The sequence below is a fragment of the Sphingomonas sp. CFBP9019 genome (assembly GCF_034045155.1).
Lineage (GTDB): Bacteria > Pseudomonadota > Alphaproteobacteria > Sphingomonadales > Sphingomonadaceae > Sphingomonas > Sphingomonas aerolata.
This window is the reverse complement of record NZ_JAXCWK010000005.1, coordinates 169,626-227,296: the sequence shown is the minus strand read 5'-3', so window position 1 is coordinate 227,296 and position 57,671 is coordinate 169,626. Positions and strand designations below refer to the sequence as shown.

Below are 57,671 nucleotides of genomic sequence, written 5' to 3'. Positions count from 1 at the left end.
GCCGGCGAGTAATGCGCCGAGTTGTTCGAGCTGCTCCGGCAATCCTGCCGCCGAGCCCTGCAGTGCCTCGTCGAGCGCCTCCCGGGACGGATAGAATTCGCGAAACGTCAGCAGCGTCAGTGCATCGCGGTCCTCGAAGGTCACCGTCGTGATCGCGCCCTCTTCGCCTTCGTCATTGGTCCAGACGATGCGGTCGTTCGGTACCACCTCGATATACCGGCCGTAGAAGGTCATGATATCGGAGCCGCCGGCGCTGAACCCCAGCCGGTATGTGCCGCCGGTGCGGACGTCGAGGTCGCAAGCGACCAGCGAAATGCCGGCGACGGACTTCGGTACCCACCATCGCTGGAAGAGATCGGCCTGGCTCCACGCCTCATAGACCGTGCTGCGCGGCGCATCGAATATCCGCGTCACGACGAGTTCGCGATCGCCGCAGCGCTCGACCGCATTGCTACCCTGGCCGTTCATCGTTTTCCTCCTGCTTCAGGTCACGGATCACATTCTCCAATACGGCAAAGCGGGCCTCGCAAAGCTGCCGGTGTGCCTCGATCCACATCGCCCCCGCGGCGAGGCCGCGCGCGCCATCGCCAATTTGGCGCCGGTTTATCACCGGGCATATCGGCCCACAGCGTAAAAAATGCGCCAGCTATATGCGCGCTATATGCCATTTCCCGGAATCGATCTCGAATTGCTGCGATCGATGCGCCTAATCGCACATCTCTGAAGGCATCGTCGTGTGACGAGCGCCGTTCAAGGGGTGCATCAATGAAGTTCCGTCATGCGGCCATGGTCGTCGCGATCCTCGCTCTTCCCGTCACCGCGCAGGCGCAATCGACACCCGGCGACAAGGCCGAGGCGGCTGCGGATACGGCCCCGCCGGCAACGCTGACGGTCAGCGGTTCGGCGGCGATCGCCTCCGACTATCGGTTTCGCGGCGTGTCGCAGTCCGACCGGGAAATGGCCGTCCAGGGCGGCATCACGGTGTCGCATGAGAGCGGACTCTATGCCGGCGTCTGGGGATCGAACCTTGCCGGCTGGGGGACGTTCGGCGGCGCCAATATGGAGCTCGATCTGATCGGGGGCTACAAGGTGAAGCTGGCCGACAATGCGACGCTCGACGCCGGGCTGACCTGGTACATGTATCCGGGTGGCGCGGACAACACCGACTTTGCCGAGCCCTATGCCAAGCTCAGCGGCACCGCCGGCCCCGCAACGCTGACCGCGGGCGTCGCCTATGCGCTCAAACAGCAGGCGATCGGCAAATGGTATGCGACCGGCGCCGATGCCGCGGCGGGCCTCTATACGAGTCCGGGCGACAAGGACGACAATCTGTACCTGTGGGGCGACGGCGCGCTTGCGCTGGCCGGTACGCCGATCACCGCCAAGGCGCATGTCGGGCATAGCTGGGGGCAGGACGGGCTAGGCCCCAACGCGACCGCGGTCGCGCCGACCGGCGAATATTGGGACTGGTCGCTCGGCGCGGATGCGACCTGGCACAACCTCACCTTCAACGTGTCGTACATCGACACCGACATTTCGGGCGCCGAGGCGATCTATCTGCGCCCCAGTTTCAGCAAGGGACAGGACGGCAGCGGCAATATCGCCGGCGGCACCATCGTCGCGTCGCTCACCGCGGCCTTTTGAGGAGAGATGGTGATGGACGACCTGATCTGGATCCTCGTCATGGTCGGGCTGGTGGCGGCGACGCTCGCTTATGCCCGGCTCTGCGACAACGCGTGAGGACGCACGCATGACGCTCGACCTCTGGCTCGCGGCGCTGACCGCGCTTGGCCTTCTCGTCTACCTGGTGGCGGTCCTGATCCGCCCCGAACGCTTCTGAAGGAGGCGGACACCATGACATTCCAGGGCTGGATCCTGATCCTCGGCTTCGTCGCCATCCTGCTCGCGCTGACCAAACCGGTCGGCGTGTGGCTTTTCACGCTGTACGAGGGACGGCGGACACCGCTCCACATCGTGCTCGGCCCGGTCGAGCGCGGTTTCTACAAACTGGCCGGGATCGATCCCGACGCCGAGCAGGGCTGGCGGCGCTATGCGCTGCATATGCTCCTGTTCAACGTTGCGTTGATGGCGTTTACCTATGCGGTGCTGCGCTTGCAGGGCGTGCTGCCGGGGAACCCGCAGGGGCTGGCCGGGCTCAGCCCGAACCTCGCGTTCAACACCGCGATCAGCTTCACCACCAACACCAACTGGCAGAGCTATGGCGGGGAATCGACGATGTCGAACCTCAGCCAGATGCTGGGGCTGACGATCCACAATTTCCTGAGCGCGGCGACCGGGATCGCGCTGGCGTTCGCGCTGCTCCGCGGCTTCGCGCGGCGCGAGTCCAAGGCGATCGGCAATTTCTGGGCGGATATGACGCGGGTCACGCTCTATATCCTGCTGCCGATCTCGATCGTCTACGCGCTGTTCCTGATCGCTAGCGGCGTGCCGCAGACGATGGCGGGCGTGGTCGACGTGCAGACGCTGGAAGGCGCGAAACAGTCGCTGCTGCTCGGCCCGGTCGCGAGCCAGGAGGCGATCAAGATGCTCGGCACCAATGGTGGCGGTTTCTTCAACGCGAACTCCGCGCATCCGTTCGAGAACCCGACCGCGCTGACCAACCTCGTCCAGATGCTGTCGATCTTCCTGATCGGCTTCGGGCTGACCTGGACGTTCGGCAAGGCGGTCGGCAACACGCGCCAGGGCTGGGCGATCCTGTCGGCGATGCTGATCCTGTTCCTCGCAGGCGTCACCGTCACCTATTGGCAGGAAGCCGCGGGCAACCCGGTGCTGCACCATCTCGGCGTCGCGGGCGGCAACATGGAGGGCAAGGAAGTCCGCTTCGGGATCGCCGCATCCGCCTTGTTCTCGGTCGTCACCACCGCGGCGTCGTGCGGCGCGGTCAACAGCATGCACGACAGCTTCACCGCGCTCGGCGGGATGATCCCGCTGTTCAACATGCAGCTCGGCGAGGTCGTGATCGGCGGCGTCGGCGCAGGGATTTACGGCTTCCTGCTGTTCGCGATCCTCGCGGTGTTCGTCGCTGGGCTGATGGTCGGGCGCACACCCGAATATGTCGGCAAGAAGATCGAAAGCCGCGAGGTGAAGCTGGCGGTGCTGGCGATCGCGGTGTTGCCGCTGATGATCCTCGGGCTGACCGCGCTGTCGTCGGTACTGCAACAAGGGCTGGCGGGGCCGCTCAACAAGGGGCCGCATGGCTTCTCGGAGATCCTCTACGCCTTCACCAGCGCAGTCGCCAACAACGGCTCCGCCTTTGCGGGCCTGACCGCCAACACGCCCTATTACAACGGGCTGCTGGGCGTCGCGATGTGGATGGGGCGGTTCTTCATCATCGTGCCGATGCTCGCCATCGCGGGGAGTCTGGCCGCGAAGAAGTACACGCCCGAAAGCGCGGGCTCGTTCCCGACGACGGGCGGGCTGTGGGTGGGGCTGCTGGTCGGCATCATCCTGATCCTGGGTGGTCTCACCTTCCTGCCGGGCCTCGCGCTCGGTCCCATCGCCGATCATCTCGCGATGATCAGCGGCAAACTGTCCTGATCGGGGGCCACCATGGCAAAGACCCAGACCAAAAGCCTGTTCACGGCCGACCTCATCGTGCCCGCGATCAAGGCCTCGTTCCTCAAGCTCAATCCGAAAGAGTTGATCCGCAACCCGGTGATGTTCGTCACCGGCGTGGTCGCCGCGTTGATGACCGTGCTGCTCGTGGTCGGGCAGGACAATCTGTCGCTCGGCTTCAAGCTCCAGCTCGTCATCTGGCTGTGGCTGACCGTGGTGTTCGGCACCTTTGCCGAAGCGCTCGCCGAGGGGCGCGGCAAGGCGCAGGCGGCGTCGTTGCGCGCGACCAAGGCCGAACTGACCGCAAAGCGGCTGAAAGGCGACGGGCGCGAGTTCGACGCGGTGCCCGCCAGCCAGCTCAAGGTCGGTGATATCGTGCTGGTCGAGACCAACGACCTCATCCCGTCGGACGGCGATGTCGTTTCGGGTGTCGCCTCGGTCAACGAGGCGGCGATCACCGGCGAGAGCGCGCCGGTGATCCGCGAGGCGGGCGGCGACCGCTCGGCGGTGACCGCGGGCACGCGCGTCATTTCGGACGAGATCCGCGTCAAGGTGACGGTCGAACCCGGCAAGGGTTTCCTCGACCGGATGATCGCGCTGGTCGAGGGTGCCGAGCGGCAGAAGACGCCGAACGAGATCGCACTGACGCTGCTGCTCGTCGGGCTGACGGTCATCTTTCTCATCGCGGTCGGCACCGTCCCGGGCTTTGCGTCCTATGCCGGCGGGTCGATACCGGTGGCGATGCTGGCGGCGCTGCTGATCACGCTGATCCCGACGACAATCGCGGCGTTGCTGTCGGCGATCGGGATCGCGGGCATGGACCGGCTGGTGCGCTTCAACGTGCTCGCCAAGTCGGGGCGCGCCGTGGAGGCCGCGGGCGACATCGACGTGCTGCTGCTCGACAAGACCGGGACGATCACGATCGGCGACCGGCAGGCGAGCGAGTTCCGCGCGGTCTCCGGCACCAGCGCCCAGCAATTGGCCGAAGCCGCGTTGATCGCCAGCCTTGCCGACGAGACGCCGGAAGGCCGCTCGATCGTGCTGCTCGCGCGGCAAACATTCAACGTCGCGATCACCGCGCTCCCTACCGGGGCCGAGATCATCCCGTTCACCGCGCAGACCCGCATTTCGGGCGTGAAGATGGCCGACACCTTGATCCAGAAGGGGGCGGTGGACTCGATCCTGCGCGCCAATGCCGGATCGGGCGAAACCGCCGCGGCGACCGAACTGCGCCGGATCACCGACGAGATCGCCCGCGCGGGCGGGACACCGCTGGCGGTGGCGCAGGACGGGCGCCTGCTCGGCGCGATCTTCCTCAAGGACGTGGTCAAGGCCGGCATCCGCGAGCGGTTCGGCGAGCTGCGTGCGATGGGCATCCGCACGGTTATGATCACCGGCGACAACCCGCTGACCGCCGCGGCGATCGCGGCCGAGGCCGGGGTGGACGATTTCCTCGCCCAGGCGACGCCCGAGGACAAGCTGGAGCTGATCCGCAAGGAACAGACCGGCGGCCGGCTCGTCGCGATGTGCGGTGACGGCACCAACGATGCGCCTGCCTTGGCGCAGGCCGATGTCGGGGTCGCGATGAACACCGGCACGCAGGCGGCGCGCGAGGCGGGCAACATGGTCGATCTCGACAGCGATCCGACCAAGCTGATCGAGGTCGTCGGCCTCGGCAAGCAGCTGCTGATGACGCGCGGGGCGCTGACGACCTTCTCGGTCGCCAACGACGTCGCGAAATATTTCGCGATCATCCCGGCGATGTTCGTCGTGCTCTATCCGGGGCTCGGCGTGCTCAACGTTATGCGGTTGGGGAGCCCCGAAAGCGCGATCCTGTCGGCGATCATCTTCAACGCGGTCATCATCCCGTGCCTCGTCCCGCTGGCACTACGCGGCGTCGCCTACAGGCCGATGGCAGCCGGACCGCTGCTCGCACGCAACCTCGCGGTGTACGGTCTGGGTGGCCTCGTCGCACCGTTCATCGGCATCAAGCTCATCGACCTTGTGGTCGGTGGCCTCGGTCTCGCATAAGGAAAGACAGACATGGGCAAGGATTTCACCTCCGCGCTGCGGCCGGCGATCGTCATGACGATCCTGTTCGCGGTCCTTCTCGGGCTCGTCTACCCGCTCGCCATGACCGGGATCGGCCAGGCGATCTTCCCCTCTCAGGCGAACGGCAGCCTGGTGCGCGATGCGCGCGGGACCGTCATTGGCTCGACCGTGGTGGGGCAGGCGTTCACGACCGATCGCTACTTCCAGACGCGGCCATCGGCGGCCGGCAAGGGCTATGACGGTCTGGCGTCGTCGGGGTCGAATCTCGGACCGGCGAGCCAGGCGCTGGTCGATCGCGTGACGCCCGACGTCGCGAAACGCCGTGCCGAGGGTGTGGCTGGTCCGGTGCCTGCCGATCTGGTCACCGCCAGTGGTTCGGGCCTCGACCCCGACCTGTCGCCCGCCGCCGCGCTGACGCAGGCGCCACGCATCGCGCGTGTTCGCGGCGTGTCGGTCGAGCGGGTTCGCGCTTTGGTCACGGATGCAACGGATGCGTCCATCCTCGGGGAGCCGCACGTCAACGTGCTGGCGCTCAACCGCGCGCTCGACGGCCTGTCGGCCTCGGGCGCGCCCGCGCGCTGATGCCGGTCTCGGGTGACGGCAGACCTGACCCCGACGCCCTCCTGCGCGCTGCTGCGCAGGAGGGCAGGGGGCGTTTCAAGGTGTTCCTCGGCGCCGCGCCCGGAGTCGGCAAGACGTTCGAGATGCTGTCCGAGGGCGCGGCGCGGCGCCGCGACGGCGTCGACGTCGTCGTCGGCGTGGTCGAGACGCACGGCCGGGCGGAAACCCAGGCGCTGACCCGCGGCCACGAGATCATCGCGAGGCGGGCGATCGCCTATGAGGGCCGCACGCTGGAGGAAATGGATCTCGATGCGATCCTCGCGCGGGCGCCGCGTCTCGTCCTCGTCGACGAGCTCGCACATAGCAACGCGCCGGGCAGTCGCCACCCCAAACGCTATCAGGACGTAGAGGAACTGCTGGTCGCCGGGATCGACGTCTATTCGACCGTCAACATCCAGCACGTCGAGAGCCTGAACGACATCGTCGCCAGCTTCACCCGCGTCCGGGTCCGCGAGACGGTACCCGACAGCGTGCTGGAAATGGCCGAGATCGAGGTCGTCGACATCCCGCCCGACGAGCTGATCGAGCGACTGCGCGCGGGCAAGGTGTATCTGCCGCACGAGGCGACGCGGGCGCTGTCGCACTTCTTCTCCAAATCGAACCTGTCCGCTTTGCGCGAACTGGCGCTGCGGCGCGCGGCACAGGCGGTCGACGCGCGGATGCTCGACGACGTTCGTGCACTCGGGCTCGGCGGCACCTGGGCGGGCAGCGACCGGATCGTCGTCGCGATCAACGAACTGCCCGGTGCCGACACGCTCGTGCGCGCCGCCAAGCGCGTGGCCGACGGTCTGCGTGGCCCCTGGACCGCGCTCTTCATCGAAACCCCGCGCGTCGCGAATTTCTCCGACGCCGAACATCAACGCGTTGCCGCGGCGATGACGCTGGCGACGCAGCTCGGTGCAGCCGTCGCGACGGTGCCTGCGACCGATGTGGTGGCGGGTATTCAGGGCTTTCTCGCCGATGCCCGCGCGACGCAGCTGGTCATGGGAAAGTCGCACCGGTCGCGGTGGTTCGAGTTCCTGCACGGTTCGGTCGTCGACCGCGTGATCCGCGATACCCCGGGGGTCACCGTCCATGTGCTGCCCGTGGCTGCAGACCCGCGCGGCCGGGAACGCGGCCGGCGCCGGCCGGCGCGGTGGGGTACGCCCGCCGGCTATATAGTTACGACCGCACTCGTCGCGAGCGTCACCGGCGTCGCCAGTGCCCTGTTCCACATCCTCGATCTCGGCAACGTCGCGCTGTTGTACCTGTTGCCGGTCATGGCCGCCGCCAGCCTCTATGGCCTGCGGACCGGTCTTTACGCGGGGATCGCCTCCAGCCTTGCCTACAACTTCTTCTTCCTGCCGCCGGTCGGTACGCTGAGCATCAGCAATCCCGAAAATCTGGTCTCTGTCGTCGTCCTGCTCGCCATCGCGGTCGCGACGAGCCAGCTGACCTCACGTGTCCGGGCGCAGGCGGATCTGGCCGCGGCGAGTGCGCGGACCAACGCGACGCTTGCCGGTTTTCTGCGCCAGATCACGAGCGTCAACGACATCGACGTCGCGGCGCAGATGATCTGCGACGACGTCCGCGGGCTGCTCGACGTACAGGTCGTCCTGCTGGTGCCCGGGATCGGCAAGAGCCTGGAGATCCTCGCGGCCAGCGATGCCGGCTATCATCTCGGCACGATGGATACCGCCGCGGCGACCTGGGCGCTGGACACGGGGATGGCGGCCGGGAAAGGATCGGGCACGCTTGCGGCATCGGAGTGGCTGTTTCAGCCGCTGAAGGCCGGCGGCCGCGTGCTGGGCGTGCTGGGCGTGGCGAAGGATAGCGCGGCCGACCCGGTCCGCGCCGACCAGCTGCCGCTGCTCAGCAGCCTGCTCGACCAGTCCGCCTTGGTGCTCGAGCGGTTGCGGCTCGAGGTCGAGATGCGCGATGTCGAGACCGTGCGGACGCGCGACCGCCTGCGCGCGGCGCTGCTGTCGTCGGTGAGCCATGACCTGCGCACGCCGCTTACCGCGGTCATTGCCGCGGCGGACCAGCTCGAGCATGGCGCGACGCCCGACCTGATCGCGACGATCAAGGCCGAGGCCGCGCGGCTCAATCGTTTCGTCGCCAATCTGCTCGACATGGCCCGGGTCGAGGCGGGCGCATTGAAGCTTAACATCGAACCGACCGACCTCAGCGATGCGGTCACCGGCGCGGCGCACGATGCGCGGCGCGCGCTGGAGGGCCATGCGGTTCGGCTCGACGTCCCGCCCGATCTTCCACTGGTCTACACCGACCCGCAGCTGCTCCATCATTGCCTGCTCAACCTGCTCGACAATGCGGGGCGCTACGGCGATCCCGGGACCGAGATCGTGATCGAGGGGCGGCACCGGTTCGGCGAGCTTCGTCTGGCGGTCATGGATCACGGACCCGGCCTGCCGCCGGGCAAGGAAACCGAAGTGTTCGAGACGTTCCGCCGCCTCGAAGGGTCCGATCGCGCGGTGGGTGGAACGGGGCTCGGCCTCGCGATCGTCAAGGCGTTCGCGGAGGCGATGGACATGATGGTCGAGGCCGGGAACCGCAACGATGGTAGCGGAGCCGCCTTCGCACTGATCTTCCCCCGCGCGCTCATCGTCCGCGACCTCAAACCCGAAAGCATCGCCTGAATGCCCGCAAAGATTCTCGTGGTGGACGACGAAGCCGCGATCCGCCGCCTGCTGCGCAACACGCTCACCCGCGCGGGCTATGCCGTGGTCGAGGCCGAGGACGGGCGGCAGGCGCTGCAGCAGGCGGCGGTCGAGCATCCGAGCGCGGTCCTGCTCGACCTCGGTCTGCCCGACCGCGACGGGTTGAGCCTCATCCCGCTGCTGCGGACGCACGGCGATGCCGTGATCCTGGTGGTGTCGGCACGCGATGCGGTCGACGAGAAGGTCACGGCACTCGACCTGGGGGCGGATGATTTCATCACCAAGCCGTTCGACAGCGAGGAACTGCTCGCCCGCCTGCGCGTGGCGCTGCGTCATCATGGACTGTCTGAAACCACGCCTAAGATCGTGCGCACCGGTGACGTCAGCATCGATCTCGATCGTCGGGTCGTGTTCCGCGGCGACGAGGAACTGCATCTCACTCGCAAGGAGCATGACGTGCTCGCGGTGCTCGCCCGGCACATCGGCCGCGTCGTGACGCATCAGCGCGTGCTCGCGGCGGCCTGGGGCGGCGAGGAAGACCCGCGCGTCGAATACCTCCGCATCGTCATCCGCAACCTGCGGCAGAAGCTGGAGCACCCGGGACCAGTCGGCAGCGTGATCGCCAACGAACTGGGCGTCGGCTACCGCTTGCGTGCCGATGCGTAGCGAGGTCCTTGCGGATATCTCGATTGACATAGCATCGACGGGCACCGCGACTTGGATGCCTGACCGATGCCGGTGTCCTCGTCAGGCGGCCGTGCTGACGGGCGTTTCCGAAATGAGCGACAGATACAGGTTCGCGAGTTCGTAATGGCGGGCGCAGGCGCTTGGATCTTCGGTGGCGGCGGCCATTGCAATTTCCTGCTCGGCTCGCCGTTCGAAATAGCACCGATCTGCGTCCGTCATCGTCAAGCCCCTCGCGCAGCATCGCCCGCGTGTGTTCCGCCGCCGGCGAGTGCCAGCCATGCGGCGTCCTAGGCGCGGGACCAGATCGCGACAAGACCTATTGTTCGCTATATGTTCTTTGGCTAAGGACCCTCAATCCGTGGCGAAGTCCGTGCGTGTCGGTCGGACTCCGGAGGGCTCGTGCAGTACAGTTCTGGGTGCGCGTCCGTTGACGAATGGATACATGCCAAATCGGGCTGAACTATAGCCGTTTGGGATGTTCATGAAAAGTAAATAGAAATTGTTCTCAGATGCATCCATGGCTTATGATTTCTCCATGACCGATCTATCCTATCCAGTCGGTGATGATACCCAGCGTGTGGTGCTGCAACTCCAGAACGCGATACTCAAGAGGATTGCACGGGGCGAGAGTCTGGACGTGACCTGCCGGTCGTTATGCGAGAAGGTCGAGCAGCTGGTGCCCGGCGTGATCTGTTCGGTCCTGACGGTCGACCGCGCGGGCAGGATGCATCCGCTGGCCGGCCCCAGTCTTCCGGAGTCGTATTCGCAGGCGATCGATGGCGCCGCGATCGGGCCGCTGGCGGGGTCGTGCGGCACCGCCGCGTATCTTGGCACCGACGTCAGCGTCGCGGATATCGCGACCGATCCGCGCTGGGCCGATTTCAAGCATCTGGTGGCGCCGCTTGGTCTGCGCGGCTGCTGGTCGAGTCCGATATCAAATCCGGACGGCGTTACCGTGGCGACCTTTGCCTTTTACTACCGCGAAGCGCGGGGGCCGACGGCGTTCGAACGCGTGCTCGTCGAGCATTGCCTGCATCTCTGCCTGATCGCCATTGACCGCCATAATCGCGTCGTCGAACATGAGCGGCGCGCCTTTACCGACACACTGACCGAGCTGCCCAACCGGGCCGCCTTCAATGCGGCATTGGCCGATATCCGGGAACGGGCGGTCGAGCGCTGGGCGCTGTTCGTGCTCGATCTCGACAATCTGAAGGTGATCAACGACACGTTCGGGCATCCGGCCGGCGATGCTGTCCTGCGAATCGTCGGTCAGCGCATCGCGGCGGCGGGGGAGCCCGGGCGGACCTTTCGGGTCGGCGGCGACGAATTCGCGCTGATCCTGGAGTCGGCGGACGATCTGGCCGAACCCGATGCGATCGCGCAGCGGATCCTCGATGCGCTGGGCCGACCCGCCGATTGCGGCGGCCAGATCGTCGTGCCGCGCGCGACCATCGGTGGCGCGGTCTATATCGCGGGCGATCCCGTCACCGACCCTGTGCGCCAGAACGCTGATTTCGCATTGTATCACGCAAAGGATACCGCGCGCGGCAGCTTCGTGATGTATTCGGCCGCGCTGGGTTCGAGCATGACGCGGCGCCTGCACGCGATCCGCGATGTCAGCGCAGCACTCTGCGACGGACGGATCGAGGCCTATTACCAGCCGATCTTCCGGCTCGACACGCGTGAGATCGTCGGTCTGGAAGCGCTGTGCCGGATGCGCATTGACGACAGGATCATTTCCGCCGCCGCGTTCCACGAAGCCACCAGCGATGCGCGGGTTTCGACCGCGCTGACCGAGAGGATGATGGGGCTTGTCGCCGCCGACATCCGGACCTGGCTCGATCTGGGTCTCGCGGTCCAGCATGTCGGGATCAACGTCTCGTCGGAGGATTTGAGCGGCGGGGCGATTGCGCGCGTGCTGGCATCGGCGTTCGAACGCCATGACGTCTCGCTCGAGCATGTCATCCTGGAGGTCACCGAGACCGTGTATATGGGCCGAGGCGACCAGGCGATCCAGGAGGCGATCCGCGCACTGCGTGACCACGGCATCCGGGTTGCACTCGACGATTTCGGAACCGGGTTCGCCTCGCTCACGCATCTTCTGACGGTGCCGGTCGACGTGATCAAGATCGACAAGACGTTCGTCGATCATCTCGAACCCGACAGCGTCAGCGCGACGATCGTCGAAGGGCTGATCCGTGTCGCCAAGAAGATGGGCATCCGGATCGTCGCGGAGGGAATCGAGTCGGATCAGCAGATCGCGCAGCTTCGCGCGATCGGCTGCGTGCTTGGCCAGGGATTCGTATTTTCCCCCGCCGTCGACCGGGATGCGACGACTGCGCTCCTGACGATGCACGGGCAGCGCGAGGCGCGGCGTGTCGGCAGTGGCGGGATGGCACGGGCCTCGTGAGGATGCGGCCGGTCTAGTGCCGGCGTACCTCGCGAGCCGGGGTGGCGCGGCACCCATGGCTCGGCCTTACTGGTAGCGGAGCGTCTTTTCGAACCCTTCATTCGCCTTGGCCATCTTGGCAATCTTGCGCAGCTGGCTGCGGACATGGCGCTGGAACCGGATATCGTCATAGATGCCGGTTGCGGTATAGTCTTCCTGGGCGATCAAGTCCTTGAGCCGTTTTGCAAAACCGGCCTGATCCGCGGTGCAGTCCGGTGCCTGAAGCGCCCGGCAGGCCCATTCCTCGGCAGCCGCCTTGTCATAATCGTCCTGCGCCTCGTAGCCGCGCCGGTCCGCCATTGCTTGGTCAAGCTTCGCCGCGGCAAGCCGTCGCTCGAGCCAGGTTTTGACCAGAGTCCCGTCCCACGCCGCGCTTTTGGTATTCGCCGGATCATTCATCGTTCGCTCCAATGCATTCCGGCATATGCGCAAATCGGGGACGTTCAAGCGCGTTTGCGGGCGCCGCTCTACGTATCGGGGTGATGCCCGGGTCGGTGCAGGATCGAGCGGCGCGCAGCGATGGAGCGCATTGACGGTGTCATCCGTTGACGAGGCAGATCAGACAATCGCTCCAACCGACAGGATCCCCTTATGCTTCGTTCCCTTCTGATAGGCCTGGTGGCCGGACAGCGTGCGATGACGCCGCTTGCTGCACTGGCCGGCGCCGCCCAGCGCGGCACGCTCCCCGAGGACACCGCTGGAGCGCGTCTGATGGCGATGCCGCTGATCACCGCCGGGGGCGTGGCGATGGCCGCGGCCGAAATGGCCGGCGACAAGATGAAGACCGCGCCCGATCGTACGGTGTTCCTCGGTCTGCTCGCGCGCACGATCACGGGCGGCTTTGCCGGCGCGGCGCTCGCCCCGCCAAAGCGTCAGCTGACGGGCGCAGCGCTCGGGATCGGTGCGGCGATCCTGTCATCCTATGGTGGCCTCGCCGCCCGCAAATGGGCGATGGAACGCTGGGGGCAGACGAGCACCGGGTTCGTCGAGGACGCGATCCTGATGTCCGCGGCGACCGCGATCGTTCACGCCAGGCCGGCGCACGCCTGACGCCGGATCGCCGTCAGCGGCGGCCACCACGCTTCCGCTGACGGCACGATCTCCGACTAGATCTGGCTATTCTAATACTTCGCTTCGTCACAATACATCAGATATCGATCTATTGCCTCCGGCTCCACCTTCTCGCGCACAAACAACAGTGATAAGCGCGGGATATTACGGGGGGATCTATGATTCGAGCAATCATTCTGGCTGCGGCATTTGCGGCGACGGTTCCAGCAGGGGCTTTGGCGAAGGATGATCCGAACACGCTGACGCACGGCATGGTGCAGATGAACCTGAAGGTCGGCACCACGACTCAGGCACAGATCATCGAGGCGTTTGGCGGACCGAACATTACCACTATCGATGGTTCCGGACAGGAAATGTGGGTCTATGACCGCCATGCCACGGTGTCTTACGACAAGACATCGGGGTTTTCGATCGGCCTGTTCGGCGGCGGTGGTGGCGGCGGCGGCGCGGGGCTGGGCGGTCTGGGGTTCAGCAACAAGAAGTCGCGGTCGAGCCAGTCGTCGCGCGCCATGACACTCGTGATCAAGTTCGACGCGAACAAGGTCGTCAGCGATTTCCAAAGCCGCAGCAGTTCGTTCTAAGGGGGAATATCAATGAAGAAGCTTATCGTAGCGCTCGCCATGGCGGGTGCATGCCTCGACGCGTCTGTCGTCCTTGCAAAAAAGCCGGTCGTTATGTCGTCGCTCGAACTGCAGCAGCTGCAGGGCCGGGACATCGAGGCGAGCAAGGATCAGGTGTTTGGCGCCGTCATGTCGGTGCTGCAGGATTCGGGCTATCGTATCCAGGCCGCCGACAAGGACACCGGGCTGATCACCGGCATCGCCTCGACCAAGGGCAAGATGTCGTACAGCCTGTGGACCGGTTTCGGTAAATCGAAGAAGACGCCGATCGTCTCGGCCTTTATCGAGCAGACCAGCCCGTCGACGACGCATGTGCGGCTGAGCTTCGTCATGGGGAAAGTCAAATCGACCGTCTATGGCTCGGGGGCGCAGGACGAAGAGCCGATCTACGACGTGTCGGTCTATCAGACGGCGTTCGAGCAGATCAACCAGACCGTGTTCATCCGCCAGACGATGAAATCCCCGGCCGCGACGGTGGCGTCGCCGGGTGCGCCGATCGCCGCGACGCCTGTCGCCACCACGGTCGCGCCCGCCGCGCCGTCCGCCCCCAAGTGACGATCGGTCAGGCGGGCGGTACGCCGCCCGCCTGATCATGGTTGCAGGTGATTGCCGCTTGGCGTCGGCGCGCGGCCCGATGCCGCGCTGGGTAGTTCGACACTTATAGCAGGGTGCGGCCCGTTGGCGCGGCGGTGCGGGTCGGAAAGACGGGGCCGCGCACCGTCATCCGGCTGGCCGGATAGGGGCGCTGCAGTGCGACGACGTCGTCGTAGCGACCGGTGAGCCAGAGCGCGTGATCCTCCGGATGCAGGATGGTGATCATCGCCTTGGGGTGGATCGGCACGACCAGTTCGTTCGCGTCGCAGGTGACCATCGCGAAATAGCGCTGCTCGCCGATCTGGCGCCAGAATCCGGCGATCGCGAACACGTCCTGGTCGATGACGTCGAACCACATCTCGCCCTTGATGGGCTTTTTCCCGTCGCCGCGATCAACGGGGTCGGGCGTCCATTCGCAGAATTCGGTGAGCGGGATCAGGCACCGGTTTTCGGGGTTCGCCGCGAGCGCTTTCCACTGCGGCAGCGCGAGGTTGCGGACATTGGTCATCGGCCATGGCGCCTGCCCGGCGGTCACGTCCCACTGCATCACATCGAGCCCGCGGGCCCCGTCCTGTTCGCGGATCACATAGGCGCGGCTTTTGGGATAGAGCTCGGTCGGATTGAACCGGTTATCCATCGGCCTTGGCGTCAGCCAGCCCGCGCCAAAGACTTCGGTCAGGGTTTCGGGCTCGCCCTCGAACCGCGCGCGATTACACATGGAGTGCCGATGCGATGCGACCGGCCGTCGCGCAAGCCTGCGGAAAGGCACGACACCCGGTCATGGCTGGCGCTCCGCCGTCTCCGGCGCCGGCTTCGGCTTCACATAGCGGTCTAGCCAGTCCGTCATCTGCCACAGCGTCTCTTCGGTCGACTCCAGCGCGCGATAGCCGTGCGGCTCGTTCGGCAGGACGACGTAGCGCACGGTCGCACCATTGCCCTTGAGCGCAGCGTACATGCGTTCGGACTGGATCGGGAAGGTGCCGCTATTGTCGTCCGCGCCGCCGTGGATCAGCAGGATCGGCGCCTTGATCCGGTCGGCATAGGTGAACGGGCTCATTTCGGTATAGGTCGGCGTCGCCTGCCAATAGGTCCGCTGTTCGGCCTGGAATCCGAACGGGGTCAGCGTGCGGTTATATGCGCCCGATCGGGCGATGCCTGCGCGGAAGAGATCGGTATGCGCGAGCAGATTGGCGGTCATGAACGCGCCATAGCTGTGCCCGCCGACCGCCATGCGGGTCCGGTCGGCGACCCCGAGCTTGACGACGGCATCGACCGCCGCCTGCGCATCCTGCTGGAGTTGCTTGACGTAGGTGTCGTTCGCCTCCGTGCCGCCCTCGCCGATGATCGGCATCGCCGGATTGTCGAGGATCGCATAGCCCTGGGTCAGCAGGAACAGATGGCTGATGCCGCGTGGGCGCACGAAGCGATTGCCCTGGTCGACGGTCTGCCCGGCGACCTTCGCATCGGTGAATTCGGCGGGGTACGCCCAGAGCAAGGTCGGCAGCGGCCCGTCGCGCTTCGCGTCATAGCCCGCGGGCAGGTAGAGCGACCCCGACAGTGCAAGCCCGTCGGCGCGGGGATAGGTGATCGTGCGCTGCGTCACGCCCGCGAACACCGGGGCAGGATCGGCGAACGCGGTGACCGGCTTGGCGCTGCCGCCCCTGACGCTGCGCATGACGTAATTGGGAGCGAGCTTTGCGCTTTCGCGGCGCGTGAGAATGCGCTGCCCGGTATCGTCGAGCATCGCGACGACGGTTTCGTAATAGGGCGGCTTGGCGGACCATAGCCGCGTCTGTTCGCCGCCTGTAAGCGGCAGCGTCGCGAGGAAGGGGAAGGCGCCCGCCTTGGTCGCACCGTCGCCGGTGACGTAGACGGCCTTATGGTCCGGGGTGAAGCGCATCACCGGTTTGCCCGCGGCGTTCGATTCGACGACCGGCCGACCCGGGTCGCCATATTGGTCCTGATAATTGCGGGTCAGCAGCGTGCGCGCCTGGCCCGGTCGCGCCGGTGCGACCGCGAGCCGGTGTTCGGTCCGCGACCGCCATTCGCGATCGACGACCATCGCGAAGCCGTCATCGCCCCAGAAGGTCGTCGCATAGCGCGCCGGGGTCATCGCCAGATCGACCGGCGCCGCTTCGAACGGTGCTGCCTGCATCTTGACCACGTCGTGGAAGGCGACCCTCGCACGCGGATTGCCGCCGTCGAGCGCTTCCGCCCAGACGAGCGTGGCGGGGGCGTCGGATCGCCACATCGCCTCGCGCGGTCCCTTGACGGCGGCGTCAAAGTCGACCGGAAGATCGTCGGCGAGCGGGCGATCGACCAGCGTCCGTACCCGCTGGCCATCGATCGTCGCGACGGCGATCTCGGTCGGGAAATAGCGCGCGGGCAGCAGATAGGAATAGGGCCGCTTGAGCCGTTCGGTCAGCAGATACCGGCCGTCGGGCGAGACGCTGAACTCGGTGATGAGCCCGGGTGCCCCGATCGGCCGGGTGGCGCCCGACAGCGCGATCCGGAGGAGCTGGCCCGTGAAATAATGATCGAACAGGGCCTCGTCCTGCGCATCGCCGAGCAAATCTTCATAGGTGCGCGCCGCCGACGATCGGCCCGCGCTTTCCTGGACGACGGGGCCCGTCGGCGTATCGCCGGCAACGGGCGCGGGGCCGCGGTTCGCGGGGACGGTGTAGGCGATCAGCGCCGTGCTGTCGGGCATCCAGGTGAACGGCGTGCCGAACGTCCCGTTCAGGTCCCTGGCCACCATGCGCGCACTGCCGTCACGCTCGGCGATCCACAGCGAGAGACCGTCGGGCTGCTGCGCGTAGAAGGCGAGGCGGCTGCCGTCGGGCGACCAGTCGGGTGCGGCAAAGCGCAGTCCGGCAGGCAGCGCGACATTAATGGTCTTGCCGCTCGCCAGATTCTTGAACTGCAGCGCGTTCAGCCACTGCACGCGGACCTCGGCCTGGCCGTTGGTCGCGGGATCGATGCGATAGCCACCGAGCCGCAGGATCGGTTTGGACAGATTGGCGATCGACGGAAGATTCTCGCGACCGAGGATCGCGAGCGTCCGGTGGTCGGGGCTGACCGAGACGCCCGGGGTCGGGGGTGTCTCCAGCGCCCGTGCGATCGCATCGGGCGCGCGGTGATAGGGCGTGCCCGGCGTCTGCGCGCTGGCGCCGGAGACGACCGCGCTGGTCGTGACGAGGAGGAGAGCGATCAAACAGGCACTGGCGCGCATTCATAACCCCTTGTTCTGATATGTCAGGGGTGTGGCATGTCGGGCGTGCCGGCACCAGCGGGCCCGGCCTGCGTGGCAGCTGGCACCTCAGAATTCGCGGATGATGCGCAGGCCGACGCGCGGTCGGAATGGACCCGACACGGCCCGTTCGGCGCCCGCACCGATCTGCGCCGAGACCTTCCGCCCGATCGCGCGGTGCAGCTGTGGCATCAGGAGCCAATGGCCGCTCGCCCCCGTCTGCCGGTTTACCTCGAACCCGAGCACGGTGCCGTTATCGACATCCCAGAATGTCGAGTGATTGACGATCAGCCCGGTGCCCTTCGTGCTCCTGAGCGTCACGTCGCCCGCGCCGATCATCGTCATCGTGCTCAACCGTTCGCCGAAGCGGTTGCCGAGCAGATAGACCAGGCTGCTCGACCAGCCCCCGTCGCTGCGATTGTGAAGCCCGAGATACTGGACGCCGTGGATGCTGCGTCCGCCGCGAAACGTGCCGAACGTCCCCTGCAGCCCCATTTTGAGATCGGTCGGCCGGCCATTGGTGAACGGCAGCTCAAGCTCGACCGCAAAGCCGTCGGCGACCGCATATTCGACCTCGGGAGCCCATTCGACATGGCGCGACGGTCCGCTGAGATTGACCTGGGCGAGCGTGTTGGTCTCGAGCTCGCCGCGCCGTGCGCCGAGTGGCCGGACCATGTCAAAGATCATCGGTTCGGGGATGGCGGGGATCGCCGCGGACGTCGCCCCCGCGATCGCGGTCGCGCCCGGCACCGGCTGGGCGTCTGCCGATCGCGTTTGCGCGGCCGCACCGGTGCTGGCGGCTAGGAGGGCGGGGGCGCAGAACGCTGCGAGGGAGAACGGGGCGCAGGGCCGCGCGCGGATGATCATGGTGACGGGTTCCGATGGCTGGAGCATGAGGACATGCGCTCATCGCCGCGCCGACTTACGCCGACCTTACGCGGGCCCGCAGGTCGACTTCATGAAGCGCGAACAGCACCATCCCGATGGCCAGCGGGATCAGGAAATAGACCATCCGATAGGCTAGCAAGGCGGCGAACAGCGTCGCGCGGTCGATCTCGGGAAGGCTTGCCAGCATCACCGCTTCGAACACGCCCACGCCGCCCGGCGCGTGGGTGATGAGTCCCGTCGTGATCGCCACCAAATAGCCGAGCAACAGGCCGGGAAGCAGGGCAAGCGACGCGCCGGGCAGCAGGACGATCAAGACCAGCGCCGCGAGGACGAGATCGATGCTCGCCAGCATCATCTGGATCAGCGCCTGCCGCGTGCGAGGCACGGGGATCGAGCGGCCGAATGCGACGATCATCCGACCGCCACGCCGGTGGAGCAGGATCAGCACTACGCCCAGCAGGGCAAGGCTCGCCGTGCCGATCGCGGCGTGGACCGGGTAGGACATCGCAATGCCGGCAATCGCCAGCTTGTCGGGACTGGCGACAAGCCCGATCCCCAGCAGTAGGAGCACCCCGGACCAGAAGGTCAGGCCGGTCAGCACCATGACATGACCGACTTCGCCGATCGTCAGCCCTGCGGGCCGGTAGATCCGCAACCGTGCGGTTCCGCCGGTCAGCAGCGCGAACCCGAAATTGTGACTGAAAACATAGCTGGTGAACGAGGCGAGCGCCGCCCGGGGATAGGCGACGCGTCGCCCGATGACCCGCAGCGCGATCACGTCATAGCCGGTCAGCACGCCGTAGCTGGTTGCGGTGATCCCGGCCGCGAGCAGCAGCCGGACCCAGCCGATCCGCGTCAGCGCGTCGCGGATGTCGGTCCAGTCGACCCCGTCGAGCAGGCTTGCGAGCGCCGACAGGGCGATCGCGACGACGGCGAGCATCGCGGCAGCAGCGGCTGCCGTTCGCACCGACGACGATGACAGGAGACGTCGCCAGCCTGACGGCGTCCGGGCGCTGCACTGTTCTGTCATGACGCTCAGCCCGCGGCCAACCGGTTCCGCCAGAGTGCCGGCGCGGCACCCGGATCGGCGGTTGCCGACACCGTGTCCGTGCCCAATAGCGCACGATAGGCGTCGAGGACCATCGCCGACGCCGTGTCCCAGTCATAGGCCGCGCTTGCCGCACGTGCGGCCCGGCCCATCGACGCGCGCAGATCCGAGAACAGCGCAAGACGGCGAACCGCGGCAACCGCCGCATCGAGATCGTTCGCGGCGAAGAACATGCCCGTTTCCTTGCGCAGCAGGTTGCGTCCGCTGGGGATGTCGACGCACACGCTCGGCAATCCCGATGCCATCGCTTCCAACGTCACGTTGCCAAAGGCTTCGGTAATGCTCGGATTGACGAAAATATCCGCGCTGGCGACTGCGCGGGCCAGTCTGTCGCCCGACAGGCTGCCGAGGAGGATCGCGTCCGGCAGGCGCCGCGTTAGCCAGTCCCGTTCGGGCCCGTCGCCGACGATCACGGCCCGGATCGTGGCGGATGATCCGCACAGATCTCCGCTACCCTTGCGAACCGCGTCGACGATGTCGGCGAACAGCGCCGGTCCCTTCTCGCGGACCAGCCGGCCGAAGAAGAGCAGGACGATGTCGGTGTCGGCGATGCCCATGTGCCGGCGCCAGGCCAGGTCGCGGTGGCGCGGAGAGAAGGCGTCGCGATCGACCCCGCGACCCCAGAGACGTGTCCGCTCGCCAAGCCCCTTGGCGGAAAACTCGGCGGCGATGGGAGGGGTGGGCACGAGGATCGCGTCGCTGCCGGTGTAGAACCGGTCGAGATGCCGTTCCATCGTTGGCCGGATCAATCCCGCACCATAGAATTGCGCATAGGTCTCGAACCGCGTGTGCAGGCTGACGACGACCGGGACGCCCATCGTCCGCGCCAGCCGCTGCGCGGCAACGCCGGTCCAGTCGGGGGCGGACAGGTGGACGATGTCGGGGCGGAAACATTCGACATCGCGCCGGACCGCCGCCGGCAATCCGAGCCCCAGCCGATACTCGCCGCGACCCGGAATGCGAACCGACGGGACCGACACCAATGTGCCCTTGGGGTCAAAGGCGGGGCGGGGCGATGTCGGTGAATAGACCCGGACGTCGACGCCGTCGCGCTCAATATACCCAACAAGGCGGTTGAGCGCCTGGTTGGCGCCGTCGCGCAGATAGTTGTAGTTGCCCGAGAACAGGGCGACCCGGCGCGGCTGGTAGGGCGCCGCACGGACGCGGGACACCGCGGCGCGGGTCGCTGCAAGCCGTTCGAACGGGCCAAGGATATCGGACATGGAGACACTCTGATTTTTGCTGACGGCGCATCGCGCGACATCGATCGGGATCGAGGATCGGTCGGCCTATCCCGTCCGGCTTACGCCAGCCTTACAGGCGGCCATCGGCGCGGGCGGTGCGCTCCGGGCAGCCCGACCGGGGAGCGTCGATGCGGATCCTGATCGTCGAGGACCATGCCGATCTGGTCACGATGCTGATCCGGCTGCTCGGCGAGGCGGGCTATGCCGCGGACGCGACCGCGACGGCCGCCGATGCACGGCTGATCCTGTCCTATACGCGCTATGCCGCGGTCATCCTCGATCTCGGGCTGCCGGACGGCGATGGCCTGTCGGTCGTGCGCGAATTGCGTGACCGCGACGATCCCACGCCGGTCATCGCGCTGACCGCGCGGGCGAGCGTCGCACACCGCGTGACCGGGCTTGAGGCGGGGGCCGACGACTATCTCGCCAAGCCGTTCGCGCCCGAGGAACTGCTCGCGCGCATCCAGGCGCTGCTCCGGCGCAGCGGCACGATTGTCGACCGGACGATCGATTGCGGCAATGTCCGGTTCGATCCGGCAACGCGCGAGGTCACCGTTGCCGGCCGGCCGACCGTTTTGTCCGCGCGCGAACTGGAGGTGCTCGCCGGGCTGATCCGCCGCACGAGCCGGGTGGTGACCAAGCAGCATCTCGAACAATTGCTGTTCGGGCTCGCCGACGATCTCGGGTCGAATGCGGTCGAGGTCTATGTCCACCGGCTGCGGCGTCGCCTGGCGGAGTCGCAGGCGACCGCGGATATCGTTACGGTCCGAGGAGTCGGCTACATGATGCTGGAGCGGGACGCGTGACGCGGCCGCCACGGTCGCTGATGGCGCAGATCCTGCGCTGGCACGCGATCGCGGTGCTGATCACCGCCGTCGCGGTGGCCGGCGGGGTCTATCTGTTTCTCGACACGACGGCGGCGCGGATCCAGCATCAGACGGTCCACGTCCATGCCCAGGCCCTGCGCCAGGCGCTGTCGCAGGACGCGACCGGAAGGTTGCACCTGACCCAGGACGGGACCAGCGCCGCGGTGTTCGCGCCGGGGGCGGGCTTTGCATTCCGCATCGTCGATCCGCGTGGTGCGGTCCTGTTCCGGTCGGACTCGCCGATCCTGGTGCCGCTCGCTGCCATCCCGCTGAGCGACGAGGAGCGTTTCTTCCGCCGGCAGTCGCGGCACGCCTTCTATGCCGGCGCCAGCAGCCCGGTGCGCGTCGGGAGCGCGCGTGTCTGGATCGTCGTCCTGCAGAACCTGACCCACCCGGACTATATTCTCGACGACCTGCTGGCGCAGTTCCTGCTCTACGGTCTGGCGATCGTGACGCCGGTCCTGCTGGTTCTGCTGGCGATCGACGTGCTGATCATCCGGCGTGCGGTCGCGCCGGTACGGCGAGCCTCCGCATCGCTGCGGACGGACGATGCGCTGCCGCTCGATTTGCGGCTGCATGACGACCGGCTTCCGGCCGAGGTGCGTCCGCTCGCGCGTGCGGTCAATGCGCTGCTGGAGCGTCTGACGTCGAGCTACCGCATGCAGCGCGACTTCATCGCCGATGCGGCGCACGAACTGCGCACGCCGATCGCGGTGGCCAGGCTTCGTGTTGAGGAGGTCGAGGATGCGACGTTGCGAGCGACGCTGCGCAGCGATCTCGACACGCTCGGCCGCATCGTCGAGCAGGTGCTGGAGATCGCCGAGCTCGAAACCGTCGCGCTGGATACCGCGGCATCGGTCGATCTCGTCGCGATAGCGACCGACGGCGTGGCCTCGATCGCGCCGCTGGCGATCCGTCAGGGCAAGTCGATCGCGCTGTCGACGGAGGCGGACAGCGTGATGGTCGCGGGCCATGCGGCCTGGATCGCCAAGGCGCTGGGCTGCCTGATCGAGAATGCGGTCAAGCATAGCGGTCCTGGCTGTCGGATCGACGTGACGATCGGGACAGACGGCACGCTGGCGGTCTGCGACGACGGCCCCGGCATCCCCGAGGCGGATCAGCCGTCGATCTTTCGCCGTTTCTGGAAACGCGATCGTGCCGCATCCGCCAGCAGCGGGCTGGGGCTGGCGATCGTCGCGCAGGTCGCGGAGGCGCACGCGACGCGGGTGGTGCTCGCGTCGCGGCCGGGGCGGACCCGGTTCGCGATTACCTTCCGCACCGCGTTGATGCGCCGCTGATCGCGACCCCATCTTCGCCACTGACGCGCTCTTATCGGGCATTGCACCATGGTCCACATAGCGGGCACGCGGTCGCAGAGGAATTTGGTATGACGAGTATTGCGGACGACCGTGGCCCCTTGGAGCCGGATGCGTCGATGCCAGGCCCGCCGGGCGGACACCATCTCGGTCGGGGGCTGACGTTCGTGATGGCCGCGGCGGCCGGCGTTGCCGTCGCCAATATCTATTACAACCAGCCCATGCTGGGGATCATCGAGCGCGACCTGCCCGGGGCCGCGACCAGCCTGGTGCCGACCGCGACGCAGCTTGGCTATGCCGCGGGGCTGTTCCTGCTGGTGCCGCTCGGCGACCTGGTCGAACGCCGGCGCCTGATCGTCGTGCAGTTCTTGGGGCTGGCCGCGGCCCTGATCCTCGCGGCGATCGCCCCGAGCGCGGCGATGCTGATCGCCGCGTCGCTGCTCGTCGGGATATTGTCGACCGTCGCGCAACAGGTCGTGCCGTTCGCCGCGCATCTCGCAAGCCCGGAACGACGCGGTGCAACGGTCGGGACGGTCATGGCGGGGCTGTTGTGCGGCATCCTGCTCAGCCGGACGCTGGCGGGTTTCGTCGCGACGCATGCCGGGTGGCGAGCGATGTTCTGGCTGGGCGTGCCGATGGCGCTTGGCGCGGGGGTGGTGATGGCGTTGCGGCTGCCGCGCAGCGTCCCGACCGCGGATCTCGGTTATGCAGGGCTGCTGCGGTCGCTCGGCGGTCTCTGGCGGGAGTTCGGCGCGCTGCGCAAGGCCGCCATCACGCAGGCGCTGCTGTTCGGCGCGTTCAGCGTGTTCTGGACGATCCTCGCGATCCATCTGCAGAGTCCGCGCTTCGGTCTGGGGGCGGATATCGCGGGTCTGTTCGGGGTGGTCGGCGCGGTCGGCGTGCTCGCCGCGCCGGTCGCCGGGCGTATCGCCGACCGCCGCGGTCCCAGGCTGGTGATCCTGCTCGGGGCCGTGCTGACGCTGGCAAGCTGGGCGGTCTTTGCGCTGTGGAGTTCGATTGCCGGGCTGGTGGTCGGCGTGATCCTGCTCGATTTCGGTGTGCAGAGCGCGCTCGTCTCCAACCAGCATGTGGTTTACGCGCTGCGGCCCGAGGCCCGCGCCCGGCTCAACACGATCTTCATGGGGGCGATGTTCCTCGGCGGCGCGGCGGGATCCGCCGGCGCGACCTGGGCATGGCACATGGACGGCTGGGTCGCGGTCACGGGCCTGGGCGCGGCCTTGTCCGCGGCGGCGGTGCTGCTTCAGGTCGTCGCGGCCGGACGCCGGCGCTGATCCGTCGACGCGCCGCCGATTTCAGCCACTTGCGCCGATCGCCCCTGCGGGCAACAACCATGCCGGGTCCTGGGAGTTCGCCAATGCATCGTCGCACCTTCATCGCATCGCTGCCGGCGACGGCGCTGCTTCCGACACTCGCATCTGCGCAGCGCGGTACAGCCAGCACCGACCCCGCCCCCGGCCCGGGTCAGGGGGCAGCACCCGCGACGGATACCAATCCTACATTCTGGGCGCCCGGCGAGGAGCGCTTCCTGCGCCCCGACGTCCATGCCGGCGACCGGCCGATCGGCGCGAGCTTCGCGTCGCGCACCGCGGTCTACGGCCTCAACGGCGCGGCGGGGACCGCGCATCCGCTCGCGACGCAGGCGGGAATCGACATCCTGCGGTCGGGTGGGTCGGCGGTCGATGCGGCGATCGCGATCAACGCGTGTCTCGGCTTCCTCGAGCCGACGTCGAGCGGGATCGGTGGGGATGCCTATGCGATGATCTGGGATCCCAAGGCCAAGGCGGTGGTCGGCCTCGCGGGGTCGGGCGCATCGCCGCGCGGCCTGAGCCTGGAAACGGTGCGATCGCGCGCCAGGAACGGCGCACTGCCGCCGCTCGGCGCACTTAGCGTGTCGGTGCCGGGGACGGTCGATGCGTGGTGGACGATGCACCAGCGCTACGGGAAGCTGCCCTGGGCGGACCTGTTCCAGCCCGCGATCGCGCTCGCCGAAGCGGGCGCGCCGGTGCCCGACATCATTGCCTATTACATCCGCCGCAGCCTCACCGCGTTTCGCCGTCCGGGGAACGGGCTGGAGGAGTCCGTCAATGCGCTGCGTACCTATGGGCTGGCGGACGGCAAGGGGCCGGCGGCGGGGGGCGTGTTCCGCAACCCCGACCTCGCACGCACCTATCGCGCGATCGCCAGCGGTGGACGCGATGCGTTCTATGAGGGCGACATCGCGCAGACGATCGAGCGCTACTTCAAGCGGATCGGCGGGTGGCTGTCGGCGGCGGACCTCGCCGCGCACCATTCGGAATGGATCGCGCCCAGCACGACCGACTATCGCGGCACGACCGTCCACGCGCTCGGCGCGAACACGCAGGGGCTGGCGACGCTACAGATGCTCAACATCCTCGAGCGGTTCGACCTGAAGGGTGCAGGCTTCCAGTCCGCGCTGTCGATCCACTTGCAGGCCGAGGCCAAGCGCCTCGCCTATGAGGATCGCGCGCGCTATTATGCCGATCCGCACTTCGCCAAGGTGCCGGTCGAGTGGCTGATCTCCAAGGACTATGCCGCACAGCGCGCCAAATTGATCCGCCCCGACCGGTTGCTGACCCCGGTCTATCCGGGGCAGGCGCCGAGCCACGGCGACACCACCTATTTCAGCTGCGCGGACAAGGACGGCATGATGGTGTCGATGATCCAGTCCAATTTCCGCGGGATGGGATCGGGCCTCGTCGCCGATGGCCTTGGCTTCATGTTTCAGGATCGCGGGCAGCTGTTCAGTCTCAAGGACGGTCATCCGAACATCTATGCGCCGGGCAAGCGGCCGTTCCAGACGATCATCCCGGGCTTCGCGACGCGCAAGGGCGCGCCGTGGATGAGCTTCGGGGTGATGGGCGGCGACATGCAGCCGCAGGGGCAGACGCAGATCATCGTCAACCGCGTCGACTATGGGCTCGAAATCCAGTCGGCAGGGGATTCGCCGCGCTGGCATCACGAGGGATCGTCGCAATCGATGGGCGAGGATACGCCCGGGCTCGGGCCCACGGGGCTGCTCCGGCTCGAGACCGGCGTGCCGATCGCGACGCGGAAGCGGCTGGTCGACATGGGGTGGACGATCGGCGATCCCGATGGCGGCTTCGGGCGCTATGAATGTGTCGAACACCGGATGGACGGGAACACCCGCGTCTATGCCGCGGCGAGCGAGATGCGCGCCGATGGCTGCGCGCTGGCCTATTGAGTGAGCCGGGGCGGGGCCTAGCGGTCCAGCCCCAGTGCGACACGGTCGGCCGTCGCGGCGGCGAGCTCGGCGCGCGCGGAGGCGATCCGCGCCTGCGCGTCGATCAGGCGGACGCGCGCATCGGTCGCGGTCTCCTCGCGCTGGTTGACCAGGAAGAAGTCGCCCGATCCCAGTTCGAAGCGGCGGCGTTCGGCGACAGCGAGCCGGTCGGCAAGGCTGCGTTCCTCCTCCGCGATCCCGGCAAGCCGTTCGGTCGCGCCGACCGCGATGACGATGCCTTCGACCTCGATTGCGATCTGGTCGCGAAGGAAGCGGCTGCGCTGTGCCAGTGCGTCGATCTCGGCGCGGGCTTCGGCCACGCGTCCCTTGGCGGCGCGATTCTGAAGCGGGACGCTGAAGCGGAAGCCGACCGCCGCTTCGAGCGGCGTGCGGTTCGGTCCGCCCAGACCGACCGGGCCGACATCCTTGCCGACTTCGCCGCGCAGGTCGAGCCGGGGCGACAGATCGTTTTCCGCCAGCATCAGCCGCGCGGTCGACTGATCGATCCGAGTCAGGATCGCCCGGTAATCCGGCCGCGCGACCGCTGCCGCGCTCGATCCGGTCGGCGCGACGCCGGCAAGTGCGCTCGTGTCCGCGGGCAGCCGGTCGGGTGATACGAGCAGCGGCGCCCCCGCATCGTCGCGCAGATAGAGCGAAAGTGAGTTGGCGGCGGTGGCGATATCCTGTTCGGCACGCACGACGAGCGCGCGCCGGCGGACAAGGTTCTGGTCGTTTTCGGTCAACAGGATCTCGGGTCGTGCACCCAGCGTCACCAGCCGCCCGATCGCGCCGCGCCGCCGCTCGGCAAGGTCGAGCAGGTCGCGATAGGCACGCAGGCGCAACCCTGCGGCGACCCAGGCCTGATAGGCGTCGACCGCGCGGCGCTGAACGCCGATCGCGACCATCTGCGCCTCGAACCGTGCGACGTCGATGTCCGCGCCGGCGACGCTGCGCCGCGTCCGGCGTTCGTCGACCACGCGGTCGCGCAGCAGGGCGAACAGCGCGCCGACCTTGGCCTCGCCCAGCCGGTTGGTATAGGCTTGATCCTCATAGACAGGAAAAGTGCCTCGTGACGCGCGGTAGCCACCATAGACATAGCCGCCATTGGTCGTCAGCGGCCGCGTCACACGGCTCTCGACCACCGTGCCGTCATAATAGCCCGCGACGCGCGACTTGCCGTCGACGTCGAACACCGTGTCGAACGCGCCGTCCGCCGACAGCGATCGCCCCTCCGCCTGGCGGACGCGCGCGAGTGCCTCGACGATCTGCGGGGCCGACCGCGCGGAGGCACGCAGCACCTCGTCGAGTGTCAGTGGGGCGGCTTGCGCGATCGCTGCCACCGGGGACAGCAGCATCAGCAGCGCGACGAGGAAGCGGGTCACTTCTTGCCGCCCTCCTCGTCGGAGGCCTTCGCGTCCATGCCCTTGGCCTCGCCCTTTGCCGCGCCATAGGCTGCCGCGGCCGGACGCCGGCCGAATTCGAGCGGGAAGTCGTTGAGCTGGCGCCAGAGTTCATAGCCGACCAGCACCGTCTCGCCCTGCACCCAGCCACGCACCTTGCCGCCGGGCCGGACGAATTCGCGCGCGGGCCAGGCGGGCTTGCCGGGCTGGGGCTCGACCAGGATGCGGAACAGCCCGTCTGGCGCGGCATTGGGATCGATCGTGCGGACGCGGCCGTCGAACATGCCCTGTGCAACCGACGGCCAGCCGCTGAACTGGATCGCAGGCCAGCCCTCGAATTCGAGGCGGACTGGTCGGCCGGGACGCAGCACGGGCACGTCACGGCCGTCGACGAACAGCTCGACCGCGCGTTCGACGCGCTCGGGCGCGATCACCGCGAGCACCGTACCGGGCGACACCATCGATCCGCCAGTCGTGGCGTTGAGCTGCTGGACGCGACCGTCGCGGGGTGCGCGGACCATCTGGGCGGACTGGCGGTTGAGCTGGATGTCGATCCGGTTGAGCTTGGCGCGCGCCTCGGCCAGCTTGGCGCCTGCATCGGCGACCTTGATCTGGGTCTGCTCATAGTCGCGCCGTGCCGCCAGCCCCTCGGCGAACAGCTGCGCGGTACGCGAAACGTCGATGCCGGCGACCGCGCGGCTTTGCTGGACCGCGGCGATCTCCGCCTCGACCTGCGCCCGTTCGGCGCGCAGACGCGACAGCAGATCGGGGTCGAGATCGACGACGCGGGCGATCGGATCGCCGCGTTCGACATGCTGTCCGTCATGCACGTACCAGCGTTCGACGCGGCCCGGCACGAACGCCGTCACCTGCTGCTGGCGATCGTCGGGATCGAGCGCGACGACCTGGCCGGTGCCATTGGCGGTCTGAACCCAGGGGACCAGCGCCATGATCGCGATCGCGACCGCGATGCCGATAAACAGCAGCCACGCGACCGTCACCGCGCTGCGCGGGGCGCGCATCTTCGCCAGTGTCGGGAAATGTGCGACGCGATCGGGACTATACGGCATCGTTCGACTCCGTATGCGCGTCGGCGATCAGCGCGGCATGGGTGGCGAAGCGTCGCTGGCGATGCGGTTCGAGCCGGAACCAGCCATCAAGGACGATGTCTTCGGGCCGGCCGGTACACAGCAGGGTGGTCGTCCCGGCTGCCTTCAACCGACGCAGCACGTCCGCCAGCCGCTCCGCGGGGATCAGGTCGCACAGCTGCGAGAGCATCAGCACGCGTGGTCGCACGAGCAGCGCGCTGGCCAGCTTGAGCGCGACGACCTCGCCGATCGCCAGCGGATAGCCCGACGCGGCAAGCGGGGTGTCGAGCCCGTGCGGGAACTGTGCAACCCGTTCACGCAGGCCCACGGCATCGAGGACTTCGAGCATCCCGCCCGGGTCGGATCCCGCCGCCGCGGCAAGCGACAGATATTCGCGGATCGTCACCTCGACGATCGTCGGCCGGTCGAGCACCATCACCGCGGATCGCAACAGGTACATGTCGAACGTCGCCATGTCGGCGCCCCCGACCGTGACCAGCCCGCGCTCGGGCACGATGTGCCGCTTGAGCACCATCGCCAGCAACCGTTCCGCCCCGCCATCCGCCAGCGTGACGAGCTGTTCGCCCGCCGCCAGCGAGAAGTCGAAGCGCGCACCCTCCACTTCGACCGCCTCGAGCCGGACCGCGCCATCGGCGGGCGCCTGTCCCGCGGTGGCGGCCGCCTGTTCCTGGGGAATCGCGAACAGCAGCGACAATTCCTCCGCGCTCGCGATCAGGTCGTAGAGCGTGTCGAGATACCAGCCGAGCTGCGACACGCCGTAGAAGACGCCGCTCAGGATCAGCTCGGCCGCGACCAGCTGTCCGATCGACAATTCGCCGCGCAGGATCAGATTGCCGCCGAGCGCGAGCAGCGCCGCACTGGCAAAGGCATAGAGCAGCAGGAAGGCCACGGTCTGCGCGAAGCTGTAGCGGAAATAGCGTTCGTGCCGGTCAACATAGGTTGCAGTGACGGCTTCGGACCGATCCATCGCGAAATCGAGATGGCGGCTGGATTTGTAGAAGCCGTTCGATCCGCCCAGGCTTTCAAGCCAGCGGGCGGCCTCATGCTTGGCGTGGCTGAGCGCGACCGCGGAGCGGATCGATCCGCGCGACCAGATCGTCCAGATCGCGAGCACCAGCAGGATCAGCAGGGCGTTGAACGCGAGGAAGAAGGGGTGGTAGAAGCTCGTCACGACCAGCCCGACCGCGGACTGGAGGATGATCGTGAACGCCCCGATCACCAGGCTCGGCACCGCCTTCTGCACCACGACGAGATCGAAATAGCGGTTGAACAGGTCGCCGCGATTCTGATCGGCGAAGAAGGGGTTCTGCGCGTGGACGGCGCGTTCGGTGATTTCGGCGACGACGCGCGCGAAGAACCGCCGTTCGAACAGCGCCATGACCCAGAAGCGCATCGCGCTGAGCCCGGCCACGAACAGCAGCAGCACGAGCAACAGCCCGGCCAGCGTCCATAACGGTGCGGGCAGCGCGGTGTTGGCGACGCTGTTGATCAGCAGCTGCACCGAGATCGGCGTGGCGAGCGACAACAGGCTGATCGCGACGCCGTACACCATTGCGAGGCGGAGATAGGGCGTATCGGGTGCAACGATCTCGCCCAGCCAGCCGCGCGCTTCACGCCATCCGATTCGTTTGCCTGCCACCTGCGTCATCCAACTGCTCGAGCCCGCAATTAGAATCGCCGCACAGCCTTATTGATGCAACTACGGGGCGGCTATATCGTCGATAGGATAAACCTATGGGCCGACCGCGCGCAACAGGTCGGCGATCAGGTGATAGGCGGGAGCACGGCCCGCGCCGATGCGCCACAGGAGCCCGATCTCGCGATATTGGCGACCTTGGTTGAACGGCCGCACGGTTACGTCGTCGCCGTCGCGCACTTCCTGGCGGACATAGAGCTCGGGCAGCAGGGCCAGTCCCATGCCCATCCCGGCCATCTGCCGGATCGCGTCGAGACTGGTGCCCTCGTAATCATTGAGCACGACCGCGCCGACTTCGCCGGCGATCGCGGCGACCTGTTGCGCGAGGCGATAGTCCGCGACGAGCGTCAGCAGGTTCTGGCCGCGCAGATCGGCCATCTCGATTCCAGCCTTGGGGGCCAGCGGATGGTCCGCCGCCATCGCCAGATACAGCGCCTCACGGAACAGACGCTCGGTGTGGAATCCGCGCCCGGCGACCGGCAGCTGTGCGAGGATCAGGTCGTGGTCACCCGCCGCGAGTCCCGCGGTCAGCGCGGAGGGCAGGCCTTCGCGGACATGGATGCGCAGCGTCGGATGGTCACGGTGCAGACGCGCGACGAAGGTCGGTAGCAGATAGGCGCCGAGCGTCGGCGATACGCCCAGCCGGATCGTCCCGACCAGCGCGTCCGCTGAAGCGACGCGCACTTCCTCCAGGTCCGCAAGGTCGAACAGGATCCGACGCGCGCGCTCGAGAAGCTCGCGGCCAAGCGGCGTCGGGATCGCAGGCCCGCCGCGCTCAAAGAGCGGCGCACCGAGAATCGTCTCGAGCGCGCGGATCTGTTGCGAGAGCGACGGCTGCGACACGCCCATCCGTTCGGCCGCGCGGGTGAAGCTGCCGTTTTCGGCAAGCGCGACGAAATAGCTGAGCTGGCGGATGGTGGTCCTGGGGCGATGCATGCGTCATCCTATCGCGCCCGAGCCGGCCGTGCGCACCTGTTATCGCGTCATCGCCCGGTGCGGCGATCAGGTCAGCCAGCCCCCGGTAAACCCCGCGCGCTGCAACCCGCGGCGGATATGCGGATTGCGGCGCATGGTCGTCCAGACGAGGCCGGTGCGCCAATTCTCCATCATGACCACGATCGCGCCCTGGTCGATGCCAAGATAATCGTCGTCCACCCACCCCGCAGCGGGATTGACGCTGCCATGCTTGAGCGGCACCGACGTGGCCGTCAGCGTCGGGTTGAACGAATCGAGAAAGCCGTATTTGCCGTAGATGCGGGCGCCGTAGCGGGCGTGCATCGTCTCGATCGCACGGCTCGACAATTCGGGTTCGAACGCGATCGATGCCGCCGCCGCGGTCGGGGCCAGCGTCCCGTCGTCCCGGTCGCCGACGCCGCGGGCTGCATAGCTGAAGAATTCTCGGCGGCGGCCACCGATGTCGATGGCGAAATCGCCGGGGCCGTCACACGCGGTGAGCCCCCAGACGTCGGGGCCATAGCCTACCCAGCCTTCGGGGTTGGTGATCGCATAGGCGCGCTGCGCGCGGACGGCGCGGCGGCTGTTCTCGAAATAATCGATGCCCTTCGCCGTCATGTAGCGGTCGCGAATACCGCGGAAGTCGATCCAGCAATGGCTGTACTGATGGATGAACAGCGCGGGAAACTGGACGTGCGGCTCGCCGCCCCAGCGGTCGCCCCACTGCGCGTCGAACCGGCTCGTCCACGCATCCCAGCTCTCTGCCGGCAGCGCGTGCGTCGGCGAGCCGAGCGCGAGGATATAGAGCAGCAGGCCTTCGTTGTAGATGTTCCAGTCATGCGGGATGAAGCCGCTTTCGGGATGCCAGCCCATCGCCATGAACGGTGCACGCGGGGTGATCCAGGTCCAGTCGATCGCGGCATAGAGCTGGTCCGCCAGCGCACGGATCCGGACGTCGCCCGGATGTTCGGTATCGAACCAGCTCTGTGCGAACAGCACCCCGCCGATCAGCAGCGCAGTGTCGATTGTCGACAGTTCGGCCCGCGCGAAGCGGTGACCCTTGGTCCTGCCGAGGAAATGGTAGAACAGGCCCTTGAAGCCGCTGTCGTCGCTGCGGCTGTCGCCCTGCGGGGCGGCCGCGAAGAATTCGAGCGTGGCCAGGGTCCGCGCGCGCGCCTGGTCGCGCGTGATCCAGCCATTCTCGACCCCGATCGGATAGGCGGTGAGCGCGAAGCCGACCGCGGCGATCGACGCGAAGGACGGGGTCGGCCAACGATCAGGTGCAAGACCCGTGACGGGATCGGTCGTGTCCCAGAAATAGCGGAAGCTGCGGTGATGGAGGTCCGCGAGCAAGGCGCTCGGCATCGGCGTGGCGATGGTCCCGGGGCGGGGTAGGGGCGCGCTGGGGAGGGGAGCACTGGGGCGGAACGGCGCGGCGCAGCCGGCCATGAGTCCCGCCAGGCCGAGCGTGCTGTGGCCCAGCATCTGCCTGCGATCGATCATGATATCCTTCGGGTCTGGTCTTCAAAAAAAAGCGGGGGCGTGGCTGGGCCACGTCCCCCGGGGGCAGGTCAGAAGGAGAAACCCGCCGACAATTTGACCGTGCGCGGAGCGTTGCCGCCCGTGCTGTAGGTCGACCGCCGACCGTAATTCGGATCAAGCGGGCTGTTGTTGAAATCGACGTAATTGCGGTCGTTCATCACGTTCAGGATATCGAGCCGCATGCGGATCCTGGTCTGATCGGAGATGAAGCCGAGCGGGACATATTTCGTGAACGCGAAATCGAGCTGTCGGCGACCCCAGAGATCGCCAAGGCCATCGGCCTCGCGCCCGACCAGCGTTCGCGAGAACGGATCCGAATTGTCGATGAACGCCTTGAGATAGATCGGCGATTCGATCTGGAACTTGGTCGAGATCGTCACCCCGATCGGCGTATCGACGCTGCCCGCGATGACGAACCGGTGACGCGGCACGCCCGACGAGCGCAAGGTCGGATAATCGGAGAGCTGGGCGAAATCGAGCGAATATGTTTCGCCGAACTGGCGGTTCTCGTCGGCCTGCGTGTAGGTGTAGGTCGCGTCGATGCTCCACGGCGAGGCCGCCGAATAGGTCTTGGTCAGCTTGAAATAGACGGCATCGGAATTGGTCTTCAGGCCATTGGTGCCGAGAATGATCGACCCGAAGCCGTTCGGCGAGAAGGAGAACGGCGACTGCGGTACGTCGGTCGGGTTGGCCGGATCGTTGAAGAAGAAGCTTCCATCGGGGCGGCGGTTGCCGAGCAGGAATGCGAACCCGTCATTGCTCTCGATATGCGTGAAGCCCAGTTCGAGTTCGACCGGCGAGAAACGGCCGCGCAGACCGAGGCTGAACTGGTCCGAATAGGGCAGCTTCAGGTCGTTGTTCATCATGACGATCGCGCGGCCGCCGCCGCTCGCAGAGGTTGCCAGCTGCTGACGTCCGGCCTCGGTCAGGTAGACCGGATCCCATGCGATACAGGTCTGGCTCGGCACGCAGGGGTTGAGTGAATCATTGCCGATGAAGTTGAACGTGCGGACCTGATACGCGCCCTGGCTGACCTCCTGCTGCAGGAAGTCGAACTGGTTGCGATCATAGGAGCGGCCATAGCCCCCGAACATCGAGAAGCGTCCGGCTTCGTCGAAGCGATAGGTGAAGCCCAGCCGCGGCTGCCACGCACCCTTGAACGCCTTCCGGTTGTTGCCGGTCGAGATATAGTCGTTGATGTCGTAGTCGGCGCCAGTGAGGTTGCCGTAATTGGCGGGTGACACTGCTGCGACATTCTCTGCCGAGGTGGCATAATCGAGATAGGCCGGCGTCCGCTCATAATCCCAGCGCAGGCCAAGATTGAGCGTTAGGTGATCGGTGACGTCCCAATCATCTTGCGCATAGAAACCGATCTGGAAATTGTTCGACCGGACGTTGGGATTGCCCGCCGCGACGGCGGCGCCGAACTGGAGCTGGTAGGGCAGCGTGTCGTTGAAGGCGACGCCGGGGATTGCGTTGACGTCATAGGTATATTGCGGGTTGGTCAGGTTCTGCTCGCGCGTGTTGAGCTTCACCCATTTCGCCTTGGCGCCGACCTTGATCGTGTGCCCCTGAAGGCCGGTGAAGGTGAAATCGTCCTGGACGGTCCAGCCCTTCTGACCCTTGGTCTGGAAATTGCCACCGGCGCCGGCGCGAAGCAGATCGGTGCGCTGCGTGCCGCTGCCGATCCGCTGCGTCGCCTGGAAGAACTGCGTGATGCCGTCGGTCGCGGGCGTCGGCGAGAAGACCACATCCTCATACGAGACGCGCGCGTCGTTGATCCAAGTATTTCCCGTATGCTGCCAGCGCAGCAGGCCGCGCTTGTCGACGACCTTGTTCAGCGTCGACGTGCTCGCGGCGTTGATGCCCGTCGCGTTCTGCAGCCCGGATTCGTTGCGATATTTGCCCGACAGCTCGATCAGATCATTGTCGGTCGGCACGATATCGATCTTGCCGAAATACAAGTCTTCCTTGAACCGCTGCGCGAAGGCGCCGAAATCGTCCCGATATTGTTCGGGGATCGACGCGACCGGATAGCCGTTCTCGGGCCGCACGTCGTACGGGCTGGTGATGCGCTTGCCTTCATAGGTGAAGAAGAAGTGCGCCTTGTCCTTGATGATCGGGCCGCCCAGGGCCGCGCCGAACTGCTTGTTGCTCGTGTCCACCTTCGGAATCGTGGTCGGGAAAATCTCGCTCGGGCGACGGTCGCGGAGCTTCTGGTTGGTGTAGTCGAAGAAGCCCTCGCCGTGGAATTCGTTGGTGCCCGACTTGGTCACCGCGGTGATCGCGACCGAGCTGACCTGGTCGAACTCCGCCTTGTAGTTCGACGACAGCACCTGATACTCGCCGATGCCGAGCTGCGGGAAGGGGTTGCCGGGCGATGAATCCTGGCCGGTGATGCCGTTCTTGAGGACGTAATCCTTCTGGCTGACGCCATCGACGAAGACGTTGACGGTGCGGCTGTCCTGGCCGCCGCCCTGGATGCGCGACGCGCCGCTGGCGTCCTCGATGAAGCGGACGCCCGGTGCGAGATCGGCGAATGCAAGGAAGTTGCGGTTGTTCTGCGGCAGTTGCTCGATCAGGCGCTGCGTGATGTTGCTGCCGACCTGGCCGCCCGACAGCGAGCGGATCCGGTTGCCGGTGACGACGATCTCGTCGCCCGCGCCGCCTGCGGCCGGAGTCGCCCCGGTGTCCGCCGTCGGATCGGGTTCGGCACCGGGCGTTGTCGGCTGAGCGGCGGGGGGCGTCGCGGCGCTCGACAGGTCGAGGTCGAGCCCGGCGCTCTGCCCGACGCGCAGCGTGAAGCTGTCGGAATTGCGCGTGCCGGTGCGCTGCTTGATCTCGAGCCGATAGGTGCCCGCGCGCAGCGACGCGAAGTTGTAGCCGCCAGCGGCGTCGGCGGGCACCGTGCGGCGCAGGCCGGTCGCGACCTCGACCGCGGTGACCTCGACGACCGGATTGTCCGCCGGCGCGGTGATCGTGCCGCGTAGCGACGCCTGGCCGACCTGGGCGGCTGCCGGCGCGGGGGCGAACAGCACCCCGCCGGACAGCGCCGTCAGCGAAAGCGCTGCCGCACGCAACATCATCTTGGTCATGGTCGTTCCCCTGTTCCCGATTGATCGGGTGTCTCGTTGTGGATTGTGGATAGAAATGCGTTGGGTCGTGCCGGGTCGGTCTGGCCGGTCGATTCCCGTATGACGACGACCGGGATGCGCTGCTCGGGCAGGCCATCGTCCTGCCCGGCAATCGCGCCTGCCAGCCGTGCGACGCCGCGCGCGCCGAAGGCCGCGATGTCGATGCTCGCGGTGGTCAGCGACGGCGTGATGAGCCGGGCGAGCGGGATGTCGTCGAAACCGGCGATCGCAATCTGCGCCGGAACGGCAATCCCGGCCCGTTTCAGCGTCATCATCGCGCCGATCGCCATCATGTCGTTCGCGGCGAAGATCGCGTCGGCGTCGCACCCCTCGTCGAGAAGGGTCGCGGCGGCGGCGATGCCCGAGGGTTCGTTGAAGTCCCCCGGCAGGATGCGCAGTGTGATGCCTGCACGCGCACAGGCGTCGCGCGCGCCGCGACAGCGTTCCTCGGCATCGATATTCCCCTCGGGGCCGGTGATATGGACCAGCCGACGACGACCGGTCGCGATCAGATGCTCGACGATCGCGGCGGCGCCGGCGGCGTTGTCGATGCGCAGTTCGGCGCGACCGGGCTGCCCCGGCGCACAGTTCAGCAGCACCGCGGGCATGTCGCGCGGCAGGTGCGCGAGCAGCTCGTCCGCCGCGACCTGAGGGGCCATCACCAGCAGCCCGTCGACCCGACCGCGCATCGCGTTCAGCGCCGCAACACCACGCGCCGCGTCGCCGTGCATCCTCATCAGCATCAGGTACAGCCCGCGCTCCGACGCCTCGCGGTCCATGCCGCGCAGCAGTTCGGAGAAGAATTCGCCATGGAGATCGGGGATCACCACGCCGATCATGCCAGAGCGGGCTGAGCTCAGGTGTCGCGCCGCGGCATGCGGGACATAGCCAAGCCGCGATGCGACCTCCTCGATATGCTTGCGCAATTCGGGGCGGACGCTGGCCAGCCCGTTCATTGCCCGCGACACGGTCGCTACCGACACCGCCGCCTCGCGGGCAATATCACGGATAGTGGCGTGCGACATGGCTGGTCAGGATCCCCTCTGGCGTCGGCCGTCGTTCGCGGCTGGAAATGTTGTTCTTGATGTAACCGGTTACATGATCCAGAAACGGGGATCAAGAACCTTGCAACGATCATCAGCCCGGTGGAGCCGGGCGGTCGAAGCAGGCACGGGCGAAGGGTTAGCGGATGACGGCGGCGACGATGGCACAACGGACGATTTCACGACGGGCGATGATCATGGGGGCCGGCGCCGTCACCGCCTGGGCCGCCAGCCCAGCGCGCGCGCTGCTGCAGCAGACGGCACAGCCGCGTGCCCTGCCCGCATCGGTCGAAGCCGTGCTTGCGCGCATGACCGTCGTCGAGAAGGCCGGGCAGTTGACGCTGATGGCGGCGGCCTGGGCGGGGGGGGCGGCGACCGCGCTCAACCCTGCGGGCGGGTCGTCGAGTTTCGACGAACAGCTCGCGCAGGTCCGCGCCGGGCGACTGGGCGGGGTGTTCAACGGCAATGGCGCGGTGATGGCGCAGCGGATGCAGACCGCTGCGATGCGCCAGTCGCGGTTGAAGATCCCGCTGCTGTTCGCCGCTGATGTGATCCACGGGCTGCGCACCGTGTTTCCGGTCCCGCTGGCAGAGGCGGCAAGCTTCGATCCCGAACTTGCACGGCGTACCGCCCGGGCCGCGGGGGCCGAGGCGGCGGCATCGGGGATCGACTGGACGTTCGCGCCGATGGTCGATGTCGCGCGCGACGCGCGCTGGGGCCGTGGTGTTGAGGGGGCGGGCGAGGATGTCCTGCTCGGCCGGATGATGGCGGCCGCGCGGGTCCGCGGGTTCCAGGGCGAGCGGGGACTGGCGGCGTCGGACGCGGTCGCGGCGTGCGCCAAGCATTTCGCCGCCTATGGCGCGGGCGAAGCCGGGCTCGACTACAACACGGTGGACGTGTCCGAGCGTACGCTGCGCGAGGTGTATTTCCCGCCGTTCCAGTCGGCCTTCGACGCCGGCGCTGCGACGACGATGGCGGCGTTCAACGAGATTTCGGGCGTCCCGGCGACCGCGAATGCGTGGCTGCTGACGCAGATCCTGCGCCGCGAATGGGGCTTTGGCGGGCTGGTCGTGTCCGACTATACCGGCGACGAGGAGCTGATCGCGCACGGTTTTGCAGCGGATGCGCGCGAGGCGACCAAGCTCGCCTTCATGGCCGGCGTCGACATGAGCATGCAAAGCGGGTTCTATTTGGCACATCTGCCGGCGCTCGTCGCGGCGGGCGAGGTTCCGATGGCGCGGCTCGACCAGGCGGTCCGCCGCGTGCTGGCGCTCAAGGTCGCGCTCGGATTGTTCGACGATCCGTTCCGGCGCATCGACCCGCCTCGCGAGAAGACTCGGATCCGGACGCGCGAGACGCTGGCGCTGGCCCGCGACGCGGGGGCGCGGTCGATCGTCCTGCTGAAGAATGACGGGGCATTGCTGCCGCTGCCGCGACAGGGACGGCGGATCGCGCTGATCGGCCCGTTCGCGGCCGGGCAGCACGACCTGATCGGTCCGTGGAACGTGTACGGCACCGACGCCGAAGCGGTCGATCTGGCGACCGGTATCCGGGCCGCAGTGGCCGATCCGGCGCAGGTCAGCGTGACGCCGGGGTCGGGGATCGACGATCCGCTCCCCGGCGGGATTGCCGCAGCCGTGGCCGCCGCACGCGCAGCCGATGTCGTCCTGCTGGCGGTCGGCGAGAGCCAGCGCATGTCGGGCGAGGCGCAGTCGCGGGCGTCGATCGTGATCCCCGCCGCGCAGATGGCGCTGGCCGAGGCGGTGGCAGCGACCGGCACGCCGATGGTCGTGCTGCTGCGTACGGGCCGTGCACTGGTGCTCAGCGACGCGGTGCTCAAGGCACCGGCGATCCTCGTTACCTGGTTTCTGGGGTCGGAGGATGGGCCGGCGATCGCCGACATCGTGTTCGGCAGGACCGGGCCGTCGGCGCGGCTGCCCGTTTCCTTTCCGCATGCCACGGGGCAGGAGCCCTATCATTACGACCACAAGAACACCGGGCGGCCCAACCCGCCGGGGCCGCTGCTCGAATACAAGGCGCGCTACCGCGAATTCGCCAACGCCGCGCTGTTCCCGTTCGGTCATGGCCTGACCTATGGCGCGATCGAATACGAAGCGCTCGATCTCGGCACTGCGCGTCTGTCGACCGATGGCGCGCTGACGGTGCGCGCGACGATCGGCAATAGCGGCACGCGCGCCGCCGAAGAGGTCGTGCAGCTCTATATCCGCGATCTCGCGGCCAGCGTGACGCGCCCAGTGCGCGAACTCAAAGCGTTTCGCCGTGTCGCGCTGAAGCCGGGCGAGCGGCAGGTCGTGTCGTTCACGCTGCGTCGCGACGACCTGCTCTTCATCGGCCAGGATCTCGTGCCGACGGTCGAGCCGGGCCGCTTCTGCCTGTGGATCGCGCCGTCCGCACAGGCGGAGGGTGTATCCGGGGAGTTCCAGCTCGTCTGACGATCGTCGATGCGGTGAGGCCGCCCCTTGTGCGGGCGCGCGTGATCGGGAAAGGCGATGCGGGTGAAGCGGGTCGATCAGCATGGTGGTTCCCCGGCGGCGGCGGGACGCCTGCGCGCGCCGCTGATGCTGGCGCTGATGCTCGTCGCCGTTGCGGCATTTCGCATCCACACGGCGCAGTATTCGCTGTGGTATGACGAGCTGGCGTCGCTCGAATTCGCCCGCCAGCCCGTGGGGCGGCTGTGGAGCAGCTGGATGCTGCGCGAGACGAACCCGCCACTGTTCTACACGATGCTGTCGGGCTGGATCGCGCTGGTCGGCCAGGATGATGTCGCGGTGCGGCTCTTGCCGATCGGGATCGGGACGGCGGGGATCGGTGCGGCCTATGGGCTAGGGCGAGCGGTCGGGGATGCGAAGGTCGGGCTGCTCGCCGCCGCGCTGCTGTCTCTGTCCGCGCTGGGCACGGATCTGAGCCAACAGGTGCGCGGCTATGCGCTCGCGCAACTGGCGGTGCTGCTCGCCTGCACTGGCATGGTCCTCTATCTGCGTCGCCCGACGCCGGGTGGGCTGGTCCTCTACGGCCTTGCGACGCTCATCGGCCTGTACACGCATACGACGCTCGCGCTGTTTGCCGGGTTGGCGGGGGTGACAATGCTCTGGCTGCTGCGGAGTGACCGACGGGCACAGGCGCGGTGGCTGGCGACGAACGTCGCGGTGCTGGCCGGCTGGGGATGGTGGGCGATGATCAGCCTTCGCCAAATGACCATGCCCGTGACCAATATCGCGTGGATCGCCACACCGTCATGGCGTGACGCGGTCGCGATGACGGCGCAGGTCTATCTGCCGCTCTTTCCCCATGAGACGGGGATTGCGGGTATGCTGCTGCTGGCAGGCCTGTTCGCCGGGCTCGCAGCGTGTGCGGTACGTGCGGCGCGACCGGAAGTGCGGCTGCTCGCTGTCCTGACGATCGGCGCGCCGCTACTGCTGTTCGCGATCAGCCAGCGGGTGCCGATATTCCTGCCGCGCACGCTGAGCTGGGCGAGCGGACCAGAGCTGGTGCTCGTGGCGCTCGGTGTGACGCGGATAAGATCGACCCCCGTCGCCCGTGCAAGCGGCGCCATCCTGCTCGGTCTGAGCGCCATCGGCCTGGCGAGCTGGCTGCCCAGCCGTGAGCGCGAGCACTGGCACCAGGCCGTGGCCTTGATTGGAAGCCATCAACCCGCGCTCGTCATCGTCGGCGACGATGCGGTCGCGCTGGCGCTTGATCGCTATCGCTCAAACGCGGAGCTCAAGGGCCCGAGACCGATCGTCGTTCAGTCGGCCTATCGTGAACGCTGGGCCGACGGGCTGTATTCGGGCCCGCATTTGTCGCCCGCCGCCGCGCTTGCGGTGATTCGCGACCGGGGTTGCGGCGCGGTGGTCGAATGGGGACCCTTTCATCCGCCGATACTTGACGATCCGGCGGTGACCGCCCGACCGCTCACCCGTGACACCGCCCCGGCGGTGACGCTGATCGATATCCCGCGGACGCGCCGAGCATGTCGGCCTTGATCTGAAGCCCGTCCACGACCGCAGGACGCCACCTTTTTAAGAGGTGCCGAAGATAGCGACCGGCCTCAGCGGCGGCGTTTGACGAGGATCGCGCGCTCTCCGGTGATCGACGCCTTGAACCCGCCAAACCCGGCCTGCCGGATGGTGATCGCGGTACCGGGCCGGGGTTGCAGCGAGAGCGGTTCGATCGTTTCCCAGACCATGCCGTTCGCCAGTTGCAGCGCGAACCGCGCATAGCTCGCCGGCTTTGCCGTGGTGATCGTGGTCTGCACCTCCGTAACGCGTGTGACGCGATCCGCCTCACCGCCGCCGAGCGGGCTCTGACCGGCATCGGCAAGACCGAATTGCTGGCGTTTGCGCTCGATAACCTTGCCACGATCGAGCGCAAGCAGGTCGCCTGCCTGGCGCGCGCGCGCGATCTGCCCGGCGGTCGTGTCGAAGCAGGCAAGCCGGGCTGCATCGCCCGGTATGTCTCGGCACGCGGCCAGCGCATCCAATGTCTTCGACGAGTCTTCTCTGGCCTGCGCGGCAACAGCCGGGGCGATCGGCAGCGCGCCGCCGAGCAGCGCTGACAGGGCAACAGAGATGGCCGATAACATTCGCATATGATCGCCTTATGAGCTTTGGCTTGGCAGAACCCGGCCTCGGGTTTCGCCATACGACACTATGTTGCGGTTATGTCACGGTGATGTCGCAAACGAAATGAGAAAAGGTCCGAATCGACGATAATTGTTGCAGCGCAATGGCGTGGCTGGATAGATCGTGACCAGAACCGGAAAAACCGGAGAAAATGCACGGTGCATTCACCGGCAACAAAGGGGTATTTATGACATCTGCAGCTCGCGCCCATTTGCTTGCGACCACGTTGCTGATGGGGGCGACGACGTTCGCCACGCCAGCCCTCGCGCAGGTCCAGGGGGACAATTCGGGGATTCGCGCCGGGGGCGCGACCGCGACTCAGTCGACCACGCCGGGCGCCAACGCCCAGGGCGAGGTCGGCATGACGACGTCGGAAGCCGCGCCGAGCACGGAGAACAGCCAGGGTGACATCGTCGTCACCGGCTCGCTGATCAAGAATCCCGCGCTGATCGCCTCATCGCCAGTGACTGTCATCGGCCAGGAGGAAATCAAGCTTCGCCAGTCGAACACCGCCGAAGACATTCTGCGTACGCTGCCCGGTGCGACGCCGAGCATCGGTTCGGCCGTCAACAACGGTAACGGCGGCGCGTCCTATGTCGATCTTCGCGGCCTCGGCTCGTTCCGCAACGTCGTCCTGCTCGACGGCAACCGCATCGCACCCTCGGGTCTGCTCGGTCGCGTCGATCTCAACAACATTCCGCTCGCACTGGTCGAGCGGGTCGACACGCTGACCGGCGGCGCAGCGACCACCTACGGCGCAGACGCCGTGTCGGGCGTCGTCAACTTCATCACGCGGTCGGATTTCTCGGGCATCGACGCCTCGGTCTCGAACCAGATCACCGAGCGTGGCGATGGTGCCTATTTCCGCGGCGACATCACGATCGGCGCCAATTTCGACGATGGCCGCGGTAACGCGGTCTTCTCGGTCGGGTACCAGCAGTCGGATCCCGTCTATCAGGGCGAGCGCGACTATTCGGTGCAGAATTACGACTCGTTCTCGGGCGCGAGCAGCGGCTCGGGCACGACGGTCCCATCGGTCTTCACGCTTGGCGGTCGTCGCCAGATCAACCCGGCCACGGGTTCGCTGACGACGGCGGTCATTCCGTTCAACTTCAACCCGTACAACATCTTCCAGACGCCGTTCGAGCGGTTCAACATGTATGGCGCCGGCCATTACGAAGTGTCGGACAGCGTCGAAATCTATACGCGCGGCCTGTTCTCGAAGAACACCGTCGACACGATCATCGCGCCGTCGGGTGTGTTCAACTCGTCGATCGTCGTGCCGTTGTCGAACCCCTATCTGCCGGCCGGTGCGCGGAATCAGTTCTGCGCCGCCGCCAGCATCACCCAGGCGCAGTGCGACCTCGCCGCAGCCGCGACCAGCCCTACCGTCACCGTGGGCGGCGTGACGACGGCAAACCCGAACTTCCGCACGATCACGACAAACCTGTCGCGCCGGACGACCGAGGTCGGGCCGCGCATCTCGAACTTCCAGACGACGATCTTCGATTATCGTGCCGGCGTGAAGGTTGGGCTGACCGAGGGTATCAAGCTCGACGTCTCGGGCGGTTACGGTGAATCGGAGAATACGCAGACGCTGCAGGGCTATGTCCTGACGTCGCGCGTACGGTCCGCGGTCTATGCAACCAACACCACGAGCTGCCTTGGCGGTGCGCCCGGCGGTGCGGCGATCGACGCGGGAACCGGCTGCGTTCCGCTCAACGTCTTCGGTGCCGACGGTTCGATCACCCCCGATATGACCTCGTATATCACGGGTGAGAGCACGACGACCGTTCGTACCTCGCTGGCGCAGGCCCGCGCGGTTCTCAACGGTGATTTCGGCTTTGCCTCGCCGTTCGCAAGCGACTCGATCGGTTTCGCGGCCGGTGCGGAGTATCGCAAGTACCGTGCGTCGCAGCGTTCGGATACGCTGGCACAGACCGCTGGCGAACTCGGTGGCGCCGGTGGCGCCGCGCCGAACATCGACGGTGGCTATGAAGTCAGCGAAGGCTTTGGCGAGCTCATCGCACCGCTCGTCCAGGATCGTCCGTTCTTCCAGAGCCTGACGCTCGAAGCGGGCGTCCGCTACTCGCACTACAAGGTGTTCGCGGCCAACTCGCCCTCGTACAACACGACCACCTACAAGGGCGGCGGCAGCTGGGAGCCTGTCACGGGCCTGAAGGTTCGCGGCAGCTACCAGCGTGCCGTCCGCGCACCGACGATCAGCGAGCTGTTTTCGCCTGTGAATACGGGTCTGACCAACCTGGCGACCGATCGTTGCGCCGGTGCAGCGCCGGTCAACGATGCCAATCTGCGCGCCGTCTGTCTCGCGCAGGGCGCGCCGGCCTCGACCATCGGCCTCATTGCGGTTCCGACTGCGGGTCAGGCGAACATCACGTCCGGCGGTAACCTCGACCTGCGTCCGGAAAAGTCGGACAGCTACACGCTCGGCCTCGTCATCCAGCCGCAGCAGATCATTCCCGGCCTTTCGATCAACGTCGATTACTACAACATCAAGATCAAGGGCGCGATTTCGCAGTTCGCGCCGGGCGATATCATCTCCAACTGCTTCGACACCATCACCGCGGCGAGCGCCACCAGCCCGGCCTGCCTCGCGATCTCGCGAAACCCGGTCACGGGCGGCCTCGACGGCGATCCGGCAACCACGCGGGGTCTGCTGGCTGCAATCTCGAACCTTGGCACCGTCAAGACCGATGGTATCGATCTCGCGATCAACTATCGCACGCCGCTGACTCAGGGTGTCAAACTGGGCCTGTCGTTCCAGGGCAACTGGTCGAACTCTGCGACCTTCCAAGCCGCACCGGGGCTCATCAATCGTGAGTGCATCGGCTATTATTCGGTCAACTGCGGCGGCGCGGCCAGCGCTGCGGCTGGGGGCTCGGGCTCGATCCAGCCCGAATTCACCTGGAACACTCGGGCGACGTTCACCTTCGTCGACAACATCGACGTTTCGGTGCTGTGGCGTCACATCGATAACGTCCAGCAGGAGCCGGACGATGTCGTCAACGGTAACGGGGCGGCGTTTAGTGGTACGCTCACCGGTGGCGCTCTCGCCGGCCAGTCTGCGGATTTCACGCGGATCCCGTCCTACGACTATATCGACCTGTCGACCCGGATCGGCATTGCCGAGAATTTCGACCTGACCGTCACGGTACAGAATCTGTTCGACAAGCAGCCGCCGCTCGTCGGGTCGACGGTGGGTTCGACGAGCTTCAACAGCGGCAACACCTATCCGTCGACGTATGACGCACTGGGCCGCCGCTTTGCGATCGGTGCGAACCTGCACTTCTAGGGTCAGGCCATCTCGGTCTGGATTGGGGCGGTTCTTCGGAACCGCCCCTTTTTTTGTCCGGGCTCGACCGCGAACCTATCGGCTGCGCGTGGTGGCGGGACGAGCACCTAGCCCAGCAGGGGCGCCGGGGGATCAAGCGCGACGCCGGCGGTGCGTGCGACCGCCTCTGCCCAGATGACCACCTTGTCGATCTCGTCGGCGTGGAGTGCCGCGCCGGTCTCGTGCTCGCGTGCCCTGTCCGCCGCGCCATAGGTCTTGCCGTCCTTGGCATTGCGCGCAAAAGCAGGGCCGTCGAGCAGCGCCTGCACGGTCGCCGGATCGCCGGGCAGCGCATAGAATCGTGCCAGAGCAGTCACCGCGGCGAAGGGGTTGGCGAGCAAAGTTTCGCTCTGCAACGTTCTGACGCGGTCCGGAAAGCGGGCGACCAGGCCAGCGAACAGATCCGCCTGCGCGATCCACCCTACCGCTGCCGCCTGCAGATCGGTCAGCCTGAAGATATCCTCGGGCGTGAGGCCCAGATCAACGATGCCGTCGGCGAGCTGCTTGGCGAGAAGCTCGCGCACCCAAAGCCGGCCCCACATGCCCTTTCGTGCGATCGACGTCAGATAGATGCGCAACGGCGCGTAGAGCAGCACGGCGCGGGCCTGTGGCCGCATCGCCAGCATCGCAGGCGCGAGGGCGTTGACGACGTTGGAGGGCTTGATCACCACCGCCTCGCCGGATTCGAAGGCGCGGCCAAGCAGTCTCAGCGTCGTATCAAGGACCTCACCGACGCGCGCGGGATGACCGCCGCGGTGACGCCAGCCGACGAGATCGTTGAGAATTACCGGCTCTTTCAGCGCGGTGGCGAAGCCCGGCATGTCGAGTGCCTGCGCCAGCATCGTCGAACAGCAATAGGCCGAGTGGAAAATGAAATGAACCGATGCAGCGGGCGGGGCGGCCGCGACGGCGTCGCGTCGTGGCACCACGATCGGCGTGGCCGACGACGGCATATACTCGTCGGTGAGGAAGGTCGCCACGCCACGCTGCGCCCGGTCCGCCGCGATGAAATGTACCGCATCATGGTCCGGATCGTAACGATGGGCCAGCCAGCACGGATCGCCGATCTGTGCGCCGACGGACGTGGCGGATTCTCGGGCGGGGGCGGGCGGGCGGGTCGGACGGGTCATGGCATCGGGATCGCATATCATGGTCCCGACTGCCACCGGTCTTGGTACGTCCGAATCGGCCAAAATCTCGTTGCGAAACTGAAAGGACCCGTCATGATGCGTACCGGCAATGCATTGCGGAGCGGCATGATGATGCGGACGACATGGTGTGGATCGGCGGTCCGATCGGGTCTTGCCGCGGCGTCGCTGATCGTGGCGGCGCCGTCCGCGTTCACTGTGGCAGCGGCCGGCGCAACGATGGCGCAGCGCGATGAGGCGCCACCGGCCGCGACGCCGCCGGCCGAGCGTCGGATCTGCAAGCGATCGGCGCCGTCGGGATCGCTGATCGAGACGCGACGCGAATGCCATACGCGCGCAGAATGGGACCAGATCGCGCAGGCGGGACGTGCCGCTGGACAGGATATGGTCGAACGTGCCGCACGCAGCGGTGCGCAATAACGGCGCTCCGGTGATGCGTCAGCAGCCGGGGCCGTCGCTCGAGATGTTGTTGCAAGCTGCCGATACCGCGCAGCGTGCCGGCGACGGTGCGCGGGCCTGCGCTGTCTTTCACGACGTGCTCGGCATTGCGCCCGAGCATCCTGTTGCGCTCAACGCGCTGGGCCTCGACGCGTTGGCGCGGGGCGATGGTATGGCGGTCGGCTATTTCGCGCGCGCGACGACGGCTGACCCTGCCGCGTCGCCGCTGTGGATGAACCTGGCGAGCGCCTATCGCGGGCTCGGCGACAGCGTGGGGGAACAGACCGCGCTCGAACGCGCACTCGCGCTCGACCAGCGCAATCTGATGGCGAACGTCCGGCTGGCCGAACTGCTGGACCGCGTCGGTAACACTGCGGCGGCGGCGTTTCGCTGGGGTGGAGTGGCCACGATCGTTCAGTCGCTCCCCGAGCGGTCGCCGGCGTTAAGCCAGCTCCTCGTCCGTGCCTCAGATAGGATCGCGCAGCATACACGTGCGCTGTCCGATGCCATCGATACGGCGCTTGCACCGTTGCGGGAGGATGCGGCCGCGGACGACCGACGTCGCATCGACGTCTGTATCGATGCGATGCTCGGTCGTCGGGCGATCCATGCGCCGGTACCCCACGGGCTGCATTTTCCATTCCTGCCCGCGGACGAATTCTTCCCGCGGCGGCATTTTCCCTGGCTGGCCGCGTTCGAAGCGGCCACGCCAGCCATCCGCGCAGAGCTGGAAAACCTTCTTGCCGATGGGGCACCGGGCTTCGCGCCCTATGTCGCGATGACGCCGGGCACGCCGCCGAACCGGTGGACCCCGCTCGACGGGTCGGATCTGTGGAGCGCCCGATATCTGTGGCGGTATGGCGTGCGCGACGATGCGGTGTGCACGCGGTGCCCGCAAACCGCGGCGATGCTGGAGACGCTGCCGTTGGCGGACATTCCCGGCCGCGGGCCGTCCGCCTTCTTCTCGGTCCTCAAGCCCGGCACGCGGCTGCCGCCGCATACGGGGGTCAGCAATATCCGGTCCGTCGTGCATCTCCCCCTGATCGTTCCCGACCGATGCGGCTTTCGGGTCGGTGGCGAGACCCGAGCGTGGCGCGTCGGTGAGGCGTTCGTGTTTGACGACACGATCGAGCATGAGGCGTGGAACGACAGCGACGAGATTCGCGCCGTCCTGATCGTCGACGTCTGGAACCCGCATCTCACCGCGAGCGAAATCGCGATGATGCGGCGGATGTTCGGGACGCTCGGCGCGCAGCTGGGCATGGCGGGCGACGTGGTGGATTGAGCTTGCCCGCGCGAGGCTGCGGTGGTGAAATACTGGCTGGAGACGAAACTATGCGGACGACGCTGTCATGGGCAAGCCGAGGGTCGTGGGTCATCGCGCTCGTCGGGGGTATGGTCGGCCTATCAGCCGTCGGGGCGCAAATCGCACCCGTCTCCACTGCATCTGGAGACGATCCCGCGCTGCAGGCGCTCCGGGAAAAGAATGCACGGGTTCAGCTCGCCAATTATCCGCGCGGAGCGCTGCGTCGCGGTGAGCAGGGAACCGTCGGGATCAGCGTCACCGTCGATCGGCAGGGGCGGTTGCGCGAATGTGCGGTTTCGAAGAGCAGCGGCTTTGCGTCGCTCGACGAGGCGACGTGCGACTTCCTGTTCTCGCATGCGCAGATTGCGGCCTATGTCGCACCGGGCGGCGGCGGGCCGACGACCCGGCAGGAGGGGCAGGTCGTGTGGACGCTGCCTGCGGGTGTCCGACCCACGACCGCGTCAGCAACCTCGGGGCCCTTGCCGGAGAAGAAGATCTGTCGTGCGCAGGCGAGGACGGGCTCGCTGGTCGCAAGCCAGCGCATCTGCCTGACCAAGGCGGAGTGGCGACGCCAGTATGAACTGGCGCAGGACGAGACGCGCGAGATGCATACCCGCGCGATGCCGGGCGACTGATCGACACGCCGGCCGCGTTTAGCCGGTATCGACCACGGGACCCTGATACCGGTCGATCGCGGCGAATATGTCGGTCAGCGCGTCGCGTTCGGTCGCGGTCAGTTCGGGACGCCAGACTTCGAACAGCAGGACGATCCGGGTCTGCGTCCCCCGGTTCCACGCCTCGTGCTCGAAAGAATCGTCGAATATCAGCATCCTGCCGTCCCGCCACGGCCGCGTCTCGGACCCGACGCGCAGCGCGCATCCGTCGGGCGCGATGAGGGGTAGGTGGCAGATCAGCCGCGTGTTGAGCATGCCGTGATGCGGGCGGATATGCGTGCCGGGGGTCAGCCGCGAGAAGATCGCCATCGGCGACCGGCCGGGAATGACGGGAATCGGCGCCAGCGACAGCGCGGCCATCGTGTTCGGGCACATCGTCGCATTGGGCTCGACCGGCACGCCACCACGCCAGAGGTGAAAGGCGCCCCAGCCCGGATCATCGAGCAGCGGGTTTGCGGGCGGTGGTCGACCGGCCATCGTCTGCACATAGGGTGCAAAGCCCTGTCCGGCCGCGAGCACCGCGTCGAGTTCGGCTCGGATCGCGCCGGTCGCCGCTTCGATCGGGGCGACCCAGGCGAACTCTTCGCGCTCGAAATAGGCACGCTGCGCCAGGCCCGGGAAATAGAACATCGAGGGTTGCTGAAGATAGAGCTCGCTCCGGCCGAGCAGCAGGTCGAGCGCGTGGCGGATCCGGGGACTCGCCGTGCGCGGCATCTCCTTGAGAGCCGAGTCGAGATGGGCCGAGAAGCGGCCGGCGACTTCGGTCAGGAAGGTCTCGCCTGCCCGAAGCAGGGGGACGAGCGCGGGGGCGATGGTCGCACCCGGCTGGGAGGCAACCGACAGCGCGGTGCGATAGAAGGACTCCGCCGCACGATCGTCCCCACGGCGACGCTTGAGCGCCGCCATCGTCAGCAGTGCGCCGAGATGCCGGGGCTCGGTCGCGAGGAAGCGGACGAGCGCGTCGTCGGCCTCGTCGTCGCGCCCGAGCGCCTGCGCCGCCTGCGCGATCAGGAACCAGGGCGCGGGCATGCCCGGTGCGCCGTCGCGCAACAGCGACAATTTTTCATAGGCGACAGCGGCGTTGCCGTTGCGCAGCGCGGTCATGCCCTCACGGGCGAGCGAGTCGGCCTGTGGGCGGGTCAGGTGCATGACGCAGGCTAGCCTGCCATTGCACTGGATACAGCTAAAAACATCCGGATCGGACCCGCCCGTCTTTCAACCCAGTAATGTCGGTTCAGCGTGTCCAGAGATCGGTGGCGAGCCGGTCGAGATAGTTCGCGGCGCTGGCGGCGGCGGTGGGGGTGTGGAGGCTTGAGAGTGCGGCGGGGTCGAGCGCCTTGGCGGCGTCGAGCAGGCCGCGCCATGGGGTCGATGCGCCGGGCCAGCTTGGCACCAGGATCGCGGCGCCGAGTTCGGCCAGGCGCTCGGCCTTGCGCATCTGTTCGTCGAAATAGCGCCATTCGGGCGCGCAGACATAGGGGCGGCCGACGCGCGCGATTTCGTGGACGATGGTATCGCCACTGGAGGCGACGACGACGTCGGCGGCGGCGATGTGCGCGGTGATCGTCGACACCCAGCCGCGCAGGTGGAGATTGCCGAAATCGGTCTCATGGCCCTCGCGCTGGACGGTGCCGAGCACCAGCCAGTCGGTCTCTGGCAGCGCGCGCGCGGCCATGGTCAGCGGCGCATAGGGCGTTCCTGCGCCGCCGCCGCCGGTCAGCACGACGACGATCTCGCGGTCGGCGGAGAGGCCGAGCATCGCCCGCGCCTCCGCCTTGCCCGGCACGACGTCCTGCGCGGTGCACAGCCCGCCCGCATAATGGGTCATGGCGCGGATCCAGTCAGGGGTCTCGGGCTGTTCGAGCGCTTCGTCGAAGGGCGCGAGCAGGCCGACACAGGCGCGATAGCCGGCGAGATGCGCGGCATCGCCGCGGTTGCCGTGCATCCGGATCCCGATCGCGGGGACGCTGGCGATGCGGGCCAGCAGCGCGATCTCGGCGGAGACGTCGACCACGAACAGCGCGGGATCGACCGCATCGAGATGGTCGAGGATCGTCCGCATCGTCGCGCGGATCGCCGCGTCGCCGATCGGTGCGCGGTGGAGGATGTCGGGGGTGGGCTGCGCGGCGAGCGCCGGCGGGGGGCTGTGGCCGGCCGCGCCCTCGTCGGGCAGGGGCACCAGCGTGACGGCGCGCGCGAACCCGTCGAACAGCGCGGGGCGTGCGGTCAGGATCGTGACGGCGCGCCCGGCGGGCAACGCGTCGATGATCGCCATCGCGCGATTGGCATGGCCGCGGCCCTGATGGCCGACATAGAAGGTGATCGGTTGACGCATTACCGGGGGATACCCGCTCTGCGCCACGAAATCCCCCGGGAAATCCCCCGGGAAGCCCCCCGGGAAATCGACAGTGGCCCCGCCGCCGCAAGCCGCCTAGTCTGTGCCGCATGAGCGATGATGACAGGTCCGAACCGACCAAGCTGACGCGGTCGAAGCAACGCTGGGCAAGCGAGGGCAAGTTCCTGACGGGAGCGACAGACCGCGCGGAGGGCGACCGGTTGCCGCCGGGGCAGCATCTGGTCCGCGACTGGCCGGTGCTCGATCTCGGCCAGCAGCCTGATATCGCGCGCGAGCGGTGGCGGCTGACGATCGACGGGATGGTCGAGCGGCCGGTGACGCTCGATTGGGCGGGGTTCATGGCGCTGCCGCAGACCGCCGTCCGGTCGGACATTCACTGCGTCACGACCTGGTCGCGCTATGACAATGACTGGTCGGGCGTGGCGACGCGCGACCTGCTCGACCATGTCGGCCCGGTCGATGCGGCGGCGTTCCTGACGCTGCACGGCTATGACGGCTACACCACCAATGTCCCACTGGCCGATTTCGCCGCGGCGGACGCGCTGCTCGCGCACAGCTGGCAGGGCAAGCCGCTGACGCGCGAGCATGGTGGCCCGGTCCGCCTCGTCATCCCGCATCTCTATTTCTGGAAAAGCGCGAAGTGGATTTCGCGGATCGCGTTCCTTGGCGCGGACGAGCCGGGCTTCTGGGAGGTCAATGGCTATCACCGGCGCGGCGATCCCTGGGCGGAGGAACGCTACAGCGAGGACTAGAGCAGGGTCGCGCACGCCTCCTCGATCGCGGCATAGATCGCGTTGAGGTCGGGCTCGTCGATGCAATAGGGCGGCATGACGTAGACGGTGTTGCCGAGCGGTCGCAGCAACAGGTCGTGTGCGGTGAAGAAGCGCAGCAGTTTCGGGCCGAGATCCGACAGATAGCCGCGATCGCCGACCTGCAGGTCGACCGCGGCGATCGTACCGATGCGGCGCGGGTTGGTCACGCCGGGCAGGCGGGCGATGCGGTCGAGATGCGCCGCCTGTCGTGCGCCGAGTGTCGCGATCCGGTCGTGCACCGGCTCGTCGCGCCAGATCGCGAGGTTCGCGTTGGCGGCGGCGCAGGCGATCGGGTTGGCGGTATAGCTCGAGGAGTGGAAAAACATCCGTGCGCGGTCGTCGGACAGGTGCGCGTCGAAGATCTCCGCGGTTGCCATCGTCACCGCGAGCGGGACCGCGCCGCCGGTCAAGCCCTTGGACAGGCACAGGATGTCGGGCACGACGCCCGCCTGTTCGCAGGCGAGCAGCGTGCCGGTACGGCCCCAGCCGGTCATCACCTCGTCGGCGATGAACAGCACGGCGTGACGGGCGCAGATCGCGCGCATCTCGGCGAGTACGTGCGGCGGATAGATCAGCATGCCGCCCGCGCCGAGCACGAGCGGTTCGACGATGAACGCGGCGGGCGCGGCGCGGCACGCTGCCTCGAGCGCGTCGAGCGTGGCCTGTTCGGCGCCGGGGTGCGGGAAGGGGATGGTGCCGACGTCGAACAGCAACGGCGCATAGGCGCGGTTGTAGACGCCGCGTTCGCCGACCGACATCGTCCCGATCGTGTCGCCGTGATAGCTGTGTTCGAGCACGAGAATGCGGTCGCGCGGCTCGTCGCGGTTGCGCCAGTAGCCGAGCGCCATCTTCAGCGCGACCTCGACCGCGGTCGATCCGGAATCGGAGAAGAAGACGTGGCGCAGCGCCTCGGGCATGATCGCGACGAGCCCGCGCGCAAGCGTTTCGGCGGGTTCGTGCGTCCAGCCGGCGAAGATGATCTGGTCCATCCGCCCCGCCTCCTCGGCGATCGCGGCCATGATCCGGGGATGGCGGTGGCCATGCGTCGTCACCCACCAGGACGAGATCGCGTCGACGATCCGCCGCCCGTCGCTGGTATGAAGCGCCGCCCCCTCGGTCCGGACGATGCGGGGGATCGGGTCGCCGAGACCATGCTGGGTGAAGGGATGCCAGATCGGCGACGTCATCGGAAATCCTCGAGCCGGAAACTGGCGGCGAAGGCGGCGCGGAGCGCGGCGGCGTCGAGCCGGGGGAGCATCGGCAGCCGGCCGAGATGTCGCACGTTGCCCAGCCGGACGATCGCCGCCTCGCTGTGCGGGACCGCATCGCCGACGAACGCGACGCCGAGGATCGGTACGTCGCGGCGGCGCAGCGCCTCGATCGACAACAGGCTGTGGTTGATCGTGCCGAGCGCGGTGCGCGCGACGATCACGACGGGCAGCCGCCACTGCGCGAACAGGTCGGCAAAGACGCGGGTGTCGGTCAGCGGCACCATCACCCCGCCCGCCCCCTCGATCACCAGCGGGCCGGGCAGCGCAGGCGGCACGAGCCGGTCGAGGTCGATCGTCACACCGTCGAGCGCCGCCGCGCGGTCGGGCGAGCAGGGCGTCGTCAGCCGATAGGCCTCGGGCAGGATCCGCTCGCGCGCGAGGCCGGACAGCGCCGCGACGCGCGACGCATCGCTGCCGCCGTCGAGCCCGGCCTGGACGGGTTTCCAATAGCTTGCGTCGAGCGCGCCCGCGAGCGCGGCGGCAAAGACGGTCTTGCCGACATCGGTGTCGGTGCCGGTAACGACGAGGCGGGTCATGACAGGGCCTTTTGCAACGCGTCGCCGAGCCCTGCGATCTGGGGTGCGGTGACGTTGAGCGTGAGCGAGATTCGCAGGCGCGACGTGCCGCTGGGCACGGTCGGCGGGCGGATCCCGCGGACGTCGAACCCGGCCGCCTGGACCGCCGCGGCAACGCGCATCGTCGTCGCATCGTCGCCGAGCACGAGCGGCAGGATCTGCGATCCGGTCGGCACGACGCCGTACGGCGCGAGCGTGGCTTCGGCGGTGGCGATCAGCGTGCGCAGGGCGGTGCGGCGTTCGGGTTCGTCGGCGAGGATCTGCAGGCTTGCGCGCGCGGCGCTCGCCATCAGCGGCGAGGGCGCGGTCGAGAAGATGAACGCGCGCGCGCGGTTGACGAGGAAGTCGCGGACGACGTCGGGGCCGCAGACCAGCGCGCCCTCGCACCCCATCGCCTTGCCGCAGGTGCGCAAGGTAACGATGTCGGGCCGTCCCTCCAGATGCCCGGCGAGGCCGCGGCCATCGTCGCCGAACACGCCGGTGGCATGCGCCTCGTCGATCAGCACGACGCCGTCATGCTGCTCGGCGAGCGCGACGAGCGCGTCGAGCGGCGCGCGGTCGCCGTCCATGCTGTAGAGGCTTTCGACCGCGATCCAGGGCCGGCCGGTGCCGCCCGCCCGGCGCCACTGCGCGATCGCATCGGCAAAGGCGGTGACGTCGTTATGCGCTGCCGAGACCGTCTCCGCGCGGCCGAGCCGCATCCCCTCATGCGCGCTCGCATGGATCAGCGCGTCGTGGACGACGAGGTCGCCGGTCTGCGGCAGCGTCGCGAACAGCGCGGCGTTGGCGGCGTACCCGGTCGAGAAGTACAACGCCGTCTCCGCGCCGAAGAACGCCGCCGCCTCGGCTTCGAGCAGCGCGTGTTCGGGATCATTGCCGCGGAGCAGCCGCGATCCACCCGAACCGACCGCGACGCCGCGCGCGAGCGCCGCCGCGACGGCCGCGGCGATCCGCCCGCTCTGGCCGAGCGCGAGATAGTCATTGGAGGCGAAATCAACCCCTTGCCGCGCGATCAGCGCGCGGCGACGCGTTGCCGTGGCAAGCGCGGAGAGGTCGCGATGATGCTGGTCGAACGCGGACATCGCGGCAGCCTCTAACGGCAATGCCGCGCCAGCGCGAGCCGGTTGGCCGAAACACCCCGTCATAAAGAGGGATCGTTCGAACGGATCGGGCATTTCTCTCCTATGGTATAGCAGGATCGGCTTGGCTAACCACGATTGCATTCTCCATTCCGGTCGAAGGTACCCTGCCCATGAAGCGCAAGACGCTGACCCAGTTCCTGATCGAACAGCAACGCGAAGCCGGCACGCTGCAGCCGCAGCTGCGCCTGCTGATCGAGGTCGTCGCGCGGTCGTGCAAGGCGATCAGCCATGCGATCGGCAAGGGGGCGCTGGGCGGCGTGCTCGGCAGCCTCGAGAGCGAGAATGTCCAGGGCGAGGTGCAGAAGAAGCTCGACGTGATCGCGAACGAGATGCTGCTCGAGGCGAACGAGTGGGGCGGGCATCTGGCGGCGATGGCGTCGGAGGAGATGGAGACGATCCACCTCGTCCCCAATCGCTATCCCAAGGGCGAATATCTGCTGCTGTTCGATCCGATCGACGGGTCGAGCAACATCGACGTCGACCTGTCGGTCGGCACGATCTTTTCGGTGCTGCGCGCCGCCGAGACCGCGTCGGGTGCCGATGTGTCCGAGCAGGATTTCCTTCAGGCGGGGCAGACCCAGGTCGCGGCGGGCTATGCGGTCTATGGTCCGCAGACGATCCTGGTGCTGACGGTCGGCGCGGGGGTGCACGAGTTCACGCTCGACCGCGAGATCGGGTCGTGGGTGATGACCGACACCAACATCCGCATGCCCGGTGGCAAGCGCGAATTCGCGATCAACACGTCGAATGCGCGGCAATGGTCGCCCGAGGTGACGCGGTTCATCGACGAGCGGATCGCGGGCAAGGACGGGCCGATCGGCACCGATTACAACATGCGCTGGACCGGATCGATGGTCGCCGATGCGCACCGCATCCTCAAGCGCGGCGGCGTATTCCTGTACCCGCGCGACGTCCGCCAGCCGGGCAAGGTCGGCAAGCTGCGGCTGATGTACGAGGGCAATCCGATGGCGATGCTGATGGAGCAGGCGGGGGGCGCCGCCACCGACGGCGAGCAGCGCATCCTGTCGATCGAGCCGAGCAGCCTGCACCAGCGGATCGGCCTGATCATGGGCGATCCGGCCGAGGTCGAAGCGATAACCACCGCCTATCGGGAGTAGCGCGCATCGTCACCCGCCGGCGGTCGGGGGTTGGGGCATGACGGACGAGGGCGCGCGTTGAAAAGGGGAGAAATTCGATGGAAGTCACCTCACAAAGACTCGCCGAACAGCGTGACGACCGGACGTCGTGGCGACGCCTGATCGACGATCATGACCGTATCGCCGAACGCTGCGCCGACCTGGTCGCGCTGTTGCAGCGGCGCGGGCATAATTGCGCGGCGGCGTCGCGCAAGCTGCTCGAGCTCGCGGTACTGGTCGCGGATCATCTGGGCGTCGAGGACGAGGTGATCGACCTGACCGCGATCGCGACTGAGGCGGAGTATTCGCCCGAGACGGTCGCGGTCATGGCCGCCGAACTCGACGCGCTGCGCCGTGAATGGCGGGTGTTCATCGCGCACTGGCTGCCGACGATCGAGCCTGCGGACTGGTACGAATTCCGCGGCGAGGCCGAGGCGATGCTCGCGCGGCTGACGCATCAGGTGCAGCGCGAAAGCGCGCTGTTGTATGACGATGCCCTGCGCGCGGGGGTGATCGCGACCGGGCCGGTCGACCTGCAATAATCGCGGCGACAGGGTTCTTAACCCGGCGGCGATACCAAGGGCCATGATGCGCGTCCTGACCCTGTCCACGCTGTTTCCCGATGCGAGCCGGCCCAATTTCGGCGTCTTCGTCGAGCGGCAGACGCTGGGGCTCGCAGCGCATCCGGGGGTCGATCTGCACGTCGTCGCACCGATCGGCCTGCCGCCCGGGCCGCTGCGTCTGATGCCGCGTTTCGCGCCGCTCGCGCAGCTACCGCTCGAGGAGAGGTGGCGCGGGGTGGGCGTGCAGCGGCCGCGGTTCACGACGATTCCTGCGACCGGGGGGCGGTGGCATGCCGCGGCGCTGACCCGCGCGCTGATCCCGGTGCTCGACGCCGTGCGGCCAAGTTTTCCGTTCGACGTCATTGATGCATCGTTCTTTTTTCCCGACGGCGTCGCCGCAGTCGCGCTCGGGCGACGCTATGGTGTGCCCGTGTCGATCAAGGCGCGCGGGGCGGATATCCATCTTTGGGGTCGTGCGGCGGGCACGCGCGCGCAGATCCGGCGTGCGGGTTGCGCGGCGGACGGGCTGCTCGCGGTCAGCGCGGCGATGCGCGCGGACATGATCGCGATGGGGATGCCGGCGGCGCGGATCCGGGTGCATCATACCGGAGTCGACCAGGCGCGGTTCCGCCCGATCGACGCGGCGGCGCGTGCGGCTGAGGCGGCGCGGCTCGGCGTGACGGGGCCGATGGTGCTGTCGGTCGGGGCGCTGATCCCGCGCAAGGGACATGACGTGGTGATCGAGGCGGTCGCGCGCCTGCCGGGTGTCTCGCTGAGGATCGCGGGCGAGGGGGGCGACCGGGCGCGGCTGGAGGCGCTGATCCGCACGCTCGGCGTGGGGGGCAGGGTCCGGCTGCTCGGCAGCGTCGCGCATGAGGCGATTCCGCGGCTGGTCGCGACCGCCGACGTGATGGCGCTCGCCTCGGCGTCCGAGGGGCTGGCGAATGCGTGGGTCGAGGCGCTGGCCTGCGGGACGCCGATCGTGATCACCGATGCGGGCGGCGCAGGCGAGGTGGTCACGTCGGGCGAGGCGGGCCGGATCGTGCCGCGCGATGCGGCGGCGTTCGGCGCGGCGATCGCGGGGATCCTGGCGGC

The 57,671-nt window shown here is 67.5% G+C and carries 47 protein-coding genes (2 of these 47 cut by a window edge); 25 read left to right on the top strand and 22 right to left on the bottom strand.

All coding sequences use genetic code 11. The features are described from left to right. A protein-coding gene (locus tag SOM18_RS16110) for an SRPBCC domain-containing protein (RefSeq protein ID WP_031440224.1) crosses the window boundary here: on the bottom strand, positions 1–468 show its 5' portion. 12 nt of this gene lie to the left of the window's left edge; 468 of the gene's 480 nt are visible here — the first part of the coding sequence; it begins with the start codon at positions 466–468; its stop codon lies beyond the left edge, outside the window. A 297-nt stretch (positions 469–765) separates the two neighbouring features. Between SOM18_RS16110 and SOM18_RS16105 the strand changes: the two genes are divergently transcribed. The 7 genes from SOM18_RS16105 to SOM18_RS16075 all read left to right on the top strand — a co-directional run bounded on the left by SOM18_RS16105 (position 766) and on the right by SOM18_RS16075 (position 9,572). After that, entirely contained in the window at positions 766–1,644 is an 879-nt protein-coding gene (locus SOM18_RS16105) for a TorF family putative porin (protein WP_320481978.1), read from the top strand. A 106-nt stretch (positions 1,645–1,750) separates the two neighbouring features. After that, complete coding sequence (kdpF, locus tag SOM18_RS16100; protein WP_037531783.1) at positions 1,751–1,840, top strand: K(+)-transporting ATPase subunit F; 90 nt, start codon at positions 1,751–1,753, stop codon at positions 1,838–1,840. 14 nt (positions 1,841–1,854) lie between these two features. Then, complete coding sequence (gene kdpA / locus SOM18_RS16095) at positions 1,855–3,558, top strand: potassium-transporting ATPase subunit KdpA (protein WP_031440226.1); 1,704 nt, start codon at positions 1,855–1,857, stop codon at positions 3,556–3,558. 12 nt (positions 3,559–3,570) lie between these two features. Then, on the top strand, positions 3,571–5,607 hold the full coding sequence (gene kdpB, locus SOM18_RS16090) for a potassium-transporting ATPase subunit KdpB (protein ID WP_031440227.1): 2,037 nt from the start codon (positions 3,571–3,573) through the stop codon (positions 5,605–5,607). Between the two features lie 12 nt (positions 5,608–5,619). Beyond that, positions 5,620–6,210 (top strand): potassium-transporting ATPase subunit KdpC, encoded by a 591-nt coding sequence (gene kdpC / locus SOM18_RS16085; RefSeq protein ID WP_031440228.1) that lies wholly within the window; start codon positions 5,620–5,622, stop codon positions 6,208–6,210. Continuing rightward, positions 6,210–8,885, top strand: coding sequence for a sensor histidine kinase (locus tag SOM18_RS16080; protein ID WP_031440229.1), 2,676 nt, complete (start codon positions 6,210–6,212; stop codon positions 8,883–8,885). The genes kdpC and SOM18_RS16080 overlap by 1 nt, the downstream gene beginning before the upstream one ends. Beyond that, positions 8,886–9,572 carry a response regulator transcription factor gene (locus tag SOM18_RS16075; protein WP_031440230.1) on the top strand — a complete coding sequence of 229 codons (687 nt, stop codon included), beginning with the start codon at positions 8,886–8,888 and terminating at the stop codon, positions 9,570–9,572. It begins immediately after the preceding gene. 81 nt (positions 9,573–9,653) lie between these two features. On the opposite strand, the gene SOM18_RS16070 is transcribed toward SOM18_RS16075, so the two are convergent. After that, on the bottom strand, positions 9,654–9,812 hold the full coding sequence (locus tag SOM18_RS16070; RefSeq protein ID WP_156363512.1) for a hypothetical protein: 159 nt from the start codon (positions 9,810–9,812) through the stop codon (positions 9,654–9,656). Between the two features lie 316 nt (positions 9,813–10,128). Here SOM18_RS16070 and SOM18_RS16065 point away from each other — a divergent pair, with 316 nt between their 5' ends. Then, positions 10,129–12,003, top strand: coding sequence for a GGDEF domain-containing protein (locus SOM18_RS16065; RefSeq protein ID WP_320481977.1), 1,875 nt, complete (start codon positions 10,129–10,131; stop codon positions 12,001–12,003). A gap of 66 nt (positions 12,004–12,069) precedes the next feature. On the opposite strand, the gene SOM18_RS16060 is transcribed toward SOM18_RS16065, so the two are convergent. Continuing rightward, entirely contained in the window at positions 12,070–12,489 is a 420-nt protein-coding gene (locus SOM18_RS16060) for a hypothetical protein (RefSeq protein WP_320481976.1), read from the bottom strand. 144 nt (positions 12,490–12,633) lie between these two features. Here SOM18_RS16060 and SOM18_RS16055 point away from each other — a divergent pair, with 144 nt between their 5' ends. The 3 genes from SOM18_RS16055 (at position 12,634) to SOM18_RS16045 (ending at position 14,288) form a co-directional block, all read left to right on the top strand. After that, complete coding sequence (locus SOM18_RS16055; protein WP_031440233.1) at positions 12,634–13,092, top strand: membrane protein; 459 nt, start codon at positions 12,634–12,636, stop codon at positions 13,090–13,092. Between the two features lie 179 nt (positions 13,093–13,271). Then, on the top strand, positions 13,272–13,694 hold the full coding sequence (locus SOM18_RS16050; protein ID WP_031440234.1) for a hypothetical protein: 423 nt from the start codon (positions 13,272–13,274) through the stop codon (positions 13,692–13,694). 12 nt (positions 13,695–13,706) lie between these two features. Further along, positions 13,707–14,288 carry a hypothetical protein gene (locus SOM18_RS16045; RefSeq protein WP_159511613.1) on the top strand — a complete coding sequence of 194 codons (582 nt, stop codon included), beginning with the start codon at positions 13,707–13,709 and terminating at the stop codon, positions 14,286–14,288. Between the two features lie 103 nt (positions 14,289–14,391). Here SOM18_RS16045 and SOM18_RS16040 read toward each other — a convergent pair whose 3' ends face one another. The 5 genes from SOM18_RS16040 to SOM18_RS16020 all read right to left on the bottom strand — a co-directional run bounded on the left by SOM18_RS16040 (position 14,392) and on the right by SOM18_RS16020 (position 20,796). Then, complete coding sequence (locus SOM18_RS16040; RefSeq protein ID WP_031440236.1) at positions 14,392–15,045, bottom strand: SOS response-associated peptidase family protein; 654 nt, start codon at positions 15,043–15,045, stop codon at positions 14,392–14,394. A gap of 60 nt (positions 15,046–15,105) precedes the next feature. Continuing rightward, positions 15,106–17,559, bottom strand: a complete 2,454-nt coding sequence (locus tag SOM18_RS16035) for a prolyl oligopeptidase family serine peptidase (protein ID WP_031440237.1) — start codon at positions 17,557–17,559, stop codon at positions 15,106–15,108. 87 nt (positions 17,560–17,646) lie between these two features. Continuing rightward, positions 17,647–18,471, bottom strand: coding sequence for a hypothetical protein (locus tag SOM18_RS16030; RefSeq protein WP_235188331.1), 825 nt, complete (start codon positions 18,469–18,471; stop codon positions 17,647–17,649). A gap of 28 nt (positions 18,472–18,499) precedes the next feature. After that, positions 18,500–19,432: a lysylphosphatidylglycerol synthase domain-containing protein gene (locus tag SOM18_RS16025; RefSeq protein WP_320481975.1), complete on the bottom strand. Its 933-nt coding sequence runs from the start codon at positions 19,430–19,432 to the stop codon at positions 18,500–18,502. A 68-nt stretch (positions 19,433–19,500) separates the two neighbouring features. Next, positions 19,501–20,796, bottom strand: a complete 1,296-nt coding sequence (locus SOM18_RS16020; protein WP_081874233.1) for a glycosyltransferase family 4 protein — start codon at positions 20,794–20,796, stop codon at positions 19,501–19,503. 149 nt (positions 20,797–20,945) lie between these two features. On the opposite strand from SOM18_RS16020, the gene SOM18_RS16015 reads away from it, so the two are divergent. From SOM18_RS16015 to SOM18_RS16000, 4 genes are all read left to right on the top strand, one after another. Next, positions 20,946–21,623 carry a response regulator transcription factor gene (locus SOM18_RS16015; protein ID WP_031440241.1) on the top strand — a complete coding sequence of 226 codons (678 nt, stop codon included), beginning with the start codon at positions 20,946–20,948 and terminating at the stop codon, positions 21,621–21,623. Next, positions 21,620–22,981, top strand: coding sequence for a sensor histidine kinase (locus SOM18_RS16010; protein WP_052149305.1), 1,362 nt, complete (start codon positions 21,620–21,622; stop codon positions 22,979–22,981). Before SOM18_RS16015 ends, SOM18_RS16010 begins: the two co-directional genes overlap by 4 nt. A 137-nt stretch (positions 22,982–23,118) precedes the next feature. Continuing rightward, positions 23,119–24,291: an MFS transporter gene (locus tag SOM18_RS16005; protein WP_031440243.1), complete on the top strand. Its 1,173-nt coding sequence runs from the start codon at positions 23,119–23,121 to the stop codon at positions 24,289–24,291. Positions 24,292–24,374: 83 nt separating this feature from the next. Continuing rightward, the gene (locus SOM18_RS16000) at positions 24,375–26,243 is read left to right on the top strand and encodes a gamma-glutamyltransferase family protein (protein WP_031440244.1); all 1,869 of its coding nucleotides are present in this window, start codon (positions 24,375–24,377) and stop codon (positions 26,241–26,243) included. 17 nt (positions 26,244–26,260) lie between these two features. Here SOM18_RS16000 and SOM18_RS15995 read toward each other — a convergent pair whose 3' ends face one another. The 7 genes from SOM18_RS15995 to SOM18_RS15965 form a co-directional block, all read right to left on the bottom strand. After that, positions 26,261–27,664, bottom strand: a complete 1,404-nt coding sequence (locus tag SOM18_RS15995; protein ID WP_042466879.1) for a TolC family protein — start codon at positions 27,662–27,664, stop codon at positions 26,261–26,263. Beyond that, positions 27,661–28,752 (bottom strand): efflux RND transporter periplasmic adaptor subunit, encoded by a 1,092-nt coding sequence (locus tag SOM18_RS15990; protein ID WP_031440246.1) that lies wholly within the window; start codon positions 28,750–28,752, stop codon positions 27,661–27,663. Before SOM18_RS15990 ends, SOM18_RS15995 begins: the two co-directional genes overlap by 4 nt. Continuing rightward, positions 28,742–30,430: an ABC transporter transmembrane domain-containing protein gene (locus SOM18_RS15985; protein WP_037531815.1), complete on the bottom strand. Its 1,689-nt coding sequence runs from the start codon at positions 30,428–30,430 to the stop codon at positions 28,742–28,744. The genes SOM18_RS15990 and SOM18_RS15985 overlap by 11 nt, the downstream gene beginning before the upstream one ends. 93 nt (positions 30,431–30,523) lie before the next feature. Continuing rightward, entirely contained in the window at positions 30,524–31,423 is a 900-nt protein-coding gene (locus SOM18_RS15980) for a hydrogen peroxide-inducible genes activator (RefSeq protein WP_037531791.1), read from the bottom strand. 66 nt (positions 31,424–31,489) lie between these two features. Next, positions 31,490–32,944: a glucoamylase family protein gene (locus SOM18_RS15975; RefSeq protein WP_037531793.1), complete on the bottom strand. Its 1,455-nt coding sequence runs from the start codon at positions 32,942–32,944 to the stop codon at positions 31,490–31,492. Between the two features lie 68 nt (positions 32,945–33,012). Continuing rightward, positions 33,013–36,078, bottom strand: coding sequence for a TonB-dependent receptor (locus tag SOM18_RS15970; protein ID WP_320481974.1), 3,066 nt, complete (start codon positions 36,076–36,078; stop codon positions 33,013–33,015). After that, positions 36,075–37,142, bottom strand: coding sequence for a LacI family DNA-binding transcriptional regulator (locus SOM18_RS15965; protein WP_320481973.1), 1,068 nt, complete (start codon positions 37,140–37,142; stop codon positions 36,075–36,077). Before SOM18_RS15965 ends, SOM18_RS15970 begins: the two co-directional genes overlap by 4 nt. A 209-nt stretch (positions 37,143–37,351) precedes the next feature. Between SOM18_RS15965 and SOM18_RS15960 the strand changes: the two genes are divergently transcribed. Next, on the top strand, positions 37,352–39,613 hold the full coding sequence (locus SOM18_RS15960) for a glycoside hydrolase family 3 N-terminal domain-containing protein (protein ID WP_320482068.1): 2,262 nt from the start codon (positions 37,352–37,354) through the stop codon (positions 39,611–39,613). Positions 39,614–39,676: 63 nt separating this feature from the next. After that, positions 39,677–41,164: a glycosyltransferase family 39 protein gene (locus SOM18_RS15955; RefSeq protein ID WP_320481972.1), complete on the top strand. Its 1,488-nt coding sequence runs from the start codon at positions 39,677–39,679 to the stop codon at positions 41,162–41,164. A gap of 65 nt (positions 41,165–41,229) precedes the next feature. Here the strand turns inward: SOM18_RS15955 and SOM18_RS15950 are convergent, their stop codons facing one another. Further along, positions 41,230–41,769: a hypothetical protein gene (locus SOM18_RS15950; protein WP_152555446.1), complete on the bottom strand. Its 540-nt coding sequence runs from the start codon at positions 41,767–41,769 to the stop codon at positions 41,230–41,232. Between the two features lie 221 nt (positions 41,770–41,990). On the opposite strand from SOM18_RS15950, the gene SOM18_RS15945 reads away from it, so the two are divergent. Beyond that, the gene (locus SOM18_RS15945; protein ID WP_081874300.1) at positions 41,991–45,116 is read left to right on the top strand and encodes a TonB-dependent receptor domain-containing protein; all 3,126 of its coding nucleotides are present in this window, start codon (positions 41,991–41,993) and stop codon (positions 45,114–45,116) included. Positions 45,117–45,223: 107 nt separating this feature from the next. On the opposite strand, the gene SOM18_RS15940 is transcribed toward SOM18_RS15945, so the two are convergent. Then, positions 45,224–46,285: a hypothetical protein gene (locus SOM18_RS15940; protein ID WP_320481971.1), complete on the bottom strand. Its 1,062-nt coding sequence runs from the start codon at positions 46,283–46,285 to the stop codon at positions 45,224–45,226. A gap of 93 nt (positions 46,286–46,378) precedes the next feature. On the opposite strand from SOM18_RS15940, the gene SOM18_RS15935 reads away from it, so the two are divergent. Genes SOM18_RS15935 through SOM18_RS15925 form a run of 3 tightly spaced genes read left to right on the top strand, consistent with a single transcriptional unit; the run spans position 46,379 to position 48,682 of the window. Then, complete coding sequence (locus tag SOM18_RS15935; RefSeq protein ID WP_031439573.1) at positions 46,379–46,723, top strand: hypothetical protein; 345 nt, start codon at positions 46,379–46,381, stop codon at positions 46,721–46,723. Continuing rightward, entirely contained in the window at positions 46,698–48,026 is a 1,329-nt protein-coding gene (locus SOM18_RS15930; protein ID WP_320481970.1) for an aspartyl/asparaginyl beta-hydroxylase domain-containing protein, read from the top strand. The genes SOM18_RS15935 and SOM18_RS15930 overlap by 26 nt, the downstream gene beginning before the upstream one ends. Before the next feature lie 50 nt (positions 48,027–48,076). Next, positions 48,077–48,682, top strand: coding sequence for an energy transducer TonB (locus SOM18_RS15925; RefSeq protein WP_320481969.1), 606 nt, complete (start codon positions 48,077–48,079; stop codon positions 48,680–48,682). A gap of 18 nt (positions 48,683–48,700) precedes the next feature. Here the strand turns inward: SOM18_RS15925 and SOM18_RS15920 are convergent, their stop codons facing one another. Together SOM18_RS15920 and SOM18_RS15915 are read right to left on the bottom strand one after the other, a co-directional pair. Then, positions 48,701–49,870, bottom strand: coding sequence for an aspartyl/asparaginyl beta-hydroxylase domain-containing protein (locus SOM18_RS15920; protein ID WP_320481968.1), 1,170 nt, complete (start codon positions 49,868–49,870; stop codon positions 48,701–48,703). Between the two features lie 85 nt (positions 49,871–49,955). Further along, positions 49,956–51,056 carry a glycosyl transferase gene (locus SOM18_RS15915; protein WP_320481967.1) on the bottom strand — a complete coding sequence of 367 codons (1,101 nt, stop codon included), beginning with the start codon at positions 51,054–51,056 and terminating at the stop codon, positions 49,956–49,958. Positions 51,057–51,166: 110 nt separating this feature from the next. Between SOM18_RS15915 and SOM18_RS15910 the strand changes: the two genes are divergently transcribed. After that, positions 51,167–51,829, top strand: coding sequence for a sulfite oxidase-like oxidoreductase (locus SOM18_RS15910; RefSeq protein WP_320481966.1), 663 nt, complete (start codon positions 51,167–51,169; stop codon positions 51,827–51,829). Here the strand turns inward: SOM18_RS15910 and SOM18_RS15905 are convergent. From SOM18_RS15905 to SOM18_RS15895, 3 genes are read right to left on the bottom strand one after another with little or no spacing between them, the layout of a single operon-like run. Continuing rightward, positions 51,826–53,076 carry an adenosylmethionine--8-amino-7-oxononanoate transaminase gene (locus tag SOM18_RS15905; RefSeq protein ID WP_320481965.1) on the bottom strand — a complete coding sequence of 417 codons (1,251 nt, stop codon included), beginning with the start codon at positions 53,074–53,076 and terminating at the stop codon, positions 51,826–51,828. The two genes, SOM18_RS15910 and SOM18_RS15905, sit on opposite strands and share 4 nt — an antisense overlap. Further along, complete coding sequence (gene bioD / locus SOM18_RS15900) at positions 53,073–53,696, bottom strand: dethiobiotin synthase (protein WP_320481964.1); 624 nt, start codon at positions 53,694–53,696, stop codon at positions 53,073–53,075. Before bioD ends, SOM18_RS15905 begins: the two co-directional genes overlap by 4 nt. Next, a complete protein-coding gene (locus SOM18_RS15895) occupies positions 53,693–54,817 on the bottom strand; it encodes an 8-amino-7-oxononanoate synthase (protein WP_320481963.1) in 1,125 nt (374 codons plus the stop codon). The genes bioD and SOM18_RS15895 overlap by 4 nt, the downstream gene beginning before the upstream one ends. Before the next feature lie 170 nt (positions 54,818–54,987). Between SOM18_RS15895 and SOM18_RS15890 the strand changes: the two genes are divergently transcribed. The 3 genes from SOM18_RS15890 to SOM18_RS15880 all read left to right on the top strand — a co-directional run. Further along, the gene (locus tag SOM18_RS15890) at positions 54,988–55,995 is read left to right on the top strand and encodes a class 1 fructose-bisphosphatase (RefSeq protein ID WP_031395046.1); all 1,008 of its coding nucleotides are present in this window, start codon (positions 54,988–54,990) and stop codon (positions 55,993–55,995) included. Between the two features lie 77 nt (positions 55,996–56,072). Further along, positions 56,073–56,555, top strand: coding sequence for a hemerythrin domain-containing protein (locus SOM18_RS15885; RefSeq protein ID WP_031439564.1), 483 nt, complete (start codon positions 56,073–56,075; stop codon positions 56,553–56,555). A gap of 43 nt (positions 56,556–56,598) precedes the next feature. Next, on the top strand, positions 56,599–57,671 hold the 5' portion of the coding sequence (locus SOM18_RS15880) for a glycosyltransferase (protein WP_320481962.1). It continues 109 nt past the right edge of the window; 1,073 of the gene's 1,182 nt are visible here — the first part of the coding sequence; its start codon is at positions 56,599–56,601; its stop codon lies beyond the right edge, outside the window.

Bases quoted from the DNA above. Each gene is read 5' to 3' on its own strand.
- SOM18_RS16055 (WP_031440233.1), top strand. From the start codon at position 12,634: ATGCTTCGTTCCCTTCTGATAGGCCTGGTGGCCGGACAGCGTGCGATG.
- SOM18_RS16045 (WP_159511613.1), top strand. From the start codon at position 13,707: ATGAAGAAGCTTATCGTAGCGCTCGCCATGGCGGGTGCATGCCTCGAC.
- SOM18_RS15920 (WP_320481968.1), bottom strand. From the start codon at position 49,870: ATGCACCTGACCCGCCCACAGGCCGACTCGCTCGCCCGTGAGGGCATG.
- SOM18_RS15935 (WP_031439573.1), top strand. From the start codon at position 46,379: ATGATGCGTACCGGCAATGCATTGCGGAGCGGCATGATGATGCGGACG.
- SOM18_RS16075 (WP_031440230.1), top strand. From the start codon at position 8,886: ATGCCCGCAAAGATTCTCGTGGTGGACGACGAAGCCGCGATCCGCCGC.
- SOM18_RS16015 (WP_031440241.1), top strand. From the start codon at position 20,946: ATGCGGATCCTGATCGTCGAGGACCATGCCGATCTGGTCACGATGCTG.
- SOM18_RS15970 (WP_320481974.1), bottom strand. From the start codon at position 36,078: ATGACCAAGATGATGTTGCGTGCGGCAGCGCTTTCGCTGACGGCGCTG.
- SOM18_RS16005 (WP_031440243.1), top strand. From the start codon at position 23,119: ATGCCAGGCCCGCCGGGCGGACACCATCTCGGTCGGGGGCTGACGTTC.
- SOM18_RS15950 (WP_152555446.1), bottom strand. From the start codon at position 41,769: ATGCGAATGTTATCGGCCATCTCTGTTGCCCTGTCAGCGCTGCTCGGC.
- SOM18_RS15945 (WP_081874300.1), top strand. From the start codon at position 41,991: ATGACATCTGCAGCTCGCGCCCATTTGCTTGCGACCACGTTGCTGATG.
- kdpC (WP_031440228.1), top strand. From the start codon at position 5,620: ATGGGCAAGGATTTCACCTCCGCGCTGCGGCCGGCGATCGTCATGACG.
- SOM18_RS15895 (WP_320481963.1), bottom strand. From the start codon at position 54,817: ATGTCCGCGTTCGACCAGCATCATCGCGACCTCTCCGCGCTTGCCACG.
- SOM18_RS16080 (WP_031440229.1), top strand. From the start codon at position 6,210: ATGCCGGTCTCGGGTGACGGCAGACCTGACCCCGACGCCCTCCTGCGC.
- SOM18_RS15915 (WP_320481967.1), bottom strand. From the start codon at position 51,056: ATGCGTCAACCGATCACCTTCTATGTCGGCCATCAGGGCCGCGGCCAT.
- SOM18_RS16020 (WP_081874233.1), bottom strand. From the start codon at position 20,796: ATGTCCGATATCCTTGGCCCGTTCGAACGGCTTGCAGCGACCCGCGCC.
- kdpA (WP_031440226.1), top strand. From the start codon at position 1,855: ATGACATTCCAGGGCTGGATCCTGATCCTCGGCTTCGTCGCCATCCTG.
- SOM18_RS16065 (WP_320481977.1), top strand. From the start codon at position 10,129: ATGACCGATCTATCCTATCCAGTCGGTGATGATACCCAGCGTGTGGTG.
- SOM18_RS15910 (WP_320481966.1), top strand. From the start codon at position 51,167: ATGAGCGATGATGACAGGTCCGAACCGACCAAGCTGACGCGGTCGAAG.
- SOM18_RS15990 (WP_031440246.1), bottom strand. From the start codon at position 28,752: ATGCCGTATAGTCCCGATCGCGTCGCACATTTCCCGACACTGGCGAAG.
- SOM18_RS15975 (WP_037531793.1), bottom strand. From the start codon at position 32,944: ATGATCGATCGCAGGCAGATGCTGGGCCACAGCACGCTCGGCCTGGCG.
- kdpF (WP_037531783.1), top strand. From the start codon at position 1,751: ATGACGCTCGACCTCTGGCTCGCGGCGCTGACCGCGCTTGGCCTTCTC.
- SOM18_RS16030 (WP_235188331.1), bottom strand. From the start codon at position 18,471: ATGCTCCAGCCATCGGAACCCGTCACCATGATCATCCGCGCGCGGCCC.
- SOM18_RS16050 (WP_031440234.1), top strand. From the start codon at position 13,272: ATGATTCGAGCAATCATTCTGGCTGCGGCATTTGCGGCGACGGTTCCA.
- SOM18_RS16040 (WP_031440236.1), bottom strand. From the start codon at position 15,045: ATGTGTAATCGCGCGCGGTTCGAGGGCGAGCCCGAAACCCTGACCGAA.
- SOM18_RS15980 (WP_037531791.1), bottom strand. From the start codon at position 31,423: ATGCATCGCCCCAGGACCACCATCCGCCAGCTCAGCTATTTCGTCGCG.
- bioD (WP_320481964.1), bottom strand. From the start codon at position 53,696: ATGACCCGCCTCGTCGTTACCGGCACCGACACCGATGTCGGCAAGACC.
- SOM18_RS15890 (WP_031395046.1), top strand. From the start codon at position 54,988: ATGAAGCGCAAGACGCTGACCCAGTTCCTGATCGAACAGCAACGCGAA.
- SOM18_RS15940 (WP_320481971.1), bottom strand. From the start codon at position 46,285: ATGACCCGTCCGACCCGCCCGCCCGCCCCCGCCCGAGAATCCGCCACG.
- kdpB (WP_031440227.1), top strand. From the start codon at position 3,571: ATGGCAAAGACCCAGACCAAAAGCCTGTTCACGGCCGACCTCATCGTG.
- SOM18_RS15885 (WP_031439564.1), top strand. From the start codon at position 56,073: ATGGAAGTCACCTCACAAAGACTCGCCGAACAGCGTGACGACCGGACG.
- SOM18_RS16105 (WP_320481978.1), top strand. From the start codon at position 766: ATGAAGTTCCGTCATGCGGCCATGGTCGTCGCGATCCTCGCTCTTCCC.
- SOM18_RS16070 (WP_156363512.1), bottom strand. From the start codon at position 9,812: ATGACGGACGCAGATCGGTGCTATTTCGAACGGCGAGCCGAGCAGGAA.
- SOM18_RS16000 (WP_031440244.1), top strand. From the start codon at position 24,375: ATGCATCGTCGCACCTTCATCGCATCGCTGCCGGCGACGGCGCTGCTT.
- SOM18_RS15960 (WP_320482068.1), top strand. From the start codon at position 37,352: ATGATCATGGGGGCCGGCGCCGTCACCGCCTGGGCCGCCAGCCCAGCG.
- SOM18_RS15905 (WP_320481965.1), bottom strand. From the start codon at position 53,076: ATGACGTCGCCGATCTGGCATCCCTTCACCCAGCATGGTCTCGGCGAC.
- SOM18_RS16035 (WP_031440237.1), bottom strand. From the start codon at position 17,559: ATGCGCGCCAGTGCCTGTTTGATCGCTCTCCTCCTCGTCACGACCAGC.
- SOM18_RS15925 (WP_320481969.1), top strand. From the start codon at position 48,077: ATGCGGACGACGCTGTCATGGGCAAGCCGAGGGTCGTGGGTCATCGCG.
- SOM18_RS15965 (WP_320481973.1), bottom strand. From the start codon at position 37,142: ATGTCGCACGCCACTATCCGTGATATTGCCCGCGAGGCGGCGGTGTCG.